57 protein-coding genes, 2 tRNA genes, 1 rRNA gene, 1 other RNA gene and 3 pseudogenes (1 of these 64 cut by a window edge) are annotated in these 56,461 nt (G+C 58.2%); 29 read left to right on the top strand and 35 right to left on the bottom strand.

The annotated features are described in order from the left end of the window. Positions 1-674, bottom strand: the 5' portion of a protein-coding gene (locus LW884_05530; GenBank protein ID MCE3007793.1) for a UDP-glucose/GDP-mannose dehydrogenase family protein. The gene continues 661 nt to the left of window position 1, outside the view; 674 of the gene's 1,335 nt are visible here — the first part of the coding sequence; its start codon is at positions 672-674; its stop codon lies beyond the left edge, outside the window. Positions 675-706: 32 nt separating this feature from the next. Between LW884_05530 and LW884_05525 the strand changes: the two genes are divergently transcribed. Then, the gene (locus tag LW884_05525; GenBank protein MCE3007792.1) at positions 707-1,543 is read left to right on the top strand and encodes a hypothetical protein; all 837 of its coding nucleotides are present in this window, start codon (positions 707-709) and stop codon (positions 1,541-1,543) included. A gap of 12 nt (positions 1,544-1,555) precedes the next feature. Then, positions 1,556-2,788 carry a 3-deoxy-D-manno-octulosonic acid transferase gene (locus tag LW884_05520; protein ID MCE3007791.1) on the top strand — a complete coding sequence of 411 codons (1,233 nt, stop codon included), beginning with the start codon at positions 1,556-1,558 and terminating at the stop codon, positions 2,786-2,788. A 41-nt stretch (positions 2,789-2,829) separates the two neighbouring features. On the opposite strand, the gene LW884_05515 is transcribed toward LW884_05520, so the two are convergent. The 6 genes from LW884_05515 to LW884_05490 form a co-directional block, all read right to left on the bottom strand. Then, entirely contained in the window at positions 2,830-3,390 is a 561-nt protein-coding gene (locus tag LW884_05515) for a hypothetical protein (protein MCE3007790.1), read from the bottom strand. 337 nt (positions 3,391-3,727) lie between these two features. Beyond that, positions 3,728-4,498, bottom strand: coding sequence for an enoyl-CoA hydratase/isomerase family protein (locus tag LW884_05510; protein ID MCE3007789.1), 771 nt, complete (start codon positions 4,496-4,498; stop codon positions 3,728-3,730). Then, on the bottom strand, positions 4,476-6,029 hold the full coding sequence (locus LW884_05505; protein ID MCE3007788.1) for a ComEC family competence protein: 1,554 nt from the start codon (positions 6,027-6,029) through the stop codon (positions 4,476-4,478). Before LW884_05505 ends, LW884_05510 begins: the two co-directional genes overlap by 23 nt. A gap of 56 nt (positions 6,030-6,085) precedes the next feature. After that, positions 6,086-6,976, bottom strand: coding sequence for a hypothetical protein (locus tag LW884_05500; protein MCE3007787.1), 891 nt, complete (start codon positions 6,974-6,976; stop codon positions 6,086-6,088). Positions 6,977-7,095: 119 nt separating this feature from the next. After that, the gene (locus tag LW884_05495) at positions 7,096-7,938 is read right to left on the bottom strand and encodes an MBL fold metallo-hydrolase (protein MCE3007786.1); all 843 of its coding nucleotides are present in this window, start codon (positions 7,936-7,938) and stop codon (positions 7,096-7,098) included. Between the two features lie 210 nt (positions 7,939-8,148). Further along, positions 8,149-8,222, bottom strand: a tRNA-Arg gene (locus tag LW884_05490). A 78-nt stretch (positions 8,223-8,300) separates the two neighbouring features. Between LW884_05490 and LW884_05485 the strand changes: the two genes are divergently transcribed. Then, positions 8,301-9,275 carry a MoxR family ATPase gene (locus LW884_05485; GenBank protein ID MCE3007785.1) on the top strand — a complete coding sequence of 325 codons (975 nt, stop codon included), beginning with the start codon at positions 8,301-8,303 and terminating at the stop codon, positions 9,273-9,275. Positions 9,276-9,342: 67 nt separating this feature from the next. Here the strand turns inward: LW884_05485 and LW884_05480 are convergent, their stop codons facing one another. Then, complete coding sequence (locus LW884_05480) at positions 9,343-10,269, bottom strand: hypothetical protein (GenBank protein ID MCE3007784.1); 927 nt, start codon at positions 10,267-10,269, stop codon at positions 9,343-9,345. A 205-nt stretch (positions 10,270-10,474) separates the two neighbouring features. On the opposite strand from LW884_05480, the gene LW884_05475 reads away from it, so the two are divergent. The 8 genes from LW884_05475 (at position 10,475) to LW884_05440 (ending at position 20,834) form a co-directional block, all read left to right on the top strand. Continuing rightward, positions 10,475-13,690, top strand: coding sequence for a SpoIIE family protein phosphatase (locus LW884_05475; GenBank protein ID MCE3007783.1), 3,216 nt, complete (start codon positions 10,475-10,477; stop codon positions 13,688-13,690). Continuing rightward, entirely contained in the window at positions 13,690-14,547 is an 858-nt protein-coding gene (locus LW884_05470; GenBank protein ID MCE3007782.1) for a GNAT family N-acetyltransferase, read from the top strand. The genes LW884_05475 and LW884_05470 overlap by 1 nt, the downstream gene beginning before the upstream one ends. A gap of 21 nt (positions 14,548-14,568) precedes the next feature. Next, complete coding sequence (locus LW884_05465; GenBank protein MCE3007781.1) at positions 14,569-15,456, top strand: polysaccharide deacetylase family protein; 888 nt, start codon at positions 14,569-14,571, stop codon at positions 15,454-15,456. 17 nt (positions 15,457-15,473) lie between these two features. Further along, a complete protein-coding gene (locus LW884_05460) occupies positions 15,474-15,968 on the top strand; it encodes a YkgJ family cysteine cluster protein (protein ID MCE3007780.1) in 495 nt (164 codons plus the stop codon). Positions 15,969-16,025: 57 nt separating this feature from the next. After that, the gene (locus LW884_05455) at positions 16,026-16,871 is read left to right on the top strand and encodes an SDR family oxidoreductase (GenBank protein MCE3007779.1); all 846 of its coding nucleotides are present in this window, start codon (positions 16,026-16,028) and stop codon (positions 16,869-16,871) included. Between the two features lie 122 nt (positions 16,872-16,993). Then, on the top strand, positions 16,994-18,448 hold the full coding sequence (locus LW884_05450) for a hypothetical protein (GenBank protein MCE3007778.1): 1,455 nt from the start codon (positions 16,994-16,996) through the stop codon (positions 18,446-18,448). 83 nt (positions 18,449-18,531) lie between these two features. Next, complete coding sequence (locus tag LW884_05445) at positions 18,532-19,149, top strand: nitroreductase family protein (GenBank protein ID MCE3007777.1); 618 nt, start codon at positions 18,532-18,534, stop codon at positions 19,147-19,149. Positions 19,150-19,280: 131 nt separating this feature from the next. Beyond that, the gene (locus LW884_05440; GenBank protein MCE3007776.1) at positions 19,281-20,834 is read left to right on the top strand and encodes a response regulator; all 1,554 of its coding nucleotides are present in this window, start codon (positions 19,281-19,283) and stop codon (positions 20,832-20,834) included. Positions 20,835-20,839: 5 nt separating this feature from the next. Here the strand turns inward: LW884_05440 and coaE are convergent, their stop codons facing one another. The 11 genes from coaE to ffs all read right to left on the bottom strand — a co-directional run bounded on the left by coaE (position 20,840) and on the right by ffs (position 26,737). Further along, on the bottom strand, positions 20,840-21,442 hold the full coding sequence (coaE, locus tag LW884_05435; GenBank protein ID MCE3007775.1) for a dephospho-CoA kinase: 603 nt from the start codon (positions 21,440-21,442) through the stop codon (positions 20,840-20,842). Next, on the bottom strand, positions 21,439-22,353 hold the full coding sequence (locus LW884_05430) for a hypothetical protein (GenBank protein MCE3007774.1): 915 nt from the start codon (positions 22,351-22,353) through the stop codon (positions 21,439-21,441). Before LW884_05430 ends, coaE begins: the two co-directional genes overlap by 4 nt. Positions 22,354-22,368: 15 nt before the next feature. Further along, entirely contained in the window at positions 22,369-22,635 is a 267-nt protein-coding gene (yajC, locus tag LW884_05425) for a preprotein translocase subunit YajC (protein ID MCE3007773.1), read from the bottom strand. Between the two features lie 52 nt (positions 22,636-22,687). Beyond that, positions 22,688-23,143 carry a DUF1573 domain-containing protein gene (locus LW884_05420; protein MCE3007772.1) on the bottom strand — a complete coding sequence of 152 codons (456 nt, stop codon included), beginning with the start codon at positions 23,141-23,143 and terminating at the stop codon, positions 22,688-22,690. Next, positions 23,140-23,697: a DUF1573 domain-containing protein gene (locus LW884_05415; protein MCE3007771.1), complete on the bottom strand. Its 558-nt coding sequence runs from the start codon at positions 23,695-23,697 to the stop codon at positions 23,140-23,142. The genes LW884_05420 and LW884_05415 overlap by 4 nt, the downstream gene beginning before the upstream one ends. Beyond that, positions 23,697-23,990, bottom strand: a complete 294-nt coding sequence (locus LW884_05410) for a YtxH domain-containing protein (GenBank protein ID MCE3007770.1) — start codon at positions 23,988-23,990, stop codon at positions 23,697-23,699. The genes LW884_05415 and LW884_05410 overlap by 1 nt, the downstream gene beginning before the upstream one ends. 55 nt (positions 23,991-24,045) lie before the next feature. Further along, positions 24,046-24,600 (bottom strand): transcription antitermination factor NusB, encoded by a 555-nt coding sequence (gene nusB, locus LW884_05405; protein MCE3007769.1) that lies wholly within the window; start codon positions 24,598-24,600, stop codon positions 24,046-24,048. 8 nt (positions 24,601-24,608) lie between these two features. Further along, the gene (locus tag LW884_05400; GenBank protein MCE3007768.1) at positions 24,609-25,226 is read right to left on the bottom strand and encodes a deoxynucleoside kinase; all 618 of its coding nucleotides are present in this window, start codon (positions 25,224-25,226) and stop codon (positions 24,609-24,611) included. A 98-nt stretch (positions 25,227-25,324) separates the two neighbouring features. Next, positions 25,325-25,762, bottom strand: a complete 438-nt coding sequence (locus LW884_05395; protein MCE3007767.1) for a hypothetical protein — start codon at positions 25,760-25,762, stop codon at positions 25,325-25,327. 165 nt (positions 25,763-25,927) lie between these two features. Then, positions 25,928-26,578, bottom strand: coding sequence for a fructose-6-phosphate aldolase (gene fsa / locus LW884_05390; protein MCE3007766.1), 651 nt, complete (start codon positions 26,576-26,578; stop codon positions 25,928-25,930). Positions 26,579-26,643: 65 nt separating this feature from the next. Next, positions 26,644-26,737, bottom strand: an RNA gene (ffs, locus tag LW884_05385) — signal recognition particle sRNA small type. A gap of 173 nt (positions 26,738-26,910) precedes the next feature. On the opposite strand from ffs, the gene LW884_05380 reads away from it, so the two are divergent. Together LW884_05380 and LW884_05375 are read left to right on the top strand one after the other, a co-directional pair. Continuing rightward, positions 26,911-27,333: a TM2 domain-containing protein gene (locus LW884_05380; protein MCE3007765.1), complete on the top strand. Its 423-nt coding sequence runs from the start codon at positions 26,911-26,913 to the stop codon at positions 27,331-27,333. Further along, positions 27,302-28,228: a DUF1460 domain-containing protein gene (locus LW884_05375; GenBank protein ID MCE3007764.1), complete on the top strand. Its 927-nt coding sequence runs from the start codon at positions 27,302-27,304 to the stop codon at positions 28,226-28,228. The genes LW884_05380 and LW884_05375 overlap by 32 nt, the downstream gene beginning before the upstream one ends. 25 nt (positions 28,229-28,253) lie before the next feature. On the opposite strand, the gene iscX is transcribed toward LW884_05375, so the two are convergent. Both iscX and LW884_05365 read right to left on the bottom strand, forming a co-directional pair. Further along, a complete protein-coding gene (gene iscX, locus LW884_05370; GenBank protein ID MCE3007763.1) occupies positions 28,254-28,496 on the bottom strand; it encodes a Fe-S cluster assembly protein IscX in 243 nt (80 codons plus the stop codon). Between the two features lie 51 nt (positions 28,497-28,547). Further along, positions 28,548-28,877, bottom strand: coding sequence for a 2Fe-2S iron-sulfur cluster-binding protein (locus tag LW884_05365; protein ID MCE3007762.1), 330 nt, complete (start codon positions 28,875-28,877; stop codon positions 28,548-28,550). A 76-nt stretch (positions 28,878-28,953) separates the two neighbouring features. On the opposite strand from LW884_05365, the gene LW884_05360 reads away from it, so the two are divergent. The 8 genes from LW884_05360 (at position 28,954) to LW884_05325 (ending at position 36,674) form a co-directional block, all read left to right on the top strand. Next, positions 28,954-29,652 (top strand): ATP-binding cassette domain-containing protein, encoded by a 699-nt coding sequence (locus LW884_05360; protein MCE3007761.1) that lies wholly within the window; start codon positions 28,954-28,956, stop codon positions 29,650-29,652. Between the two features lie 370 nt (positions 29,653-30,022). Continuing rightward, complete coding sequence (ruvB, locus tag LW884_05355) at positions 30,023-31,036, top strand: Holliday junction branch migration DNA helicase RuvB (GenBank protein MCE3007760.1); 1,014 nt, start codon at positions 30,023-30,025, stop codon at positions 31,034-31,036. Positions 31,037-31,042: 6 nt separating this feature from the next. Further along, on the top strand, positions 31,043-32,260 hold the full coding sequence (locus tag LW884_05350; protein MCE3007759.1) for a glycosyltransferase: 1,218 nt from the start codon (positions 31,043-31,045) through the stop codon (positions 32,258-32,260). Next, positions 32,257-33,195: a nucleotide-diphospho-sugar transferase gene (locus LW884_05345; protein ID MCE3007758.1), complete on the top strand. Its 939-nt coding sequence runs from the start codon at positions 32,257-32,259 to the stop codon at positions 33,193-33,195. The genes LW884_05350 and LW884_05345 overlap by 4 nt, the downstream gene beginning before the upstream one ends. 51 nt (positions 33,196-33,246) lie before the next feature. Further along, the gene (locus tag LW884_05340; GenBank protein ID MCE3007757.1) at positions 33,247-34,104 is read left to right on the top strand and encodes a transketolase; all 858 of its coding nucleotides are present in this window, start codon (positions 33,247-33,249) and stop codon (positions 34,102-34,104) included. Between the two features lie 21 nt (positions 34,105-34,125). Then, entirely contained in the window at positions 34,126-35,085 is a 960-nt protein-coding gene (locus LW884_05335; protein MCE3007756.1) for a transketolase family protein, read from the top strand. Next, positions 35,085-35,588: a 2-amino-4-hydroxy-6-hydroxymethyldihydropteridine diphosphokinase gene (gene folK, locus LW884_05330; GenBank protein MCE3007755.1), complete on the top strand. Its 504-nt coding sequence runs from the start codon at positions 35,085-35,087 to the stop codon at positions 35,586-35,588. The genes LW884_05335 and folK overlap by 1 nt, the downstream gene beginning before the upstream one ends. Then, the gene (locus tag LW884_05325) at positions 35,589-36,674 is read left to right on the top strand and encodes a tetratricopeptide repeat protein (protein ID MCE3007754.1); all 1,086 of its coding nucleotides are present in this window, start codon (positions 35,589-35,591) and stop codon (positions 36,672-36,674) included. A 148-nt stretch (positions 36,675-36,822) separates the two neighbouring features. Here the strand turns inward: LW884_05325 and xerD are convergent, their stop codons facing one another. Beyond that, on the bottom strand, positions 36,823-37,800 hold the full coding sequence (gene xerD / locus LW884_05320; GenBank protein MCE3007753.1) for a site-specific tyrosine recombinase XerD: 978 nt from the start codon (positions 37,798-37,800) through the stop codon (positions 36,823-36,825). A 97-nt stretch (positions 37,801-37,897) separates the two neighbouring features. Here xerD and aroQ point away from each other — a divergent pair, with 97 nt between their 5' ends. Genes aroQ through LW884_05305 form a run of 3 tightly spaced genes read left to right on the top strand, consistent with a single transcriptional unit; the run spans position 37,898 to position 39,872 of the window. Further along, a complete protein-coding gene (gene aroQ / locus LW884_05315) occupies positions 37,898-38,374 on the top strand; it encodes a type II 3-dehydroquinate dehydratase (GenBank protein ID MCE3007752.1) in 477 nt (158 codons plus the stop codon). Then, positions 38,371-39,468, top strand: coding sequence for a glycine oxidase ThiO (thiO, locus tag LW884_05310; GenBank protein ID MCE3007751.1), 1,098 nt, complete (start codon positions 38,371-38,373; stop codon positions 39,466-39,468). The genes aroQ and thiO overlap by 4 nt, the downstream gene beginning before the upstream one ends. An 11-nt stretch (positions 39,469-39,479) precedes the next feature. Next, complete coding sequence (locus tag LW884_05305; protein MCE3007750.1) at positions 39,480-39,872, top strand: DUF1398 domain-containing protein; 393 nt, start codon at positions 39,480-39,482, stop codon at positions 39,870-39,872. 91 nt (positions 39,873-39,963) lie between these two features. On the opposite strand, the pseudogene LW884_05300 reads toward LW884_05305, so the two are convergent. Then, positions 39,964-40,879 (bottom strand): annotated as a pseudogene (locus LW884_05300) (porin). 313 nt (positions 40,880-41,192) lie between these two features. Beyond that, positions 41,193-41,266, bottom strand: a tRNA-Pro gene (locus LW884_05295). Positions 41,267-41,490: 224 nt separating this feature from the next. Here LW884_05295 and aroF point away from each other — a divergent pair. From aroF to trpA, 3 genes are read left to right on the top strand one after another with little or no spacing between them, the layout of a single operon-like run. Beyond that, positions 41,491-42,531 (top strand): 3-deoxy-7-phosphoheptulonate synthase, encoded by a 1,041-nt coding sequence (aroF, locus tag LW884_05290; GenBank protein MCE3007749.1) that lies wholly within the window; start codon positions 41,491-41,493, stop codon positions 42,529-42,531. A gap of 27 nt (positions 42,532-42,558) precedes the next feature. Continuing rightward, complete coding sequence (gene trpB / locus LW884_05285) at positions 42,559-43,827, top strand: tryptophan synthase subunit beta (protein MCE3007748.1); 1,269 nt, start codon at positions 42,559-42,561, stop codon at positions 43,825-43,827. 16 nt (positions 43,828-43,843) lie between these two features. Beyond that, positions 43,844-44,608, top strand: a complete 765-nt coding sequence (gene trpA, locus LW884_05280) for a tryptophan synthase subunit alpha (GenBank protein MCE3007747.1) — start codon at positions 43,844-43,846, stop codon at positions 44,606-44,608. A 124-nt stretch (positions 44,609-44,732) separates the two neighbouring features. Here the strand turns inward: trpA and LW884_05275 are convergent, their stop codons facing one another. From LW884_05275 to LW884_05230, 10 genes and pseudogenes are all read right to left on the bottom strand, one after another. Then, on the bottom strand, positions 44,733-44,927 hold the full coding sequence (locus LW884_05275; protein MCE3007746.1) for a T9SS type A sorting domain-containing protein: 195 nt from the start codon (positions 44,925-44,927) through the stop codon (positions 44,733-44,735). Positions 44,928-45,155: 228 nt separating this feature from the next. Beyond that, a pseudogene (locus LW884_05270) lies at positions 45,156-45,950 on the bottom strand (S8 family serine peptidase). 102 nt (positions 45,951-46,052) lie between these two features. Then, positions 46,053-46,724, bottom strand: a pseudogene (locus LW884_05265) (S8 family serine peptidase). A 227-nt stretch (positions 46,725-46,951) separates the two neighbouring features. Beyond that, a complete protein-coding gene (locus tag LW884_05260; protein ID MCE3007745.1) occupies positions 46,952-47,089 on the bottom strand; it encodes a hypothetical protein in 138 nt (45 codons plus the stop codon). Positions 47,090-47,329: 240 nt separating this feature from the next. Beyond that, the gene (locus tag LW884_05255; GenBank protein ID MCE3007744.1) at positions 47,330-49,381 is read right to left on the bottom strand and encodes a S8 family peptidase; all 2,052 of its coding nucleotides are present in this window, start codon (positions 49,379-49,381) and stop codon (positions 47,330-47,332) included. A gap of 366 nt (positions 49,382-49,747) precedes the next feature. After that, entirely contained in the window at positions 49,748-50,743 is a 996-nt protein-coding gene (locus tag LW884_05250) for a YHYH protein (GenBank protein ID MCE3007743.1), read from the bottom strand. Between the two features lie 61 nt (positions 50,744-50,804). Further along, the gene (locus LW884_05245) at positions 50,805-51,419 is read right to left on the bottom strand and encodes a hypothetical protein (protein MCE3007742.1); all 615 of its coding nucleotides are present in this window, start codon (positions 51,417-51,419) and stop codon (positions 50,805-50,807) included. 14 nt (positions 51,420-51,433) lie between these two features. After that, entirely contained in the window at positions 51,434-51,946 is a 513-nt protein-coding gene (locus tag LW884_05240) for a hypothetical protein (GenBank protein MCE3007741.1), read from the bottom strand. A 30-nt stretch (positions 51,947-51,976) separates the two neighbouring features. Beyond that, complete coding sequence (locus LW884_05235; protein ID MCE3007740.1) at positions 51,977-52,483, bottom strand: sigma-70 family RNA polymerase sigma factor; 507 nt, start codon at positions 52,481-52,483, stop codon at positions 51,977-51,979. Positions 52,484-52,822: 339 nt separating this feature from the next. Then, on the bottom strand, positions 52,823-53,503 hold the full coding sequence (locus LW884_05230) for a DUF1003 domain-containing protein (protein ID MCE3007739.1): 681 nt from the start codon (positions 53,501-53,503) through the stop codon (positions 52,823-52,825). A 337-nt stretch (positions 53,504-53,840) separates the two neighbouring features. On the opposite strand from LW884_05230, the gene LW884_05225 reads away from it, so the two are divergent. Then, complete coding sequence (locus tag LW884_05225; protein MCE3007738.1) at positions 53,841-55,211, top strand: hypothetical protein; 1,371 nt, start codon at positions 53,841-53,843, stop codon at positions 55,209-55,211. A gap of 155 nt (positions 55,212-55,366) precedes the next feature. Continuing rightward, a complete protein-coding gene (locus tag LW884_05220) occupies positions 55,367-55,978 on the top strand; it encodes a hypothetical protein (protein ID MCE3007737.1) in 612 nt (203 codons plus the stop codon). A gap of 372 nt (positions 55,979-56,350) precedes the next feature. Here LW884_05220 and LW884_05215 read toward each other — a convergent pair. Further along, positions 56,351-56,461, bottom strand: a 16S ribosomal RNA gene (locus LW884_05215); the annotation flags it as partial.

Genomic DNA, 56,461 nt, shown 5'->3' with positions numbered 1-56,461 from the left:
AGGTTGGCCACCTCATTCATAAAGGTAATTTTGGTAGCCAGAAAACTGTTTGCCGCGTATTTGGTTAGCTCACTGCTGCGCTCGTCCATAAAGATGACCGGGTTTCCGCTGCGCACAAAGGGCTTGTACAGCTGCTCCATCCGGGCGCGGGCGCGTTCGCTACGGGTGCCCACCACCACGCGGTCGGGTTTCATAAAGTCCTCCACGGCCCAGCCCTCGCGCAGGAACTCGGGGTTGCTCACCACATCGAAGGGTACGTTTGTTTTGGCCGCTATCACAGCCCGCACCTTGTCTGCCGTACCTACGGGTACGGTGCTTTTGTTTACAATAATGCGGTAGTCCGTCAGGTAGTCGGCTATCTGCTCGGCCACCTGCAGCACATACTTCAGGTCGGCGCTTCCGTCCTCCATCGGGGGGGTGGGTAGGGCCAGAAAGATGATCTCGGTTTCGGCCACGGCCCGCCGCAGGTCGTCGGTAAATTGCAGGCGGCCCTCCTTTACATTCCGGTCGAAGAGGGTTTTCAGTCCGGGTTCATAAATAGGAATATCTCCGCTGTGCAGGATGGCCAGCTTCTCGGGGTCGTTGTCCACACAGATCACCTGATTGCCTGATTCGGCAAAGCAAACGCCTGATACCAATCCCACATAGCCTGTGCCGATTACCGAAATATTCATGGTTTCTGATTTATATTGCAGCCCTGAAAAATATGAGAGCGCCCGGCAAAAATAACAAAAACCTGGTCTGCTGCCTGCTACTCTGCCTGGGTGGGTGTTTTTTCCCGCTGAATGGGCATGCACAAAAGAGTATAGCCGACTCCAGCATCAGTTTTTTTACCCTCAGCCCCTACTACCAGGCCAACTGGAGTGCGGGAACCCTGGCCGATCGGTTCGGCTTTCACAGCGGCCTGGGGGCACAGGTGGGCTATAAACACAAGCTGAACTTCTACTTTACCCTGGGGGCACACGCGCTGTTTGGGAATGTGGTGTATGAGCGAGGCATCATAGCCGACCTGGGCTATACCTATAGCTGGACAGACGGAGATGGCAGCACCCAGCGCACCGGCGGCTGGATAGACGGCCAGTTTGGCGCTGTGGAGCGTCCCTCGCTGTTTATGCGGGGCTACGCCATTCCACTACGGGTAGGCTATATTTTCAACCAGCTTCGGCTGGGCAAGCAGAACCCAAACTGCGGCCTGTTTGTGGAAACTGGCCTGCAGTTTATCCAGCACAAGATCCTGATCACCACCCCGTCCAATGCCGATATGCCCTACCTGAGCAGCGAGCTGAAAAAGGGCTACGACCGCCTGACCAACGGCCTGGGTACCCTGGCCAGCGTGGGCTATCAGTTTTACGGCAATCGGCGTTTCATAAACTTCTTTATCGCCCTGGATGCAGCCTTTAATGTAACACAGAACCGCCGCAGCTATAACTATGACACAGGCCTGCAGGACAACCGCAGCCGGAGCGATGTGCAGTACGGTGCCCGCATAGGCTGGACCCTGCCCATCTACGGCACCGCACCCGAAAAGTACTACTACTACTAGCCCTGCCTGCCCATGCGCCTGCTGCTGTATAGACTGGGACTGTGGGGCTACCGGCTGGTGGTGGGCCTGGCGGCCCTGCTGGGGCATGCCAAGGCACGCAAGTGGGTACAGGGCCGCAGGGGCTGGCGGCGGCAGCTGCCGCAGTTCGATAAGCCCTGCATCTGGCTACATGCCGCCTCGCTGGGCGAGTTTGAGCAGGGCAGGCCGGTACTGGAGGCCCTGCGTGCTGCCTGGCCGGATGTGCCCGTACTGGTTACATTCTTCTCCCCATCGGGCTACGAGGCCCGCCAGCACTATGATGCACAGGTGCGCTACCTGCCCCTGGACGGGCCCGCCACGGCCCGCACCTGGCTAGAGGCAATACCCATACGGCTGGCTATTTTTGTTAAATACGACTTTTGGTACTACTACCTGCGGGGGCTGCGGCAGCGGCAGGTGCCTACCTACCTGCTATCGGCCAGCGTGGTGCCCGGCAGCAGCATCTTCCGATGGCCACAGAAACCCCTGTATGGGCAGATGCTGGCCTGCTACACGCACATTTTTACGCAGAACGAAGAGACCCGGAAACTACTAGGGCAGCACTTTGGCCTCAGCGCGGTTAGCGTAAGCGGTGATACCCGCTTTGACCGGGCGATACAGGTACGTGCCACCGAGGCAGATTTCGGGCTGATTGAGCGCTGGCTGGCAGGACGCTTCTGTATACTGGGTGGCAGTACCTACCCGTACAGCGAGCAGCTGCTGGCCGAAGCCATGCAGCAGCCCGAGCTGCAAGATGCCGCCTGGATACTTGCCCCCCATACGGTAGACGAGGGGCACATTCAGCAGATCCTGCGGCGCTATGGGGCAGCAGCCGTGCGCCTGAGTGCGCTGCAGCCAGGGCAGCACAGCCGTGTACTGGTGGTAGACCGTATAGGCCTGCTGGCACGGCTGTACCGCCTGGCCCAGGTAGCCTATGTGGGGGGTGGCTTTCAGGCCGGTATTCACAACATACTGGAGCCCGCCGTATATGGCTGCTACACCCTGTATGGCCCCCGGCACCACAAGTTTCCCGAGGGGAGGGCCCTACAGGCGGCAGGCGGGGGCTGCGAGGTGCAGGATGCACACAGCCTGTGCCAACAGCTGGTGTGGGCCGCCACACAGCCCGAGGGGCTAGCACACAGGCAGGCCCAGGCCCGGCACTTTATCGAGCAACATGCGGGCGCCACTGGCCGGGTAATGCAAGCCCTGCTGGCACAGGCACAGTAGCTCCGTATCCCCCACAGCCGGTGCCTGCCAGGCCTGGCGCACTACTGCCGCAGGATGTGGCGCACCTTCCAGGCTATGGCTTCATCCTCCAGCAGGTTCATATAGTCCAGGATAGCCATAATCTCCTCCTTCTCCTTCAGCGAGATGAACTCCACCTCGCCATTGGGTACAAGGCGGCCTGTGCGGCCATTTGCAGCTGGGCTGATGTTCCGCATCAGAATGTTGTTAATCACGCTCCCTGTGCTGCTGCTGGCGGCTGTCAGCATCAGGTCTATCAGCTCATGCTCCAGCTTGTTCTGGGCCATGAAGATCCGCAGGGCTGTGAGGAAGTAGCCCCGCCAGATACGGCTGTTCCAGCTAAGGTACCGAATCTCGGAGTTCAAGTCTGGCTGCTCCTCTAGCGCCAGCTTGCTGCTCAGGTGCTTCACCAGCTTGTTCAGCTGGATCATCTCACTGGTATCCACATGCCCGTCTGCCTGGGCTACAAGGATGGACGGATATACCATAAGCAATACCTGAAATGCCTCTACCGTAATGGTGTAGTTCTGCCGCTGGTGGCGGTAGCGCTCGTAGAGCTGAGAAAACTCGGTGGCCATTTCCATATACGTACTGCTTGTGGTTCAGCGGGGTGCAAAACTATCTAAAACCCCCGTTATTTAGCGATCTTAGGCCTATCCGTTTAGGCTAGATACCCCTATCTCTTTCCCCCCATACTATTTATCTCGATAAACAAATTCGTACTAATACGCGCCTGCACGCAGCCCGCCGGAGGCCCTGGTAAGCGCCACGCCATACCCATGGCCCCATGGCTACTGGCAAAATAAGGGCAGCCCCCCATGAGATGAGTAACCCCATGAGATGAGTAACAAAGTATAGAGCGTAACGTATGGATCGTATACGCAAAACCGATTCGGCGTGTTTGACTTGGCGCCCGTTTGGCTACCAGTCTGGCTGCTTTTTTGCCAAAAAGGCCTTTAGCCCAATTTCGTACTCCACGGTCTTTCGGCTATGGCTAGCAATACGGGCCGCAAAATTAATCGCCTCCTTTTCGGGCATGTCGGCCAGATCTGCCAGCAGGCGCTTGGTTAGCTCTACCGAGCCGGGGCTGCTGCCCATCATCAGGCGCTGCACATAGTGCTGCACGTGGTCAGTCAGCTCGGCTGGTGGCACACAGGCATCGGCCAGGCCCATCTGCAGCAGGTCTGCTCCCGTATACAGCTGTGCCCCCAGCAGGAGCCTGCGGATAACTGCCGGTGCCAGACGCTGCCGCAAAACCGGAATGCTGACTGCGGGTACAAAGCCCCATTGCACATCCGGATAGCCCATTTCGGCCCCTTCTGCGGCAAATACGAAGTCGGCACAAAGAGCCAGGGTGCAGCCGCTGGATAGGGCGCGGCCGGCCACCTGGGCCACTACCACCTTTTTGTGCCGCCGGATCATCAGGTACAGCTCTACCACGTGGCCAATGGTAAGCAGCTGGTGATCCAGCTCTTCCGGTTGGGTTTCGGCCAGCTCCTGCACATCCAGCCCCTCGCAAAAGGACGGGCCCTGCCCGCACAGCACAACGGCCCGCACACGTGGATCGCGCTCGGCGGAGGCCAGGGCCTCTTTCAGGGCACGTATCAGCGCCCTATCCAGGCTATTGCGCTGCTCGGGGCGGTTCAGGCGCAGGGTGCATACCCGGTCCTTAATCTCTACTTCCAGGCTCATGGGCCAAAGGTACGGGGTTTCGGCGGAACCGTGCGCGGTATAGCCAGGCCCCCAAAACCGGCAGCACAATGGCCGCAGCCAGCAGCCCCGCCTGCCAGGCCGATAGGCGGATGTGCACCAGGGCCCACGGCAGCGCCTGCACCCAGTATACCGTATGGTTCATGGCCCATAGGCTGCCATACACCACCCAGGCCAGCAAAGCGGCCAGGGAATAAAAAGGGTGGAAAAACAAAAACAGCAGCCCCACCAGCATGGCGATAAAGACTATGGGCGTAAAAAGCAGATTGACCGGCAGAAAGTAGAGCGAGGTGGTGCCAAAATGGTGCAGGCTGAGGGGCAGCGTGAAAAGCTGGGCCGCCAAACTGACCACCAGGCAGCCATACACCCACTGCCAGGCGGTGGCGCGGGGCCGCCAGGCCTGGTACAGCAGGGGGGTGAGTAGCACGATGCCTGCCACGGCGGCGTAGCTAAGCTGGAAGCTGTAGTTGTAGAACAGCCGGGGGCTGGCCAGCAGCTGTAGCAGGCAGCAGGCACCCAGCAGGTTCAGTATGTGGGGGCGGCGTAGCAGCAGCCGGGCCCCCACCACAGCCAGGCTAAGCAGCACGGCCCGAACCACCGGGGGGCTTAGGCCGGTCATGCAGGCATACAGCGCCAGCAGCAGGCACACCCCACCCAGGCGCAGGTAGCGCCATCGGTCGGGCGGCAGCAGCCGGTCCATAAAGAAGTAGAGCAGCAGAGACAGCAGGCTCATGTGCAGGCCCGATAGGGAGAGCACATGGGTTACCCCGCCGCTGTTGTAGGCCTGGCGCAGGTCTCCGCCCAGCTCAGTCATCTCTCCCAGCAGGATGGCACGCGCCACAGCCAGCTCTGGCCCGGGCGGAAGGTAGCGGCCCAGCTGCTGGCTGAGGTGGTGCTGCAGCTGGCTGGGGTATATCCGCCAGCCAGCCCGGGCTAGCACGCGCGGGCAGTAGCTGCGCAGCCGGTGGCTAAGGCCCTGGCGGCGCAGGTAGCCCCAGTAGCCGGTGTGGGCCAGGGGTGCCAGGCTGCCCTGCACCTCTACCCACTGGCCTGCCAGGGCCTGCTGTGTGCAGCCCTGTGGCAGCTGTAGCAGCAGCTGGCCCGTGGCGGGCTGCCAGTGGCCCGCCCGGCGCACGTGGTGCACGGCTAGCCAGGCGCGTGGGCCGGTGCGGCTGGGCACGGGCGGGCTTAGCAGCTCGCCCCGCAGGTGCTGCGGGCCCGGGGTCAGGTGGGCCAGGTGGCCGGCGGGTTCCTCTGCACCCTGCTGCATCAGGCTAGCACCTAGCATGAACCAGACTGCCCACAGACACCACCACCACACGGCCATGCCCAGGCGGCGGCTAAGGTAGCGTGCAGCCAGTGCAGCCAGTGCCAGGGCAGCCCAGCCCCAGGCGAGCGAAACATAGCCTGCCGCCCCTATACCTGCGGCCAGGGCCAGGGCAGCCCACAGCAGGGGCATTTTGTGCCACAATACAGCAGGCAGATAGCGGCGGCAGTAGTGTGCAATTGACATAAAAAAAGGCCCGTTTGGGCCTTAGTTCTTTGCTGTACTGGCCGGGCGTAGGGCCCCTAGCGCAAGGAGAAATAGCCGCCACCTACGCTTACGCGGAGGTAGGCACCGGTCAGGCTGGCAGCCTTGGTGTCATCCAGGCTTCGGTCTCCCTCCCAGCTGCTGCCGCCTACGCCAAAGTAGCCGCCCAGTTCTAGCCCAAACGTAAGACCACCCTGCTTGTTTCGGGCCCATTTTGCCCCCAAGCCCAGCTCGACCAGGCCTTGGGTGGCGGTAAATTCCTTCTTCTCTACGGGCTGGATCAGTTCGCCCCTGGTACGTCCACCAAAATAAATGTCCTCGGAGCTGTAGTTTTCCACCTCCAGGGTGCCCTGCCCGATGAAGTGGTAGCCGGCGTAGGGGTAAAGCAGGAAGCTGTTCGTATACTCGTAGCGGGCAATGGAGGGGTCCCAGCGGTAGCGAGCCTTGTGCATCAGCAGGTAGCCTACGCGTGCGCCTACAAAAGACCAATATGAGTGGGCACTGCCAATCTCGGGGTCGGCATCTACCTCAGTTGCAGAACCCAGGGCGGTTCTCCGGTTGTAGTTGAGGCGCATGCCACCCACACCAACCATAATCTTCGAGCCAATGATCACATCTATACTGCCACCCAGCAGCATGCCCAGTGGGTTGTTTGAGTAATCGGACGAGGCGGAAAAAGTGCTGTCCAAGTCCTTCTCCAGGTCGGACTGCACACCGTAGGTAAAGCCGGGATTGAGCTGGCCCAGTATGCCCCACTTAAGCTTAACGGGCACGGACACTACATCCTTTGTGTAGGTAGTGGGCACGCCATCGGTGCCGAGCTGCAGCGTGTTCTCCTGTTTGGTTTCAGATTCGGTGGTGTCCTGGTTATCTTGCTGCGCAAGGGCAGTACCGGAAAAGAGCAGAAGGAGGAACAGAACTTTTTTCATTCCAGCGTTACGTTTAGGCTAGGCAAATATACAGTTTCCTGAACTACGCACAAGCAATAAAACAAGTAAGCTGAAGCAGAACTGAATACCACAGGGCCAGTAGTGCCGCTCCGACTAGCCTACAGGGCACTGAGTGGAAAGGTGTCGCCACTCACAAAGGCTCCCTTCTCATTCCGTACCACGTGCCCACACTCGTGGTAGGGGTCGTGCTCATAGAAAATCACCACCTGATCCTCTACCAGCCAGGGCAGATACTGCATGCGTTCTTCCAGGGTAAGCAGGGGGCGGGTGTCGTAGCCCATTACGTAGGGCAGGGGCAGGTGGCCATAGGTGGGGAAAAGGTCGGCGGCAAAAAGCACGGTGTGGCCCCGGTAGTGGATAACCGGTAGCTGCTGCGCCTCGGTGTGGCCATTCACCACCCGCAGGGCAAAGCCGGGAAACAGCTCCTGCGCCCCATCCAGCAGCCGTAGCTGGCCACTGGCAGCCAGGGGCTCCACGTTCAGCTTGAGGAAACTGGCCTTCTCTCGCTCATTGGGCCGGGTGGCCCAGTGCAGGTGGCTGCGCTGTACCCACACCTGTGCATGGGGAAAAGCGGGTGTATACCGGCCTGCTGCGGCATCCCACACATGGGTGCCCCCACAGTGGTCAAAGTGCAGGTGCGTGAGCACCAGGTCTGTAACATCGGCGCGGCCAAAGCCATGCTCCGCCAGGCCGCGGTCCAGCCAGCCCTCGTTCTCCAGTACATAGATCTGCCGAAAACGGGCATCGTGCTGCTCGCCTATGCCATTGTCTATCAGCACCAGCCGGTCGCCTGCCTCTACCAGCAGGCAGCGCATGGCCATCTCTATGCGGTTGTCTGCATCTGCGGGGTTGGTGCGGTTCCAGAGTGTTTTGGGCACCACGCCGAACATGGCGCCGCCGTCCAGCTTAAACTTGCCCGCATGGATGGAATAAAGCTTCATGCCCAAAGATAGCGGGCCGCGCCACATTTATCGCCCAGTGGCAGGAAGTTTGCCGCCGAAGCCCTGCCGCACGGTGGGGCAAGGCCCCTGGCACGGGCAAATCGGCAGCTATCCATTCATGGAGTACACGGTAGGATACGCACAGGCCTATGGGCAAAAACCAATGGGCAAAAAAAAGTGCCGCCTTGTATAAAGCGGCACCGAGCTGTGTGCACTTGTAGGGATTCGAACCCCAAACCTTCTGATCCGTAGTCAGATGCTCTATCCAGTTGAGCTACAAGTGCGAATAGGGGGGCAAATATAGAACTCGTATTTTTATGTAGCAAGCAAAAAGCGTCGGACGATTATACTATTTTTGGGCCATGAAAATAGCAGTGGACACAAGCCAGGTAAAGCACAGGATGGATGCCGTGCGCGGCGAGCTTGCCAAGGTGCTGGTGGGACAGGCAGAGCTGGTAGACCGGCTCATGGTGGCCCTGCTAACGGGTGGCCATGTGCTGCTAGAGGGCGTTCCGGGCCTGGCCAAGAGCCTTACGGTAAGCAGCCTGGCCCAGTGCCTGGATCTGGACTTCAGCCGCATCCAGTTCACGCCGGATCTACTGCCGGCAGACCTGGTGGGCACCCTGATATACAACCAGCGCGAAGGCGACTTTCGTGTGCGCAAGGGGCCGGTTTTTGCCAACCTGATCCTGGCAGACGAGATAAACCGGGCGCCAGCCAAGGTGCAGAGTGCCCTGCTGGAAGCCATGCAGGAGCGGCAGGTAACCATAGGCGACGAAACCTACCCACTGAACATGCCTTTTGTGGTAATGGCTACGCAGAACCCCATAGACCAGGAGGGGACCTATGCCCTGCCCGAGGCACAGATGGACCGATTCCTCTTCCGGGTGCACCTGGACTACCCCAGCCGCGAGGAAGAGCGGCAGATACTGCGCCGCATGGCCGTGCCTGGGCCGCCGGCCCGGCTGGCCGCTGTGCTGCACGGCACAGACATTATGGCCCTGCGCACCCTAATACCCGGTGTGCGCATAGAGGAGCGCCTGGAACACTATATCCTGAACCTTGTAGAGGCTACCCGCTACCCGGCCCGGCTAGGGCTGCCCCAGCTGCAGCCATACATTGAGTACGGAGCCTCTCCCCGTGGCTCTATTGCCCTGGCCCTGGCTGCCAGGGGCCGTGCCCTGCTGGAGGGGAGAGACTATGCCACACCCGAGGATGTGAAGGCGCAAGCCGCCGATGTGCTAAATCACCGCATCATTACCACCTACGAGGCCGATGCAGAACGCCTGACGGGCAAAGACCTTGTCCGCACCATCCTGGACAAAGTGCCCATCTAGGCACATGCCCAGGGGCATAGGGCAGAAGCACGATACCGCGTAGCACACTGCCCAACGCTGCTATACCCTACCCTATTTTCAGCTTATAGTCAATCAGACTCTGTATGTGGTAGGGCTTCTGCAGGCTGTGCAGCAGCTCATTGGCCACCTCATTATGCTGGTCTATCACCCTGCGTAGCACGCCCGGATGCTGTATATAGTCTGGCAGTAGCTGGCTATTCAGCACCACCATCGGCTTTCGGTCTCGGTACTTCATCCCCCGGGCCAGCAGAAAGCTATCGTAGTTCTGCCGGTTAAACTGGATAAAAAGCTTGTTGTCCGTGTTGTGCAGGAGCCCTACCTCTGTGTGTACCGAGATGTACCAGGCCGGGCCGCTGACCGTACGACGAAAGAATGGGGCGTTTTCAATCGTCAGGTTAATGATGTGGTCTTTGGTGGTACCAAATTCAAACTCGCCTATACGTACCATGTTGTCAAAGCCCACGGCTTCTTCCAGAATGCGCTCCAGCATAACCGAGGCCTCCTGGCGGGTGGTTTCTACATTGAACTTGGGTGCCTTCAGCTCGGTGCGAATCAGCTCCAGCAGGTTTTGAGTCAGCTCTGCTTCATCAAACGGTAGCTCGTTAAACTCGCTCTGGATCACCTTGTAGTAGCCCTCGGCGGTGCTCACCGTCTCAAAGAGTACGCGGTCTAGCCATGCCTCAAAGTAGCAGCCTTGTGGCAGGAACCAGCCAAAGCACACCTGCTGCCCGGGCGATATGTAAAAACTGCCAAACGGAAAAAAGCTATTGTTGTGGTGAATAATGTTCCACAAAAAGATCTTGTTTCGCGCTACCTGCTGTAGTAGCTGGCACTCAAAGCGTAGCCCCCTGGCCGAGGTGTGGGCCTCTATGCTTAGCAGGTTTGTTTGGGCCTTCAGTGCATCCCCCTTTACCTCTATCTGCCGGAGTCCGATCCGTTGCAGCGTCTTCTTTACGTCTTCTATGTTTAGCATAGCTGGGGGGGGTTAGGGGTAGTGGTTGCCCAAATAAGCAGAAAGCGTGCGTATGCTTGCCTGTACTTTCGCCTACATGCACACCCACAGCCCCTGCCAACCCCTGTGGATAATCGCATCGAATGCCTGGGCCGCGGGGGCACACAGCCCCACTTTTCGGAATATTCCGTTAATTTTGGCTGGCCCTATTCTACACGGCATACTTATGAATTCAATCCGGCTTTCTGTGTTCAAAAACGTCCTGTATCTCTTTCTGCTCATCTTCTATTGGGCCTGTGGATCGGCCTATGCACAGGGCAATCACCCCATTTACCGGCTGTACAACTATAAGGACTTCAACGCCACCGATGAGTATCAGTGGGGCATAGCGCAAGACAGCCGGGGCCTGCTGTTTTTTGCCCACAACGATGGGCTGATGCTCTTTGATGGTGCCAGCTGGACCACCCTGCCTACGGCCAAGCTGGTGCGGGCCGTGGCGGTGGATGAAAAGAACCGCATCTACGTAGGGGGCAAGGGCGACTTTGGCTACCTGGTGCCCAGCGCAGCAGGCTATAGCCTGAACTACCGCAGCGCCAAGGCCCTGCTACCCGAAAAAGAACGCGTGCACCTGGAGGTGGAACACATCTATACCACTGGCCAGACCGTGTACTACGTAAGCACCCATGCCGTAGCCATAGGCACCTGGGCCGGTGGAACGGACATGAAACTGAAATACATAGCCACCGATGGCGAGATAATAGGCAGTGGGCTGGTAGGTGCCAACCTGTACATAAACGTGGCGGGCAAAGGCCTGGTGAAGATGACAAACACGGGCCAGCAAGGCAGGGTGGCGGCCCCGGCAGACTTTGCCCTGGATGACTGCTACATCCGCATGTTTGCCCCCCTACCCGATGGCAAAAGCTACCTGATCGGCACAGCCTTCTATGGCCTGTACAAACTGTGGCCCGACGGCAGCATTCGCAAGTTTACCACCCAGGCAGATGGCCTGCTCACCGACCGCATCCTGTACCACGGCACCGTTAGTGCAGATGGAATGATTGCCCTGGCCTTTCAAAGCGACGGCGTGCTCATCCTGAACCCGGACGGCACCCTCCGCAATACCCTGAGCCAAAGCAGTGGCTTCCCCAACGACGAAACCTACTTCGTATTCAGCGACCGCGAGCGTGGCCTGTGGATCAGCACCAGCGTAGGCGTAGTGTATACCCTGCCCGAGCTGCCCGTGAGCAGCTATGCCGCTGTGCCTGGGCTATCCGGCAAGATTCACGCCATAGAAGAGATGCGTGGCACCGTATACGTTGCCACCAACAATGCGCTCTATTACGCTGATATTGAACAGCCAAGCAGCTACCAGGCCATAGGGCAGGATGAGACCGAGTGCTGGGACCTGCTGCAGACGGATGGCCGGATGCTGGCTGCCACCAGTGCCGGGGTGTATGACATTACAGACGGCCGGGCCACCCTGCTGCTGGAGGAGTATACGACCGGGCTTTTTGCGAGCGAAAATACCCGGGGGCTACTCTTTGCCGCTACCAAAAATGGCCTGTATACCCTACGCCACCAGGGTGGAGGGGTGTACGGCACCGCACGCGCTGTACCCGGTAGCCAGGAGGAGCTGAACTCGGTGGTGGAACTAAAGGATGGCAGCCTGTGGCTGGGTTCCACGTTTCGCGGCCTTATCAAGCTGGAGGGGTATCAAAAAGCCCAACCCACCCTAACCCGCCTGGCAGGCAAGTATGGGCTGCCAGACGGTTTTGTACGCGTAAGCAGTATTCAGAACCGGCTGGTACTCGCCACCGATGAAGGCATCTTTACCAAAACAGAAAAGGGCTTTGAAAAAGATGCCCTGCTAAACCAGCTCAGCAGCGGGGGCCTGGCCAACCTGGACCCCGCCGGCCCGGATGCACTATGGCTATACAGTGCCCTCGGCATCTACAAGATTCGGGTACGAGACGGCCGCTTTGCCGTAGACAGCGTGTCTGTAGCCTACATGTTCGACGAAAAAGCCAGTAGCATATACTCGAGCGCAGGCAATACCTGGCTTGCCTTTCAGGACAAGCTGATCCGCATAAACAACAAGCGGACTGTTTCTACCAAAAAGGAGCGTTTCAGCCCACTAATCCGCCTGGTAACCGCAGGACGAGACTCGGTTTTGTACCAGGGGTATTACTGGAATGACCAGGGAGAGATTAGCCTGAGCCAGACCGATCGGTTCATGCAGCGCCTGGACTATGGCCTGAACAGTATGGTGTTTTTTATCGGAGCCACCTCGTACATCAACCCGCAGGCCAACCGCTATCAATATCGGCTGGAGGGGCTAGACAAGGAGTGGAGTGCCTGGGTAAGTGGTGGTAGTGCCATCCGCTACCCCAATCTATCCGAGGGCAGCTACACCTTCCTGGTGCGAGCGCGGAATGCCTTTGGCGAAATCAGCGAGGTAGAACGCTATTCCTTTACCATCCGGCCCCCTTGGTATCGCAGCATCTACGCCTACATTGCCTATGTGCTGCTGGCCGCGGCGCTGATATTTGGCCTCTTGCGCCTGAATGCTGCACGCCTGCAACGCCGAAACAGAAAACTGGAAGCCCTGGTGAACCGGCGCACCGAGGAACTGCGCAAGGAAAAAGAACTGGTGGAGCAGCAGCACAACATCATCGAAAAGAAGAACGAGGATATACTGGCCTCCTTTGTGTATGCCCAGCGCATCCAGCATGCTTTTATGCCCGAGCCCGACACACTGGCCCGACACTTCAAAGACAACATGCTGGTCTTTATGCCCCGAGACATTGTTTCGGGCGACTTCTACTGGTGGGTGGAGTACCAAGACAAGTTTGTGCTGGCTGCGGTAGACTGTACGGGCCATGGCGTGCCCGGAGCCTTCATGAGCATCATTGGCTCTACCTTCCTCAGCCAAATCGTGGAAGGCGAACACACACTAAACCCAGCGGACATACTGAACAAGCTGGACCAGCGCATCCGTGTAGCACTGGGCCAGGATAAACCCGATAGTAAAACCGCCGATGGCATGGACTTGGCCATCCTGGTGTTCGACCACGCACGCACACGGGTACAGTTTGCCGCCGCCCAGCGGCCCCTCTTCCTCTACCGCCAGGGCGAGCTGAGCGAATATGCAGGCAGCAAGGTCTTTCTGGGCAGCAAAAACTACGGAAACAATACCATAGAGGGCCATGAAATAGCCCTGCAGCCAGGCGACCGGCTCTACATCTTCTCCGATGGCATGCCCGATCAGTTTGGCGGAGAAAAGTCGCGGAAGTTTTCGCTACAGCGCATCCGCGAAATCATTACCCAAAGTGCCAACCTACCCCTGCAGCAGCAGCAGCAGCAGCTGGAGGCGGCCCTGGCGCAATGGAAAGGTGAACAGGAACAGACGGACGACATCGTGTTCATCGGGGTAGAAGTGTAGTGGCAGGCAAAGCTCCCATCACGCTGCGCGCGCTCTCTCTGCACACCACCACGGAGCTGCTAGCGCTGCAGGAGCTGCTGGCAGCCAGCTATGGTGCCACCCTGCCCAACTGGGACCACTGCCTGCGCACACTGGCCCCCGACCTCTTCGGCAGCCGTGCCCTGTATCTGGGCAGCTACATCGGTGCTCAGCTCGTGGCCTTTAATGCTTTCTTGCCTCAGCAGCTACATACTGCGGGGGGGCCCCTTCCGGCTTACCAGAGTAGTTTCAGCAGTACCCTACCCAGCCACAGCGGCCAGGGCCACTTCTCGGCCATACAGGAGGAGGCTGCAGCCCGGCTGCGTACACAGGCCCAGCTTATCATTGGCTACCCCAATGTGCAGAGCCTGCCCATCTTCACCCAGCGGCTGGGCTTCGGCCAGCAGCCCTTTCATTATTGCAGCTGGCTGTGGAGGCGGCACCCTACTGCGCGCCCACTGGTCCCGCCGGTTGCGGCCCTGGTAACGGCCGATCAGGAAGACCTGCTGGCCTATCAGCAGCACAAGCATGGCACCGCCCTGGTAGAGCAGGATGGGGTTTGGGGCCTGCGGAGGCAGTGGCGGCGGGGGCCCCTGCGCATCTGCTATGGGGCGGTGGGGGGCATGGCTGCCACGGCATCCCGCTCGGCACTCCAGCACTTTCGCGCACGGCTGGGGGTGCCCCTGCTTCGCCTGGAATACCTGCCGGGGCATCCCCTGGCTAGCCTGCTCCACCGAAAAAAAAGAATCCCCACGCCCTTCGTTTGGCGTAGCCTGAACGGGGCTATCTTTGCGGCACGGGACTTTGGCCTAATTCAGGGCCAGCAAGACACTTTCTAGTTACCGTTAGCCCCGCCCCCCATGCACCTCCGCGCCCGGCTTGCCCACCTGCGAATCCGCCCCCAGCGCCCCCACCTGCTGGTGCTGGCCCTACACCAGCTGCTGCCCGAATGGCAGAACCCGGAGGAGCTACCCTTCCTGCCTTTTCAGCCCCTTACCGTAGCCCAGCTGGACAAACTCCTGGCTGCCCTGCTGGCCAATGGATACCGGCCTGCAGACCCCGACAGGCTGGCGCAGCTGGATGCCCGGCACAGCCACCTGCTGATCACCTTCGACGACGGCTATGCCAATACCCACCTTGCCCTACCCGTCCTGGAGCGGCATGGGCTGAGCGCCCTATACTGTGTAAACACTGCACACTGCCTACAGCAAAAGGCCTGGTGGTGGGATGTAGTATGGCGTGCCACCCGAGACATGGGCTGGCCCATAAAGGCCATCTATCGGCACATAGAACGGCTGAAACAGCTGCCCCCGCAAGAGGTGGAGGAGGCCCTGCTGGAGCAGTATGGCCCCGAAGCCCTACAGCCCGTGGGGGAGCTAGACCGCCCCCTGACTGCCACCGAGCTGCAGCAGCTGGATGCCCACCCCCTGGCCTGGCTAGGCCTGCACGGGCACAGCCACCAGCACCTGCACCATCTGGATGCCATTGCCTGCCAGGCAGAGCTGCATGAAAACTGGCAGACCCTGACCGGCCTGGGCACCCAGCCCCTACCCATACTGGCCTACCCGAATGGCGACTACAGCCAGCCCGCTACCCAGGGCAATATGGTTCAGTTTGCCTTTACCACCCGGGCAGGCATTAATCGGCTGAACCGGATAGACGCACAGCGCTACCGCCTGAGGCGGGTGATGCCTACCGGGCTGCGCAGCCTGGAAACCCAGCTGCGCTACTACCGCTCATTCTCTTAGCCCACATACCTCCCCCCATGAACCCGGACCCCCAGCAGCAGCGTAGCCTGGCCCTGGCCCGAAAGAAATCGCACCAAAAACTGATGCGCCAGCTGGCCACGCTGCCGGCCAGGAAGGTAGACGAGCGCTTTCATAGCGCGCACGAAGAAGCCTTTGCCGAGATAGACTGCCTGAGCTGTGCCAACTGCTGCCGCACCACCAGCCCGCTGTTTCGCGAGGCCGACATACGCCGCCTAGCACGCCACCTGCGGATAAAGGAAGCCGAACTGGTAGCCCAATACCTGCACCGGGATGAGGACGGAGACTGGGTGCTGCGGCAGGCCCCCTGCCCCTTTCTGGGCACAGACAACCACTGCAGCGTATACGCAGAGCGCCCACTGGCCTGCCGCGCGTATCCGCATACCGACCGGAAACAGATGCAGGGCATCCTAACCCTCACGCTAAAGAATGCGGAAATCTGTCCTGCCGTATTCCGCATCCTGGAGCAACTGGTAGCCGAGGCATCGGCCTAGGCCACACCGCTGGCCCATGCCCACAGAATGCCTATCTTTCGGCTCAATAACACGCCTATGTTTACCCAAGACACCCTGAAAGGCAAAAACATCCTGATAACCGGCGGCGGTGGCGGCCTGGGGGCGGCCTTTGCGGAACGATATGCCGAACTGGGGGCAAACCTGGTACTATGTGGCCGAACACAGGCCACCCTGGATGCCGCCGCAGAACGCATCCGTAGCCATGGCACCCAGGTGCTAACCTATGCTACCGACATACGAGACTACGAGGCGGTGGGCCGCATGTTTGACCACGCCACCGCCCAGCTAGGCCCCATCAATGGCCTGATGAACAACGCCGGTGCCAACTTTCTGGCAGCCAGCGAAGACCTGAGCCCCAACGGCTTCAAGGCTATTGTGGACATTGTGCTGCATGGTACCTTTAACTGTACCCAGCACTTTGGCAAGCGGCTGATCGAGCAAAAGCTGCCCGGTAGCGTTATCAGCATTGTTACCACCTATACCGAAACTGGCGGGGCATTTGTGCTACCCAGTGCCTGTGCCAAGGCGGGCGTATACGCCCTTACCAACAGCCTGGCCTACGAGTGGGCCACCTATGGCATTCGGGTAAATAGCATTGCGCCGGGGCCCTTCCCCACCGAGGGGGCCTGGAGCCGCCTGATGCCCAGCCAGCAGTTTGAGCAGGCCTATGTAGGCAAGCTGCCTACCGGCCGTGTAGGCGAGAAATGGGAGATAGCCAACCTGGCCGTGTTCCTGATGAGCGACCTGGCACCCTACATAACCGGAGAATGTGTGGTGATAGACGGTGGAGAGCGCCTGCAGGGTGCCGAGTTCAACTACATTGCCCAAATGGCACCGCGCGAGCAATTGAAGGCTTTTTTCAACAAAATGAAACCCGCCTAGGGCGGCCCAGTACGGCATCACCCCCCGTCCATCAGCTGCATTTATCGCCCGCCCCTATCGCCCCTTATATGCAGGCTCTGTCTAGCCACATACCACATCTCCGTCCACATCGTTATGGGGGCATGCGCATGCTGTATGCACCGGCCCTGCTTGGCCCCATCCTGCTGCTGATGGGGCTGCTGGCAGCCTGCGAGCGACCCGAAAATTTCTCTACCAGCGGGGAGGTGGATGCCTCGCGCGACAGTGTCCGCTTCGACACCCTCTTCACCACCCAGCAGAGCCCCACCCAGCGCCTGCTGCTCTACAACCGCTCGGGCGGTGCCCTGCGTATCTCGGCCATCTACGTGGGCGGCGGCCAGCAGTCGCCCTTTCGCCTGATCCTGAATGGCGTGGAAGCCCAGCGGCACGAACAGATAGAGCTGGGGCGGGGAGACAGCCTGTACTGCTTTTTCCGCACCCGCATCACCACCCGGGAGCAGGATGAGGACGTAACCGACGTGCTGCGGATAGAGACCGACGGCCGCGTGGAGGAAGTGGTGCTCTACGCCCATGTGCTGGATGCGTACCTGATCTCAGACTCGGTACTGGCCTGCAACAGCACCCTACCCACAGATAAACCCATTGTAGTAGACGGCTATATGCGGGTAGCCGAGGGGTGCGAGCTGACCATACCCGCGGGTGCGCGGCTCTTCTTCACGGCCCGGCAGGATGAAAACTTCAACTTCACAAGCCAGATCCAGGTACTGGGCAAGCTCAGCATACAGGGCACACCGCAGAGCCGGGTACAGATGAGCAACTTCCGCCTGGGCCGCACCTTCGACGTAGACTGGCAGGAAACAGCCGGCCTGTGGGGCGGCATCCACTTCACCCGCCTGAGCCAGGGCTCGGTGGTGCAGAACCTGCTGCTCAAGAATGCAAGCATCGGGATACGTGTAGACTCGATCCCGAACTCAAACAGCGAGCCCAAGGTACGACTGCGCAATGTGGAGCTGCGCAACTTCAGCAACTTTGCCATCCTGGGCCTGGGAGCCAGCAGCAGTAGTAGCAGCCAGCCCAGCATCCTGGCCGAGAATGTGCTGGCCTACAACGCCGGACAGAGCGTGGTGGGCCTCTTCTTCGGCGGGCTGTATGCGTTCAACAACTGCACCCTTGCCGACTATGACCAGGTGAGTAGTGGCAACCAGCCGGCCGTAGCCCTCAGCAACTTCCTCAGCGGCCAGGATGGCAGCGGCCAAGCGGTAAATACAAGCTTCCCCACCGAGGTTGTATTCAGCAACACGGTCATCTGGGGGAGCAAAACAAATGAGTTTGGCGTGGACTTCCGAAACTTTGGGGGCCCCCTGCCGGTCCTCTCCTTTGAATACTGCCTGCTAAAGGCAGATGTATTTGAAGCTGGTAGTGGCACAAACCAGTTTAACCAGGATCCATTGTTTCAGGCTCCGCGCAACCGCCTTTTTGCCCCCCTGGCAGGCAGCCCGCTCATCAATGCAGGCAGCCCGCTCACCGCCACCACTACCGACCTGCTAGACCAGGCAGCCCGGGGCATTCGCGACATTGGAGCCATCGAGGGGCCCTAGTTTTTTTCCTACTGGCCTGCCTTTATCGAACTTTTTTGCCGAACTCGAAATTTTACCTAAAACGATGTACCAACATATACTTTATGTCTGATCCCAAAGTTGCCCCCCTCTCAACTACTATTCTGAAAGAAATCCGCCACCGCTGGAGCCCCCGCGCCTTCCTGGATAAACCCGTGCCAACAGACCAGCTGCGCCTGCTGCTAGAGGCAGCCAGCTGGGCACCCAGCAGCTACAACGATCAGCCCTGGCGGTTCATCCTGGGCCTGCGGGACCTAAGCCCCGAGGTGTATAGCCGCATTGCCAGCTGCCTGGTAGAGGCCAACCAGCAGTGGGTGGCCATGGGCCCAGCCCCGGTGCTCGGCCTGGTGGTGGCCAAGGAAACTTCGGACCGAACCGGCCAGCCCAACCCCTACCACCTGTACGACTGTGGGCAGGCCATGAGCAGCCTGAGCCTGCAGGCCACGCTGCAAGACCTGTATGTGCACCAGATGGGCGGATTCGACCGCAAAAAAGCGATAGAAACATTCGAGCTGCCCCAGGGCTATGTGCCCGCCGCAGCCTTCTGCCTGGGCTACCTGGGCACACCGGCCATACTGCCCACCGGCGGCCTGCGCGAGGCGGAAGAGGCCGCCCGCAAGCGGCATGCGCTGGAGGACCTGGTGTTCGATACCCACTTTGGCACAAAAGCCAGCTGGCTGTAGCACCCCGGAGAGCCAAGCCAGCCGAGGCTACCCCTGGGAGCGAAAAATTTTAACCTGCGTACACCACGCCTGGCCAGGTTTCGTTCATAGGGTAATGCCTAACTTGAGGCCCTATTTTATATACGATACCTATGCCTAGCATCCTATGGGTAGATGATGAGGTGGCCCTCCTCAAACCGCAAATCCTGCTGCTGGAGCAAAAGGGATTTCGGGTAGACACCGTAACCGATGGTGAAACGGCTGTGGAGAAGCTGGAGACCGAAGCCTATGACGTTATCTTCCTGGATGAAAATATGCCGGGCCTCAGCGGCCTGGAAACCCTGGAGCAGATAAAGGCCAAGCGCCCCCATGTGCCAGTGGTGATGATAACCAAGAGCGAGGAGGAGCAGGTGATGGAGGAAGCCATAGGCAGTAAGATAGCCGACTACCTGATAAAACCTGTTAACCCGAACCAGGTGCTGCTGAGCGTGAAAAAGCTGCTGGACGGCAAGCAGCTGGTGAGCGAAAAGTCGAGCCGCAACTACCGGAAGGACTTCACCCAGATAGCCCTGCGCTTTATGGAGAACCTGAGCGTGGCAGAGTGGATGGAGGTATATGGAAAGCTGGTGCACTGGGACCTGGAGCTACAGGATAGCCAGGATATAGGCATGCGCGAGGTGCTGAATAGCCAGTTTGCCGAAGCCAATACACAGTTCGGAAAATTTGTAGCCAAAAACTACCAAAGCTGGGTGCAGCAGCCTGCCGGAGAGCGGGTGCTGATGAGCCCCGACCTATTCCCCAGGCGGGTGCTGCCCCAGCTGGGCGACAAGCCAGTTTTCTTCCTGCTGATAGACTGCCTGCGCTATGACCAGTGGCGAACCTTTTTACCCATCATCAGCCAATACTTCCGCCTGCTGCAGGAGGAAACCTACCTGGCTATCCTGCCCACAGCCACCCAGTATGCCCGAAACAGCATCTTTAGCGGCCTTTTCCCCGAGGAGATAGCCCGGAAGTATCCCCAGTACTGGGTGCATGACAGCGAAGAAGGGGGAAAAAACCTGTACGAGGAGGAGCTGCTGGCCGAACTGCTAAAGCGGGAGCGCAAAAACCTGCGCTGGAGCTATACCAAGATCCTGCATGCAGACCAGATGAAGGACTGGGCGCAGAACGTGGGCAACCAGCTGAATAATGAGCTGAATGCCGTAGTGATCAACTTTATCGACATGCTGGCCCATGCACGCAGCGAGATGACCATCATCCGCGAGCTGGCACCAGACGAGGCAGCCCTGCGGTCGATAAGCAAAAGCTGGCTGCAGCACTCGGCCCTGCTGACGGCCCTGGAGCGCCTGGCACGAGAGGATGTAACCATCGTACTGACTACCGACCATGGTGTAACCCGGGTACGCCGCCCCCTCAAGATTGTGGGAGACCGGGAGACGACAACCAACCTGCGATACAAACAGGGGCGAAACCTGAACTATGACGAGAAAGATCGCCGCATTATGGGCGTGCGCAAGCCCGGAGACATTCGGCTACCGGTCAGCACGGTGTCGGGCAGCTATGCCTTCTGCCTGGAGGACGGGTATTTTGTGTACCCAAACAACTACAACAAGTTTGTAAACCTGTATGCAGATACGTTTCAGCATGGGGGCATCAGCCTGGAGGAGATGATCGTACCCCTGGCCATTCTGGGTAAAAAATCCTAGCGGTCTTACCCGTCTATCAGCGGGGGCTGCTGGTGCAGTGCCGCAATAAGCTGGTCCAACTGGGGCTGTAGGGGCTGGGTACCATCATTTACAATCACATAGTCCGCCAGGGCCAGTTTTCGTTCCTCGGGCCACTGCCGCTCCATGCGTGCCAACACTTCCTCCCTGCCCACCTGGTCGCGGGCCATTACGCGGCGGATGCGCTCCTCCAGGGGGCAGCTTACTACTACAACAGCATCCAGTTCGGCAGCCACGCCGGCCTCGTATAGGATAGCCGCCTCCTTGAACCCCAGCGGAGAGGCGGCGTGTGCAGCCTGCCAGGCACGGAAGGCACGGCCCACAGCCGGATGGGCTATCCGGTTGAGCACCTGCAGGGCGGCCGGATCTGCAAACACCTGCCTGGCCAGCCAGGCACGGTTGAGCTGGCCATCGGAATAGGCCTGCTGGCCAAAAGCCTCCAGCACCTCCGCACGGGCCTGGGGGTCCTCATTCAGCAGGCGCTTGCTCTCCGCATCGGAGTGGAAAACCGGGTAGCCCATGCCCGCCAGCTGGCGGCACACGGTAGACTTGCCACTGCCTATTCCACCGGTTATGCCAATGGTTTTCATGGCCGCACTTGCTTTACGAAACGAATGACGGGCGGATCGGTGCGCACCCCAATGAGGTAGGCAGGAAGGCCCTTTACATGGGGCACTACATGGCTAGCCCCAGGCAGCATCTCGTCTGCATACACCTCTACCTTAATAGGTATGTGAGAGAAGGAATCGTATCGGTCGAGCGGTACCAGGTAGTGCACCATTACCCGGCTGGGCAGGATGCGCACCTGCTCATTGGGTGGCATGTCATCCACGGTTACTTTTAGCTCGCGGCTCACCTCTGTTAGCCTATCTACCCGGTATATGGCCTTTACTTTGCTCTGGCTAACCAGCACGTCCTGATCGCGGGCCAGGGATAGACTTAGCTGCCCACTCTCGTGGATTTGGTCTATCACCACCTCCTCGGTAGGCCAGCTGTAGTGGCTGGCCAGGTCGTCCTCGGCCCCGTAGATAAGCACCGAATCTGGTTCCACCTGTACGGTGCGAGACACATAGTAGCCGGCATCCGTCTTGATAGAGATACGGGGTACTACGGGCACACGCTTCTGCACTTTCTCTACAAAGTAGATAGGCACAGCCTCCGGCACAATACCCAGTATGGTGTAAGAGTCTGGAAACTGGGCCTTAAAATGATCGCCCAGCGTACCTGTTAGTAGCCTGCCCTGCTGCACAGCCTGCCGCAGGTCCACCTCTACCGTATCCTGAAAGATACCGAGATACGGCAGGATGAGGTCTTGCCCCTGTCCCTTTACCTGAATCTGAAAATGATCGGGCAGGGAGCGGGTAAGCTTCAGCTTGGCGGGGATATTGGCATACTTTACCGGCACTTCCAGCACCACGGTGTAGTCTGCCGTTAGCTGTATAGAAAGCCATAGCAGAAAGGTAACGCCCAGATAGAGCAAGAAGCGTAACCGGCGAAGCATGCACCAAGATAGTGCTTATTTCTGAGCGCTGCCAGCGGCATCTTGCCGCTCGCGTATAGCGGCTTTCTCAAAGCGCATTTTTACGCTGTCGTCCACTTCTACCAATACGGTATTGTCCTCAATGCTGAGGATGCGGCCGTGGATGCCACCCAGGGTAACGATCTTGTCGCCCTTTTGCAGGTTTTTGCGAAACTCTTTCTCCTTCTTCTGGCGCTGCATCTGTGGGCGGATCATGAAAAAGTAGAAAACCACCATGATGCCAACGAGCAGAATGATTTGCATAGGGCCACCACCTTGGGCAGCATCTTGTAGCAGGATCGTAGTCAATGTCATTTTATTGTACTTCTCCGGTAATGGATAACTTGGTTACTTCGGGTTGGGTATTGGCATGCACGGTAATGGTCTTGTTGAACGTCTGCCCCCGCTTGCCACGGCTGTTGAACTCTACATCAATAAAACCCTGCGCACCCGGTGCTATGGCATCCTTGCTCCACTGGGGGGTGGTGCAGCCGCAGCTAGCCTCTACGTGCCCCAGGTGCAGGGGGTGTTTCCCCTCGTTGGTAAAGGTGAAGCGGTGCTTGGCCGGTGCGCCCTCCTGCAGGGTGCCAAAGTCGTGGGTATAGGCTTCGAACCGGATGCTGGTGCGTGGCATGCGTTTGGCATCTACGGTCTCATTTTCTTCCACGCCATCAGGGGCCGATTCGGCTACCGCATCGTGGGCGGGCTGTTCAGCCTCTTTGCAGCCTGCCACCAGGCTGCCGAATGCCAGAATAAAGATCAGGGTTTTCATTTTTCTTCTACTTCGAGTGAGAATTTCAGTTCTATCGGTTTCTTGTCTGCATCGGTAAAGATAAAGACGCTCTTGTTAGCAAACTGCCCCTCTTTGCCCACAGTGGGATAAGACACCCTGATTTTTCCGCGGGCACCCGGGGCTATGGTACCTGTGGGGTACTGCACACCGGTACAGCTGCAGGTAGGCTTAGCCTTGGTGATGGAGATGGGCTTGGTGCCCACATTCTGGTAGGGGTAGTAGGTAACCACAGAGTCGCCCACGGGCCGCAGGCCGAAGTCGTGCTTCAGGGTAGCGAACTGCAGCTGCGCCGGGCCATCCACCTGTTTGGATGCGGGGGGCGTGGCCTGGGCGGCTTGCTGCGCAGGGCCTTCTCCAGTGGGTGCTGTGGCCGTCTGCGGCTCATCCGCCGCCGCAGTGTCCGCCTGTTCATCCGCAGCTTGGGCTTCCGGGTTTTCAGCTTGGGGTGTAGTTGCCACATTCGGCGTTTTGTCCTCACCACAGCCTGCAAGGCCCAGCAGGAGCAGGCCTAGCCAAAGGGTATATGCTTTCATCAGGATTGAGATTTTTGCTTCAACTCATCCAGAATACTCTCTACTTCAAACAAAAGTTCCTCTGCCTTTTTGTAGTCCTCCTGCTCCTTGTAGCTGGTGGGGTAGGTACCACTTTGTATTTCCTCTTTCTTCCGGTTTACCAGCAGGCGCAGCTGGCCTGCATATTTGTTAAGCTGCAGGCGCAGTTTTTCGCGGGTATTTTTGCCGCTGTCTGGCGCATACAGCACCCCGAGTACGGCACCCGTGGCTACTCCGGTCAGGAAGGCGGTCAAGATGGCGTTGGTGCGATTCATGGCGGTCTTGGGTTAGGGGTTGAATGGACGTTGAATAGACTTAAGTGGGGCGAAATTAGCTGTTTTCCAGCAGGCCACGGCCCACCTTCTTTATTTTGTTTTCGGCCTTTAGCTCCCTTTGTATGGCATCCAGCACGCCGTTTACAAACTGGCTGCTCTTTTCGGTACTGAAGTTTTTGGCGATCTCGATGTATTCGTTGATTGAGACCTTGATGGGAATTTCAGGAAACTGCAGCAGCTCGTACAGGCCCATCAGGATCAGGATACGGTCTATCAGGGCTACACGCTTCAGGTCCCACTTTTCCAGTTTTTGGGTGATCAGCAGCTCCATTTCTTGCTGCTCCTTCAGGGTGCCGTAGTACAGCTGGTGGATAAACTCGGCATCCTCACGCACCGCCTCATCAGTTTTGCCCGCTTCTCTAAAGGGCTTGTAGGTGGCCTCTAGCAGGTGCCCAAATACTTCGTGCGCGGAGTTTCCGCTGCTAAAGACGGCATAAATGGCCTGCATGATCTTTACACGGAGCTGCCTGCGGTTGGGCAGGGGATGTTTAGTTGCTTCTTCGGCCACCGGTACGCGAAACGATTGTGATAAAAAAACGAATGGGTGCAAAGGTAAGACTAGCGGCCAAAGAGTCCACCTATTTCTGCATTTATCGCGTTCAGGATAACGCCCAGATCCTCGGCCTGCGTGTGGAACTTGAGGTCGTCTACATCAAAGTCGAGTTTTCGGCCCAGCTCGTAGGACTGATACCAGTCTTCGTAGCGTTCGTTCAGCTTTCGCAGGTAGTCTATGCGGATGCTGTCTTCGTACTCGCGGTTTCGCTGTGCAATCTGGTCTACCAGGGTGGCTATGCTGCCCCGCAGATAAATGACTACATCGGGGGGGGCTATCAGTTGGCGCACGCTTTCGTACAGGGTGCGGTAGGTTTCGTAGTCGCGCTGGGTAAGCAGGCCCATACTCAGCAGGTTGGGGGCAAAAATCTCGGCATCCTCGTAGATGGTGCGGTCTTGCACCACATGCAGCCGCTGGTGAACCTGTAGGCTCTGTTTTACACGGGCATTCAGAAAACTGACCTGAAGATTGAAGCTCCAGCGCTGCATGTCCTGGTAAAAGTCGTAGATGTAGGGATTGGTACTTGGGTCTTCATACAGTACATCAAACTGCAGGTGCTTGGCCAGCAGGCCTGCCAACGTGGTTTTACCCGAGCCTATATTACCGGCAATGGCTATGTGCATGATACAAGAGTAGAGGGCGGGATCTTTTCGGTTTGGCAAGCTAACAAAAGAAACGGGACATGCCCCGTGGCAGGCGACAAAACCAGGATTCTGCTCGCCTAATGCCCGATGGGATGAAAGTGGACCAGCACCTCGGGCACGCTCTCGTACCAGTGTAGCTGTATGCCCAGTACTTCGGCGGGCTCCTGCAGGCACACAATGGCCGTGCGCTGTGGCTCGGGCGGGGCTACAATGGCAAAGTGCCTGAGGCCGGATGTGGCAAGCCGGGATAATATGTGGGTGGCCGTCCACGCCATATCATTGGCGGCTGCCAGCCGGAATAGGCGTGCATCCGAAATAAGGTGCAGGGCTTCCTGGCTCGCCTTTGAATATTCATAAGCCTCTACCAACTTTTGCAGGCAGTCTCGAAACAAACCACTGCTGGGCGGGGCCAGATGAACGAGAACGATTGACTGAAGGCGACGATTGTGCCAGATACGAAAGTGATCATTCTGGTGAATGACCCTACTGTGCTGGGGTTCGAAAAGCCTGTGCAACGCCTGAGGTTTTGTTCATCCAACCCTTTCTCCGCACGCGTATGCCCGCGCCAGATACCTCAATGTAGGATAAAACAGGATAAGAAAAGTAGAGGTCAGCTACTTTTTCCTCCCTCGAGCTTGGCAGCCCCGTACCCGGGCTATGCGGCTTGGTGCTAGCTGGGGCTAAACCTTGTGGCTTTTGGCGTGGTCTGCCAAAAACTGCTTCAGGCCAATATCCGTAAGCGGATGGTTGAAAAGGCCCATAAACACCTTGTAGGGCAGGGTTACCACGTCGGCACCTTCCTCGGCACACTGCACAATGTGCAGGGTGTGGCGGGTGCTGGCGGCCAGTATCTCGCAGTCGTAGCCATAGTTGTCAAAAATGGTGCGGATCTGGGCAATCAGGTCCATGCCGTCGTGCGCAATATCATCCAGCCGGCCAATAAAGGGGCTCACATAGCTGGCCCCGGCCTTGGCAGCCAGCAGGGCCTGCATGGGGCTGAATATCAGTGTACAGTTGGTACGAATGCCTTCATCGGCCAGGGTGCGTATGGCGCGTACTCCTTCCTTGATGAAAGGGATCTTTACCACAATATTCTCGTGCAGGCGGGCCAGTTTTCGGCCCTCGTCCAGCATGCCGGCATAGTCCGTGGCTATCACCTCGGCACTTATGTCACCCTCCACCAGTTGGCATATCTTCAGGTAATGCGCCTCTACGTCCTGTACTCCCTCTCGGGCCATTAGCGAGGGGTTGGTGGTGATACCATCCAGCAGGCCCAGGCTCTGGGCATCTTGTATTTCATCCAGATTGGCTGTATCGAGGAAGAACTTCATGACCAAAAAAATAGCGTGGAGAGATAGCGAGGGGAATGAATGGCAGCCGACAGGCAAAAAATAAAAAAAGCAAGGAGTGTATCGCACCGATCAACCAGCGACCGCTGCTTCCTTCCGGACCTGACGGAGTTAGCCGGGATCTGGCCGTACACCCTTGCCGTGGCAAAGCTACGCACTGCGAGCCCAGGTGTCAAATAAGAATGGCTAAATTTTGCGAATACCAGGTGCGTAGCCCCTGAAAAGGCGGCCCTGATGCATCTGAGGCGCTTTTAGGCTACAGGCCGATGCAGCATTGCTACGCAGCCCAGGATATTTTCCGTATTATTATGGGCATGAAAGTGCTTTGCTGCCTGCTGCTTGTCGCCCTCTGCCTACTTGCATCCCGCCTGCAGGCAGGGGTAGCCCCGGGCCACCAGGCCGCAACCAGGCCCAGCCAGGCCGAATGCCTGCACCAGCCCCAGCAGGCTGTAGGGGCACCAGGAAGGGCCCAGCCCCCTACCCCTACCGAGGAGGACCCCGCAGCCCGCCGGAAGCCCAGGGCTTGGAAGAAAAAGGGGGTTGCCCTTGCGCTCTGCCTCTTTGCAGGCTTTGTGGCCGCACACCGCTACTACCTGGGGGCCCGGAAGCCGCTGCTGACGGCGGGCTACCTGGTGCTGGCCATCCCCCTCTGGCCGGTAGACCTGGGCACGCTTTTGTTAGACGGGATGGATCGTTACTACTTCAATGACCGCCTGTTTGCCGCCTTCGATCATTAAGCGGCGGGGGCTACACCGCCTGGCAGGCCTGCTGGCAGGGCTGCTAGGCTGCCTACCCGGGCAGTGCCTGGCACAGCCCACTGTGCCGGGTGCCTACTGTGTGGGCCAGTCTGCAGCCACCGTGTGCGCCATTGTGCGTGCCCCCGCCGGGGCGGGCGCCTCTGGCGGGGGGTTTGCAGCTTTCTACCTGGCGCACCACAGCCAGCTGCAGGCCGTACCCTATGGCAGTGGGGGCAAGGGCAGCCAGGCCGGCCAGACCCTCATCAACCTGGAGCAGATGGACTGCCTGACCTTTGTGGAGAACCTGCTGGCCCTGTACCTAACACAGCACATGCTAGCCGAGCACGTGCACCACATGCGGGATGCGGAGATCCTGGAACGGTATAAGTATGTGCTAGACCACATCCGCTACGACCGGGGGGTGAACTGCCGGTGGGAAGATCGGCTCTTCTACTTCACCCAGGCCATGGAGCAGCTGCGGCAGTATGGGCTGGTGCAGGATGTGGCCGCCCTGAATGGCGAGCCTTATCACAAGCCTATATCCTACATGAGCACCCACCGCGCACGCTACCCAGGGGTGCAAGACTGGCAGCGTGTAGTGCACTATGAGCAGCAGCTAAGTGTGGCCCGGCGCTTCTACTACCCACACCAGGTATACGAGCGCTATGCCGAGCTGGCACAGACCGGAGACATCATCGCCTTTGCGAGCACCCAGGCTGGCCTGGATATCAGCCACCTGGGCTTTGTGGAACGCGATGCGGAAACAGGCGGGCTGCGGCTAACGCACAGTAGCAGCCTGGCAGGCAGGCTGGTGGTGGGGCAAGACCTGTGCAGCTACCTGGGCAATCGCACAGGTATAGAGGGGTTTTTTGTCTACCGCCTTACGTATCCGTAGCGTGGGCCGGGTAGCGGTGGTATTTCTAGTTTTGATTGTCGCGCCACTCGTACACCCAGGCGCTCTGTATCTGCTCCAGGTGGCCCTCGTTGCACTCCTCGCGCTTACCCTCAAAGCCCGGCAGCGCCAGCACCCAGTCCAGCAGGTCGGTAAACCGGATGCGGTAAATCTTCCCTTCGCTAAAATCGTCGCCAAACTTCTCGTACAACTTCTGGGCAATATCCTCATGGTCGGCCCAGCCATAGGGCGGCTCGTAGTGGTTCGTCATGGTATCGGGTTCAGGGTCAATGGCATTAATGGGTGTGGGCACGCCGGCACGCTAGTGCCCAATCATTACAGACTGGTCGGGTATGCGCACGGTGATGCGGCCATAGATCTCGCACTGGCAGCCCAGGCGGCTCTCTATGCGGGGGTTGATGGCGCGGTCTACGTAGTCTTCTTCCTTCTCGCTCATCTCAGACAGGCAGTCCATCCCCTCCTCTATATACACGTGGCAGGTAGTGCAGGCACACACCCCCCCGCAGTTGTGGTGCAGCTCTATGTTGTTCTGCTCACATAGCTCCAGGATTGTTTCGCCCGCTGCAGCCTGTACGGTCAGGGGTTCCTTATCGTCTTCGTCAAATACAAATTCGACCTCGTATACATTCATAGGCGTGTGCAAAAACCAGCGTTGGCGGTGCAAACTAAACAAAGAATCATTGATAGATGTTTCCCATTTTTGCACGATGGCACTGATAGTAGACACGCTGCGCAAAACCTATGGCAGCCAGCAGGCCCTGGACGGCGTTTCGTTCCGGATGGAAAAGGGCGAAATCGTGGGATTTCTGGGGCCGAATGGGGCGGGCAAGAGCACCACGATGAAAATCATCACCGGCTTCATACAGCCTACAGCAGGCACAGCTCAGCTGGATGGGCTGGAGGCCGGTAGCCTGGAGATGCGCCGCCGCATAGGCTACCTGCCCGAGCACAACCCCCTGTACCTGGATATGTACGTGCACGAGTTTTTGCGCTTCACGGGCCGGCTGTATGGGCTGAGGGGGGCACAGCTGGGGCAGCGAATAGCCGAGCTGATAGCGCAAACAGGCCTACAGCACGAGCAGCACAAAAAGATAGGTGCCCTAAGCCGGGGCTACCGGCAGCGTGTGGGCATAGCCCAGGCACTGATACACGACCCGGAGCTGCTGATACTGGATGAACCCACCAGTGGCCTGGACCCCAACCAGGTGATCGAAATCCGCAACCTGATCAAGGAAGTGGGCCGTACCAAGACGGTACTCTTCAGCAGCCACATACTGCCCGAGGTAGAAGCGGTGGCCCAGCGCGTTATACTGATCCACAAGGGGCAGATAAAAGCAGACGACAGCCTGGCCGCGCTAACACGAAACCGAAGCCTGGAGCAAATGTTCCAGTCTCTGACACAGTAAGCGAGCATATTTGCAATTTTTAACAATTTATTCAGAAAATTATCCAACAAAAAGCTGGAATCTCTGTTATATATCTTGTATTTTGGTTTCATCTTACACATAAACAAAAGGCTGAATATGAGACCGATTAGCGCGAAAGCACCTACGGGTAGTACTAGGGCCGATCGGTGTACGTTGTAAAACAGCTGCGATGTGTGCAGAAACAATTGGGCAGAGTCCGGGCTGCCCCTACCTCCAAGCCCCGCCTATGGCTATATCCGGTGCAAGCCAGGGCGGGCGCTATTTTTTTAGCTAGCTTAGTGCCCGGGTGGTTATCCCCGTACCACCAAGCCCGTACCACCACCTGGATCGGTGCTGAGAAGCGAACTGTATGGAAAGATCCTTCGACCTGAATGCCCGGCTGACCGACAGCGAAGAGCTGGTGCTACGCCCGCAGCGCTTTGGCGAGTTTGCGGGCCAGCCTAAGATCATCGAGAACCTGAAGATCTTTGTGCAGGCAGCTAACATGCGGGGCGAGGCTCTGGATCATGTGATTCTGCATGGTCCGCCAGGACTGGGCAAAACCACCCTCAGCTACATCATAGCCCGCGAGCTGGGCAGCGAGGTAAAAACCACCAGTGGCCCCGTGCTGGAAAAACCCGGAGATCTGGCCGGCCTGCTTACCAGCCTGGAGCCGCGCGATGTGCTGTTTATAGACGAAATACACCGCCTAAGCCCCGTGGTGGAGGAATACCTATACAGCGCCATGGAGGATTTCAAGATAGACATCATGCTGGAGACCGGGCCAAATGCCCGCTCGGTAGAGATCAACCTGAACCCCTTCACCCTGGTAGGGGCCACTACCCGTGCCGGGCTGCTCACCTCGCCCCTGCTGGCCCGCTTCGGCATTCAGTGTCGGCTGGAGTACTACGATGCCGACCTGCTAAGCCGGATTATTATCCGCTCGGCCCAGGTGCTACAGGTGGGCATAGCCGCCAGCGGGGCCCAGGAGCTGGCACGCCGCAGCCGCGGCACACCACGTATAGCCAACCGGCTGCTGCGCCGTGCGCGAGACTTTGCCATGATAAAGGGCCAAGGCGAGATAACCCAAGACATTGCCCAGATGGCACTGGATGCCCTGGCCGTGGATGAGGCGGGCCTGGACGAAATGGATACCCGCATCCTGCGCACCCTGATCGAGAAATTCGGTGGGGGGCCGGTAGGCCTGGGCACCCTGGCTACTGCCGTGGCCGAGGAGGCCGAGACCATAGAAGAGGTATACGAGCCCTTCCTGATTATGCAGGGCTTCCTGCAGCGCACCCAGCGGGGCCGCATAGCCACCCAGCGGGCCTACGAGCACTTTGGCAAAAAACAGGGACCCAAACCCGGCGCACTATTCTCCTGACCGGCTATGCGTATACTGCACCTTACCGCCTGGCCCCAGGGGGGCGCGGGCGTATCCGCCCGGCGCATTGCCGCCGCCCAGCGCACCATAGGGCTGGAGGCAGCCCTGCTAACGCGCGAGGCCGAGCCTGGCCCACACCTGCATAGTGTCCGTAGCCTGCTCCCCCCCAAAGCCCTGATGGCCCTGGAGGTGCTACCCATGGCACCCCGGCTGAAGCGGCGCCCCGATATGTTCATGTTCAGCCGCGCTGCCGTGGGCCTGCCCCTGTGGCGGCACCCCGCCGTGTTACAGGCCGATGTGCTGAACCTGCACTGGTTTCATCACGGTTTTCTCTCCCTGACTGGCCTAAAAAAACTGCTGGCCTTGGGTAAACCCGTAGTGTGGACCCTGCATGATATGTGGGCCTTCACCGGTGGCTGCCACTCAGCACCTGGCTGCGAGCGCTACCTGTCGGGTTGCGGGCAGTGCCCCCTGCTGCGCCACCCACACCAGCACGACCTTACCCAGCGCCAGTGGCGCCACAAGCAGCAGCTGTATGCCCAGGCCCGCAACCTGCACATTGTTACCCCATCGGCCTGGCTGGCCAAGTGCGCCGATGCATCGGGCCTGTTTCGGGCACCGGCCCACCCCATACCGAACCCCATCGAGCCGGATCGATTTTCGCCGGGGCCTGCGGCGGCAGCACGCCAGACCCTTGGCCTGCCGCTGCAGGGCACCTACCTGCTGTTCGGGGCCGCTAGCCTGCAGGACCCCCGTAAGGGGGGAGCCCTGCTACAGCAGGCCCTGACCCAGCTGCCCATGGCCGCTCGTGCAGGCGTTCACCTGCTCACAGTAGGGCGAAAAGGCATTGAGCTGCCGCCGGGCTACCTGCACACCCACCTGGGCAGCCTGCCTGCCGGGCAGATGGTGCAGGCCTATCGGGCGGCCACCTACACCCTGGTACCCAGCCTGCAGGACAACCTGCCCAATATGGTAATGGAAAGCCTGGCCTGTGGCACCCCCGTAGTGGCCACGCCCACGGGCGGCATCCCCGAGATGATAGCGCACGGGCACAGCGGCTGGCTGGCACAGGAGGCCACGGCACCAGCCCTGGCCCAGGTGCTACAGCACGCCATGGCCCACCCCCTGGGCCGTGAGCAAGCCCACAGCCAGGCCATGGCGGCCTATAGCCCCGATCGGATCGGCCGTATGTATGCAGACCTTTACCAATCCCTGCTGGCATGAGCCTGGAAACCCCGGTTCTCCTCATTACCTTCAACCGGGCCGATACCGTGGCCCAGGTGCTGGCGGCCCTGCGCCTGCACCGCCCTACCCGCCTGTACTGGGCCGGAGATGCTGCCCGCCCACACAAACCCGGCGAAGCGGAACGTGTGGCCGAAACCCGCGCCCTGGTGCAGCAGGTAGACTGGCCCTGTGCGATCAAAACCCTGTTTCACGACCAGAACCTGGGCTGCCGCCAGGGCGTATCCGCCGCCATCAGCTGGTTTTTTGCGCACGAGGAAGCGGGCATCATTCTGGAAGACGATACCGTGCCCGGGCCCGATATGCCCGCCTACTGCACCCAGCTACTGGAGCGGTACTGGCATCACCCCCAGGTGTACCACATTGGCACCAACCAGTACAACCCGCACATGCGGCACCACCCGTATAGCTACTTTGCCAGCCAGATCCCCCACGTGTGGGGCTGGGCCACCTGGCGGCACAAGTGGGCGGCTTATCAAGAGGCCGAGGCCCTGCTAACAGCCACCGACCGTGTGCCTGAGCTGCGGCCGGAACAAGCCCCCCCCTACCTGGGGGCGTTCTTCAGCCAAAAGCTGGAAGCGGTACGACGGGGCGAGATAGATGCCTGGAGCTACCTGTGGGCCTACGCCATCCTGCAAAGAGGAGGCATAGCCCTGGCGCCCCGCGTAAACCTGACCACGAACATAGGAATGGGCATACAGGTAGCGGGGGCAAACTTCAGTGGAGTAAGCGCCCGGGCTACCTTCGGCTTTTTTCCTACTTATCCCCTCCTGCCCCTGCAGCATCCGCCCAGCCTGGCCGTAAACCAGCGGGCCGACCACTGGACGTACCGACAGGTGCTGCACTGGGGGCTGTGGAGAAAGATAAAGAGCAAGCTGTGGACCACCTGGGAGCGGCTGGTACTACGCATCTGCTAAAATATCCGGGCTGCGGCTTGCAGCTTCTGTATTCCAGCCTAATTTTGTAGCATGCCTACTACCTATACCCAGGCCGAGCTGCAGCAAATAGCCGCGCAGGTGCGCCGAGACATCATCCGCATGGTGTATGACGTGCAGAGCGGGCACCCGGGTGGCTCGCTGGGCTGTGTAGAGTACTTTGTAGCCCTGTACTACCACCTGCTGGTGCACGATCCCAAACAATTTGACATACAGGGCCGGGGGCAAGACCTCTTTTTCCTCTCAAACGGACACATATCTCCGGTATGGTATTCTGTATTGGCACGCTCCGGCTACTTTGATGTGGCAGAACTGGCTACCTTTCGCCGGCTGGATAGCCGCCTGCAGGGCCACCCCGCTACCGAGGAAGGCCTACCGGGCATACGTGTAGCCAGCGGATCGCTAGGCCAGGGCCTGAGTGTGGCCATAGGTGCCGCACAGGCCAAAAAACTGGATGCCGACCCCCGCCTGGTGTATGTACTGATGGGCGACGGTGAGTGCCAGGAGGGGCAGGTGTGGGAAGCCGCCCTGTATGCTGCCCACCACCGGGTAGACAACCTGATAGCCAGCATAGACCTGAACTACAAGCAAATAGACGGAGACACCCGGCAGGTAATGAATACCACCAGCCTGGCCGATAAATTCCGCGCTTTTGGCTGGGAGGTGATGGAAATACCCGAGGGGAACAACCTGGACGAAGTGATAAAGGGCTATGAATACGCCCGCAGCCTGTGCGGAGAAGGCAAGCCAGTAATGGTGATGCTGCACACCAGTATGGGCAAGGGCGTGGACTATATGGAGGGCACCCACGACTGGCACGGCAAGGCCCCAAACAAGGAACAATACGAACGCGCCCTGGAGCAGCTACCCGCCACCCTGGCCGATTACTAACGCACTTAGCCCCGAAGAAACATGTCTACCAAAATACTCACCCCCACCGACCACCAGGATACCCGTAGCGGCTTTGGGGCCGGCCTGCTGGAGCTAGGCAAACTGCACGAGGATGTAGTAGCCCTGTGTGCCGACCTGACTGGCTCGCTCAAGATGGATGCCTTTGCAGCGCAGTTCCCCGATCGCTTCTTCCAGGCAGGTATCAGCGAGGCAAACATGATGGGCGTGGCAGCCGGCCTGGCTACAGGGGGCAAGGTGCCCTTTACCGGAACTTTTGCCAACTTCAGTACCGGCCGCGTGTACGACCAGATTCGCCAGAGCATAGCCTACAGCGGTAAAAACGTGAAGATATGTGCCAGCCACTCAGGCCTTACACTGGGCGAGGACGGCGCCACCCACCAGATACTGGAGGATGTGGGCATGATGCGCATGCTGCCGCACATGATGGTGGTGGTGCCCTGCGACTACAACCAGACCCGCCTGGCCACCCTGGCCCTATACGAGCATGATGGCCCCGCCTATCTGCGCTTTGGCCGCCCTAAGTGGCCCATCTTCACCGAAGCACAAGACCCTAGCTTCCAGCTGGGGAAAGCCCAAATCCTGCGTGCGGGTACCGACGTAACGGTGATAGCCAACGGCCACCTGGTATGGAAGGCCCTGCTGGCGGCAGATGCACTCCAGCAGCGGGGCATCTCGGCCGAAGTGATCAACCTGCACACCGTGAAGCCCCTGGATGCGGAGACCCTGCTGGCCTCGGCAGCCAAAACCAGAGCTGTAGTTACCGCAGAAGAGCACCAGATACACGGCGGCCTGGCCGACCTGGTAGGGCAGCTGCTAAGCACCCACCTGCCCACCCCCCTACGCGCCGTAGCCGTGCAGGACCAGTTTGGCGAAAGCGGTACGCCAGACCAGCTGCTGGTAAAGTATGGCCTGGATACCCCACACATTGTGCAGGCGGCAGAATCGGTTCTGAAAGCCTGATGCCGGTCGCCTACATAGGCATTGGTAGCAACCTGGGCGATCGGGAGGCCCAGGTGCAGCAGGCTACACAGGGCCTGCTGGCCATTGGTGCACTTACACGCCTCTCCTCGCTGTACGAAACCAAGCCCTGGGGCAATACCCAGCAGGGTGCTTTTGTAAATGCGGTGGCCGAACTGGAAACAGAGTTGAGCCCAGAAGCCCTGCTGGAGGCCATGATGCAGCTGGAGCAACAAATGGGCCGTGTACGAGGAGAGAAGTGGGGACCCCGAACCATAGACCTGGACCTGCTGCTGATGGAAAACCTGCAGTGCCACACGGCCCAGCTACAGCTGCCCCACCCGGGTATAGCGGAACGGCTGTTTGTACTGGTACCCTGGATGGAAATAGCCCCCCGCGTGCAGCTGCCAGATGGGCGACAGGTTGCGGAGCTGGCCGAACACCTGATGCAAAAAACACCCGCGCAAGACTGGCCCGAAATGATTGCCTACCAATTGCATTTTTAGATGAAATCCTTCTTTATCGTGCTGCTGGCAGTGGGGCTGAGTGGCCTAGCCAGCATAGGCTGCGACTCGGAGCCCAAAGCCCAGCAGACCCTGAGCATACCCCAAAACCCGGCGGAGCGGCAGCTGGCAGATACCCTGCGGGTTATCGAAAAGCGGCTGGCAGAAAACCCAACCGACCCCCAGCTGTACTACGTACGCGGGAAGATAAAGCTGGAGCTGGGCGACACCGTACAGGCCCTGGCCGACCTGGAAAAGGCCGTGAACCTGGAGCCCGACAACGAGGAGTATCTGTATGGCAATGCCGAACTGGCCTATATACGGGGCAAAGACCAGCAAGCGCTGGACTACCTGAAGCGAGCCGTAGCGCAGAAAACACAGCGCCCTGAAGCCTACCACCTGATGGGCAATGTGTACCTGCTGCAAAAGAACTACACCCAGGCCCTGGCCAATATGGACAGAGCCATAGACCTGGACAAGACCCAGCCCATCTTCTACCTGGGCAAGGCACTGATATACAGGCAGATGAAGCAGCCCCAGCGGGCCATTACTTTTGCCAACTACGCCTTGGAACGAAACAAGGCCTTTCTAAAGGCGGCGGCCCTGGCGGCAGATATCCACCTGAACGAGGTGTATGACCCGAAAGAGGCGCGCCGCTATGTGTACTACATCCTGGAGGCAGACTCGCTACACCCGGTGGGGCACTACTACATGGGCTATGTGCTATACCGCCAGGCCGCCGAGACCGGAGACCGTAGCCTGTATAAACCGCTGATGAACAAGGCTATAGAAGAATATAGCCAAGCCATAAAGGCCGACCCCACCTATAACGATGCACGCTACCAGCGGGGCTACCTGTACCAGCAGCTGGATAAGCTGGACAAGGCTACGGCAGACTACAAGGCTGTGCTGGAGCGCAACCCCCAGGATGCACGCGCCGCCTTTCAGCTGGGCAGCCTGTACGAATACTACAAGGACTACAGCCGGGCGCTGAAATACTACCGCCAGGCCCTGCAGGCCAAGCCCGACTTTGCCGAGGCACGGCAGGCGATACAAGAACTGGAGCGAAACCTGCCAGACAAGAAGTAGACTACAGGGATAGGGAAACCGGTTCATTCGGCCACTGGGCAGCATGCATGCCCATATCGGGCGGGGCACACTCGGCAGTTGCCCACCTATTGGGCATCCGGATCGGGCTATAAAGCCTACCAATGGCAGAGCTTCCGGGCAGGCCCGGTTAGGCCCGGGGGTGGAAGCTGGCGTGCACCTCGCGCAGGTAGTGCCCGTTGGTGTGCAGGTATATCTCGGTAGTGGTTACACTCTCGTGGCCCAGCATCTCCTTCACGGCTATCAGGTCGGCCCCACCCTCTATCAGGTGGGTGGCAAAGCTGTGGCGAAACGTATGGGGGCTTACCGTCTTGTACACGCCGACCTGCTCGCAGGCCTTCTTGATGATCATGAAGACCATGTTGCGCGTCAGCTTGGCGCCCCGCCGGTTCAGGAACAGGATGGGATCATTGCCGGGCCGCGCCTTTACTTTCATACGATGGAGGTTGGAATACCGTTTAATCTGATCTATAGCCGAGGAACCCAGCGGTATGAGGCGCTCTTTATTGCCCTTGCCCACCACGCGCACAATTCCATCGTCCAGATACAGCTGGTCCAGGCGCAGGCTTACCAGCTCGCTCACCCGCAGGCCGCTGCTGTACATCAGCTCCAGCATGGCCCGGTTTCGTACCCCCAGCGCATCTCCGCCGCCCATTTTCTCCTCTTCGGTTATTTTTTCCGGAGCGCACACATCCAGGATCTGGTTAATCTCATCCAGGCTAATCACATCGGGTAGCTTGCGCTGCACCCTGGGCAGGTCTATCAGCTCGGCCGGATTGTCTTGCAGGTAGTTTTCCTGCAGCAGAAACTGGTGGAAGGAGCGGATGGAAGAGATGTTTCGGGCCTGGCTCAGTTCATTCAGGCCACAGTAGTCTGCCAGATATCCCAGGAAAGCGCGTATATCCTGTACCTGGATATGGCCGGGCTCTGTCAGGCCCAGCTCCGTCTCCACATACATCAGGTAGCGCAAAATGTCGGTACGGTACGCCGCCAGCGTGTTGGTGCTCAGCCCCTTTTCGAGCCGCAGATAGTTGTAGTAGCTCTGCAGGTAATAGTTCCAGCCCACGTAGTTTCCATTTAGGTTGTGCTCAAACCTAGTGTTGGTCAAGGCTTTACACAAAAGTTGTTTTGAACCCAGGCTGCCGACAGCCCGGGTGGTGGTGTGCATAAAGGCCCATATGCTACATTTGTGGAAAACCAGCCCGATGACTCCCCTACCTAACATACTGATGCTGAATGGCCCGAACCTGAATATGCTGGGCCAGCGCGAAGAGGCCCACTATGGGGCGGATACCCTGCAGGCCATCCAGGATGAGCTAGTAGCTGCCTTCCCGCAGCTCAGGCTAGAGATGCACCAGAGCAACCATGAGGGAGACCTGATAGACCAGCTGCACAACTGGGCATACTACAGCGCCATTGTAATAAACGCCGGGGCCTACAGCCACTACAGCTACGCCATCCAGGATGCCCTGCGCCTGGTGCGGGTGCCGGTGGTAGAGGTGCACCTGAGCAACATCTATGCACGCGAGACATTCCGGCACACCAGCGTCATCAGCCCTGTCGTGCGGGGGGTTATCAGCGGTTTCGGCAAGGATAGCTATCGCCTGGCCCTGTACTGGCTAAGCAGCCAGCTGAGCCAGCAGCCAGCAGCGCAGCGGGGCAAAGAAACCGAGGGGGCATGACCTACACCATCGTGGGTGGGGGCATAGCCGGCCTGAGCGTGGCCTGGCACCTGGCCCGGAGCCAGGCCGGGCACCGGGTGCAGGTGCTGGAGGCGGGCGAACTGGCCGGGGGGGCCAGCTGGGCTGCGGCGGGCATGCTGGCCCCCGTGCACGAGCTGGAGTTTCAGGAGCTGGAGCTGCTGCAGGCCGGGCTGCAGGCACTGGCGTACTACCCTGCCTTTTGCCAGGCGCTGGGGGTGCCCCTGGATACTACGGGCACCCTGGAGGTGCCCCTGGACACCGAGGACCTGGGCTACCTGCAGCGGCTATATCGTTTCCAGCAGGCGCAGGGACTAGCGGTGACCTGGCTGGAGCAGGAGGCGCTGCGCACCCTGGAGCCCGAGCTAAGCCCGCACATTCAGGCTGGCATACTGGCCCGCACTGACATACAGGTGGAGCACAGGCTGCTGCTGCCCACCCTCATCGATGCACTGCTACACCTGGGGGTAGAACTGCGGCCCCACACCCCTGTGTACAGCTGGGCCAGCCTAGGCGCGGGCAGCACAGAGCTGCAAACAAACCAGGGCAGCCTAAGCACCAACCGGCTGATACTCGCCACCGGCTGCGGGCTGCCCGGGGCCGAGCTGCAGCTGCCGCACAAGGTATACCCCATACGCGGGCAGATGCTAGCCCTGGAGACAGGGCCACAGCCGCTGCTGCGCCATAGCGTGCGCATCCGCAGCAAGGCATATGGGCCCGCCTACCTGGTGCCCAAGCCAAACCGCCTGCTCATCGGCTCCACCAGCGAGGAGATGGGCCGCGATACCCGCCAGCGGGCCGGCGGACTGCTAGACATACTGCGGAAGACCTACCGGGTGCTACCCGCCCTATACCACCTGCATGTGCAGGATAGCTGGGCGGGCCTGCGCCCCGCCACCCTAAGCCGTATGCCCTGCCTGGGTGCAGTGGCACCCGGCGTATGGATGCTGAATGGACTGTATCGCCACGGCATCCTGCTAGGCCCCTACCTGGCGCAGCAGCTGGTAGCCGTGCTACAGGGGGCCGAGGTACCCGCAGTGCTACGTCCGTTCTGGCTAAATTTTTCAGAATCTTGATCACACAAAATATGATCACACAGAACCAAATTCGCCAAGCCGCCGAGAAGGTAAAGAGCGGAGCCGACTTCCCCCGGTTTATTCAGGACCTGAAGGCGCTGGGTATAACCCACTACGACACCTATGTGGACAATGGCAGCACCTGCTACTATGGGGCAGGAGATGACAGGCTGGAGACCCCCGGCAAGTATCCGGCGGTGGATGTACAGCCAGTGGGCGCTGTAGGGCAGCTACAGGCGGCACTTGCCAGCCACCAGCAGGGCCACACGGACTATCCCACCTTTTGCCGTCAGGCAGCTGTAGCAGGCGTGGCCAGCTGGACCACTCGGCTGGTGGAGATGACGGTAAGCTACTGCGACAAACAGGGGGCTGTACTCCTGGTGGAAGACATACCGAGCGTATAGGACCTACCCGCTAGCGACACCCTACCTGGCATATAAAGGGAAACATGCCCTGGAGCGTACAGGCTGCCCAAGTGGCATGGTGCCCAATGGGCTACTCTATTTTTATACTGAGGGCAGCTGTCAGCAGCCACCTTTGGCGGGTAGTGCCCCCTTCTTCGGGAAACACGTTAGACCCCGCCTGCAGGTACCTGGCCTCTAGCCTCAGCATGGCTTGGGTAGTGGGCAGGTAGTCTAGCCCTAGGCTGCTGCCATACAGTACTACGCCCGCCCCCGGGTGGGTCAGGCTGGTCAGGTTTGCCGCATCGGGGTCGCTGTAGTACTCGGCCCGCAGGCTACTGCGCCAGTACCGGGCCCAGCGGTAGCTGGCTATGCCGCTGGCAGTGGCCGCCGGGCCCATCGGCAGCCTGCCGGCCCTGCTGGCTGCCCAGGTCGCACAGCAGCAGCAGGCTCACCCCGTCCGACGGCTGCCAGTAGGCATACAGGTCCAGGAAGCTACGCATGCGGGGCCCCAGGCTGTCCACGGTCTGCTCATTGCCCACATAGGCGCTGGCGTTTAGCAGCAGCTTTTTGCTCGCCTGGTACTGCAGCTGGCCTATTACAGCTTTGGCATCATTCGTCTCGGCTATGTTCTGCCAGCCATTTACCACAAAGGCGTACCCATTTAGCCGGGGGCAAAGGGGTAGGCTTAGCCGGGCCCCAGCCAGGTAGTAGGGCGAGTTTTCGGCCGACAAGCTGCGGGTATAGGTGGGCAGCTCGTGGCTCAGTGCCCCCTCGTAGCCGAATGGCGAGGGCAGTATGCCCGCGTCTAGCCAGATGTCCTTGTGGATACGGATACCCCCGTAGGCATCTATCAGGTAGCGCAGTTCGGCCGGCTCGGCGGCATAGTTGGCAGCCATGTAGGTGCCCAGGGCAGGGGTAGCCTGCAGGCGGTACCAGCCGGCAGTGCAGGTTAGCCTCAGGGCCAGTAGGTTCAGGTTGAAATTGTTGTGTTGATTGGCAGCATACAGGTAGGGGCGCTCGTGGCCCGCGGATCGGCCCAGATCATAGCCGTAGTAGTGTCCAGATATACAGTGAGGTACAGGGTGCTATCCTGGGCGTGCAGGCCGGTGGCCAGCAGGGCAAGGAGTAGGAGGCAGGGTTTCACCCGGGTAATGTTAGCAGATTTTTTGCCGTGCCTGCTGGCGGCCAAACTGCAAATACAAAGCCTTATTAACAGCCTGTAGCACGTATCTGGCAAGCAAAAGCTGACTGAAACCTGGCACGCGCGAATAGCTCTTGTAATAGGCGTGGCAAGCCCCTGGCATGCCTTTGTTGTCAATGTCGGAGTGAGAGGATTCGAACCTCCGGCCTCTTCGTCCCGAACGAAGTGCGCTACCGGGCTGCGCTACACTCCGATGTGCAGGTGTACGTACTACACATCCGCACGCAAAGGTAAAATTTCCAATAGCCAAATCAAAGGAATTGGGCTATTATGCAGCCATCATTGGGTGTGCTCCAAGAAAATACGCCTCCTTTACTTGCGCAAATCAAAAAGACAATGTATCTTTGCACTAGTACATTAGTACTGTGTTTCTTATCCAAGATCCGAGAAAAAAAATCACGATAAAAACTGCCTTTTATGCTAGTTGTAATGAAAGCCGATGCCACCGATGCCCAAGTGCAAGAGGTGATGGCCGTACTCCGATCCTACCACACGCAGCCCGAGGTGCTGCCCGGGCACAGCCGGGTAGCCATTGGTGTAATGGGCAACAAGGAAGCCGTGCGGCAAGACGAGGTGCTAAGGCTGCCCGGGGTAATGGAGGTGATAGAAGTAACCAAGAAGTATAAGCGTGTGAGCAAGGAGTTTCATCCGGCAGATACCCTGGTGCGCGTGGGCGATGCCACCTTTGGCGCTGGGCGGCCTGTAGTAATAGCCGGCCCCTGCTCGGTAGAGAGCGAGGCGCAAACACTGGCTACCGCCCGCGCCGTAAAGGCACAGGGTGGCCAGATATTCCGGGGCGGCATCTTCAAGCCCCGCACCAGCCCCTACTTCTTCCAGGGCATTGGCTACGTAGGCCTGCAGTATATGCAAAAGGCACGTGAAGAAACCGGGCTGCCCCTGTGCGTGGAGATTATGAGCTCCGACGACATAGACCTGTACAAAGACGAAGTAGACCTGCTGCAGGTGGGGGCACGCAATATGCAGAACTTCGACCTGCTGAAAAGGCTGGGCAAGATAGACAAGCCCGTGCTGCTAAAGCGGGGGCTAAGTGCCACGGTAGAAGAATTTCTGCTAGCAGCCGAGTATATACTGGACGGTGGAAACCAGCAGGTGATCCTGTGCGAGCGGGGGGTCCGAACCTTTGAGACCAGTACGCGCAACCTGCTGGACCTGAACAGCGTAGCCCTTATAAAAACCCTAAGCCACCTACCCATCGTAGTAGACCCCAGCCATGCCGTGGGGCGACACGACCTGGTGGCGGCACTGGCACGCGCCGCCATAGCCGTGGGCTGCGACGGGCTGCTGGTAGAAACCCACCCAACACCGCAAAAGGCACTGAGCGATGCGAACCAGCAACTGGACTTTGAGGAGTTTGCCAACATGATGCGCCAGGTAAACCTGCTGGTAGATGCCCTGCCCGAACTGTATGCCGCCCGCACAACAGCCTATTCTGCCTAACCACAGCCCCGCCCTACCCCAGTGAACATGACCGCATACCGAAATACCATTCTGCAAAGCACCGGCTACTTTGGCGAATACGGGGGGGCCTATGTGCCCGAGGCCATACGCGCCAATACCGATGCGCTGGCGGCAGCCTTTGAGCAGCTACAGACGGATCCTGCCTTTCTGGCCGAGCTGAAGCAGGCCTACGTGGAGATCAGTGGCCGCCCCACAGCCTTCACCCCCCTGCGAAACCTGAGCCATAAACTGGGCGGTGCACAGCTATACATCAAAAACGAGGGGCTAAACCACACCGGGGCACACAAGATAAACCATGTGCTGGGCCAGATCATCGTGGCCCGCCACATGGGCCGCAGGCGCATTATAGCCGAAACCGGCGCAGGCCAGCATGGCCTGGCTACTGCCAGCCTGTGCGCCCGCTATGGCATGCCCTGCACCATCTACATGGGCTACAAAGACTACCTGCGCCAGCGCCCCAATGTATTCTATATGCAAATGATGGGGGCAGAGGTAGTGCCCGTAGAGGAAGGGCAGCAGACCCTGAATGACGCCGTAGTAGCCGCCATGAAGGACCTGCTAAGCCATCCGGAAGATACCCATTACCTGATTGGCACCGTTATTGGCCCGAACCCCTACCCAAAGATGAATACCTTCTTCCAGAAGATCATTGGCGAAGAGGTGCGCGAGCAGGCACTACAGGCCTTTGGCAGGCTGCCCCACTACGTTATTGCCTGTGTGGGTGGGGGTAGCAATGCCATGGGCGCGTTCTTCGACTTTCTGGATGAGCCAGACGTGCAGCTGATCGGCGTAGAGGCAGGGGGCCACGGTGAGGGCTATGGAGCACATGCAGCCCGCTTCCGAAGGCTACAGAAGGGCATCTACGAGGGCTACTACAGCTACATCCTGCAGGACGCGGATGGCAACATAGCGCCCACCAGCAGCATCAGTGCCGGGCTAGACTACTGCGGCGTAAGCCCCATACTGGCCTGGCTGTACGATGCCGGACGCGTGCAGTTTCGTGCAGCTACAGACGAGCAGGTGCGCCAGGCCTACCGCACCATCCTGAGCCACGAGGGGGTGGTACCCGCACTGGAGAGCCTGCATGCCGTGGCCTACGCCCTGGAGCTGGCACCCAGCCTGCCACCCGAACAGCACATTGTGATAAATGCCAGCGGCAGGGGCGAAAAGGACCTCTTTATTGCAATGGAAAACCTGCAACCCCAGCAGCTGGCCGAATTTATGGAGCTGAAGCTGCAGCAGCTGCGCAACCTGGCAATCAGCCCGAAAGTATAACCCCTACATGCTACCCATGAGCCCGAACCCAACCCTACAAAAGCACCCCCTAATGGGCCACCTGGTGCTGGGCTACCCCAGCCTGGCGGAGAGTGAGCGTACCGCTATGGCCTATCTGGAAGCTGGTGTGCAGCTACTGGAGCTACAGATCCCGTTCTCCGACCCCTCGGCAGATGGCTTTACCATTACCCATGCGAATCATGTAGCCATTGCACAAGGAACCGATACCGAGCACTGCCTACGAGCGATCGACAGGCTACAGGCATACGCCCTGCTACTAGCCACACAAGACGGTATAACACGAACCGTTATCCCCATGACGTACCTGAACAAGCTGGTAGCCTACGGGCTGGAACGCTTTGCCAGGGAGATGCTAGCGATAGGTATCTCGAGCATTATTGTACCCGATCTGCCCCTGGATACCCCCCAGGCGCATACGCTCATCCGGCAGGGCCTGAAGCCTGTGCCCGTGCTGGCCAGCAATGTACCCCCTGCCAGGCTGGCGCAGCTACTGGCCCACCAGCCCGACTATGTATACATCATGGCCGATTTCAAGATTACCGGACAGCAGTTCACGCTCGACCCCCGGGTAAGCACCCTGATAGCGGCCATACGCCACCAATGCCGGGCACAGGTGGGCATTGGCTTTGGCATCAGCACCGGCCCACACGTGCAGGCCGTACTGCGCACAGCCGACTTTGCCATTGTGGGTAGTGCACTCATACGCGCACAGGAGGCCGGAAACCTGGCCGAGAAGCTAACGGAGCTGCTGGAGGGATAGATAGATAGCCCACTGGATACCGCGCCCTTCTATCTACCTGTAGGCGCAGCAAAACCATCCAACAAAAAAGGGGAGCGACTCATCGCTCCCCTTTTTCTCGCTAATGCAAGCAAGCAGGTACTGCCTAGGGCTGTACCACTACTTTTTGTGCTACGGGCTCGGTGCCGCCATCCAGGATGAGGGTGTAGAGGCCAGCGGGCAGGCCGCTAAGCTCTAGCTGCCGGGTGCCGGTGCCAATAGACTGGCTATAGACAGTCTGGCCCAAGGTGCTCACCAGTCGGCACTGTGTGTAGGGCGAGCTGGCTCCATCGCCTAGCACCACGTGCAGGGTACCCTGGCTGGGGTTGGGGTATACAAGCAGCGCACTACCTAGCCGGGCTGTTGATGTACTGGTGATGCCATTGAGCTGCTGTAGGCTACGCAGTACGGATAGCTTGCCCCAGCCCCAGGTGTTGCTGCCGGTGGTGGGAATGCTGCCTGTGTATACATCGGTAGTAGCGCTGCTCTTCAGCAGGGCCCGCGCCTGGTCTGGGGTCAGGCTGGAGTTGGCCTCCAGCGCCAGCGCCAGGGCACCAGCTACCATGGGAGAGGAAAACGAAGTGCCCTGCAAGGCCTGAAACACATGTACTTTTCCGCCGAGCACCATTGTGTCTGCTAGTACGGAATAGTCGGGGGATGACTGGCCGAATAAAGAAGAAGAAGAAATAATATCCTGGCCGGGTGCCGCTATGTCGGGCTTGGTGCGTCCATCGGCCGTGGGACCTATGCTGGAAAATCCAGCAATATCTCCCAGCAATTCATCCGGTGCGGCTTTATCCGTAACCATTCCGCCTAAGCTTGTCCACTGCAGCGTGCTGTTATACGCGCCCACGCTTATAACGCTATTGCCTGTACCGCCAACCTCTCCTACCGAGTACTCCAGATCTCCACCTCTAAATGGCGCGGGCTTGTTATAAGCAGTAAAACTGCATCTTTCAGTCCAAACGTGTACGCCACCCGAAGTAGCCCTTACCTCCACCAGTACTACCAGGGCGCTGTCATCCTGATTGCTATTGTCAAATTTGATGTAGGCGTGCGGCTTCTGGTTACCCGGAAAAACCTCATTATTTATCGTGATACCAGTTGTATCCGGATTAACCAGATCATTGTCAATCAGCTTGAAGGTGTTTGTTTGTGAATTACTTGCTGCCGAAAAGTTAATCAGGCTGGTAGAGGCAAGTATCTGGTCTGCATTCCTATCATACAGGTGTACGGCTACCTGATAGCTATGGCCCGGATCGCCCCAGATGTCTATAAACGCTTGACCAATACCACTTCCGAAAAAATCAAGCCCGGAATACATTTTGTTATCCGATGGGCTAAAGGTTTTGCGTACGTGCAGCCTATCAGTTCCTTCGTTGCCTGCACTCCCTACCAGCAGCCGGCCAGGGCCGGTCACCTGGTCAAAGCCCTTATCCAGGGTCGAAGTGCCATCGTGTGGGCCTTCGTGCGTGCCCAGGCTCATGTTAATCACACAAGGCTTGTTTACCGAAGCAGCATAGTCAAATATATACTCAACTGCATCGAAAACCCGGGTTGTAAATACACTGGTTTCTACTCCACCATCAATAGACACAATCACAAGCTCACTCTCGGGTGCTACGCCCCTGTATTGGTCTTTTCCGCCGCCCGATCCGGCAACTATGCCGCTTACAACCGTGGCATGAGAAAAAGTTCCACCCGCCCATTCTTCAGGAGAATATTCTGCGCGGGGTCTGTCGTCTTCCTTGGCCAGCAGTTCGGCTTGGCCCGTGTATTCTGCACCATAGTCATAGTTTGCGGGTGGGTTTCCGTCCGTATCTGCCTGCAACCATGCCTTCTTTATCCGGTAGTTTTGGGTGCCACTTTGATCAAAAAACGTAGGGTGTGTAAAGTCAATGCCGATGTCAATGACACCAACCACTACGTCTTTGCCCTTGTAGGCACTGGGTAGGCCACCGCCACCGGCATGTACCGCATCAATGCCCGAAAGTCTGCGGGCTGTATTATCCAGCCGCACTCTTGCGGATTTTCCCAGTTCCAGATACTGCACAGCAGGATCTGCTGCTACAGCTCTTATTCCCGAAACAGGTACCATTGCTCTTAATATTGAGCCGTTGATCTGGCCGGGTCGGCATATAACACCATATGAGGCTAGGTCGGGCTGGCCATTTGTGTGAACGAAAGCCAGCGCATATAGCTGGTCATTTTTACGTATCAGGCCATACTTTCTCTGCAAGCCCTCCAGGTCTGCAGGTTGTTTTTGTAGGGGTGCAGCCTCCAGGTCTAGCAGCAGCGAAGCAGCCTCGGGCGAAAGCCCTCTTGTCACCATCGTCCGGGTGGGGGGGGGGTGGGTGCCACGGGCCTACCCTGGGCATACACCTGGGCGCTGCCTGGCAGCAGGAGGGCGAGTAGTACCAGATGTGGTAAAATCCTTCGTGATGTAATGCTTTTGCGTCTCATAAGATTAAGATTAAGAGCAGTTTTTTGCTGCAAATATATATCTATAAAGATTTAATCCAAATCTAAATCTAACATGACGATAAACTTACGCACACAAACGGTGTTGCGATCAAACAAAAAGGGGGATGGAGCCTTGTTGCGCTCCATCCCCCAATTAAGTGTAGTAAGTGTATGGGTGTAGTGGGTGGGCCATGCAATCCACCTGAGGCAGGCCATGCAAGCCCTTTCTCTGGGCACTGCCTAGGGCTGTACCACTACTTTTTGTGCTACCGACTGGGTGGCAGAATCTAGAATGAGTGAGTACATACCAGCTGGCAAGCCCCGGATCTCGAACTGACCGGTGCTGATACCAATAGACTGGCTAGAGACGGTTTGTCCCAGCGCATTCACCAGGCGGTAGCCCGAATAAGCAGAAGATCCGCCATCTGCCAGCACCACCTGTAGCGTACCCTGGCTGGGGTTGGGGAAGACCAGAAAGCTGGAGGACGGATCTGCCTGCGCACGTGAGGTAGCGCCGGTGAGCAGCTGGAGGCTGGCCTGAGCGTTCAACTTGCCCCAGCCCCAGGTATTGCTACCGGCCGTGGGGATGGTACCTGTATGGGTATCCGTAATGGCACCACTACTCAGCAGCGTGCGTGCCTGGGTAGGGGTCAGGCTGGGGTTTGCCTCCAGCATCAGGGCCAGGGTGCCAGCCACCATGGGCGAAGCCATGGAAGTACCCTGAAATGCCCCGTAGTAGTGGCCAGCGCCCCCTGCGCCCACCTCCGCTATAAAGATATCATCGAACTCGCCCGGAATTGAGTTTCCAAATGTGCTGATAGCAGAAACAACATAGTTTCCCGGTGCAGTTATATCAGGCTTGATGCGTCCATCTACCGTAGGCCCCTGGCTGGAGAAATCGGCAATCTCGTACAGACTATAACTCTGCGTAACGGTTTCCCCACCCAGTGCAGTCCAGGTCTTTTTGGTGTTGTAGGCACCCGCGGTTATTACACTCTTGCCCGTACCCCCTATCTCGCCTACCGTATAGCTTGTGTTGCCATCCATAAAGGGAGCAGCCTTACCCCCGGCGGTAAACATATTGGGGTCTTCCGCCCACACATGTACGGTGCCTGAGCTAGCCCGCACCTCTACCAGCACAGGCTTGAAATCATCATCCTGAGTTGAATGGTCGAACGTGATGTAGGCGTGTGGTTTGTTGTTGTTTTCTGAGCTGGCCTCTGTGCCAATAAATACTTTGGTCTCATCCCCGGCCTCCGTATCCTGATCTACCAGGGTAAAGTCAAGAGCCTGATCCGAACTGGTAGACACCAGGCTTGTAGAGGCCTCGAACTCATCCGTCTCCTGATTATACACATGGACTGCCACCTGAAAGGTTTGGCCCGGTTCTCCCCAGATATCCACATAGGTAGAGCCAGCCACCGAATTATCCGGGAAGAGGACAAACGAATAAAGCTGATTATTGGTAGCCGAGAATACCTTCTGCAAATGCAGCGGGATATCGCCCTCATTACCCGCAGACCCAACCAGTAGCCGACCTGGCCCAGCCAGCTGGTCAAAGGCCTTGTCCAGGGTCGAATTGCCATCATGCGGACCCTCATGTATGCCTAGGCTCATGTTTATAACACAGGGCTTGTTTACCGAGGTTGCATAATCAAATATGTATTCGGCTGCGTCTGCTATGGAGCCATCTGCCTGAGAAATAGACACGTAAACAATTTCGCTCTCCGGGGCTACGCCTACATAGCTAGCCAGCCCCCCACCCGATCCGGCGGCTATACCTGTTACATGGGTGGCGTGCGGTACGTCCCCAGGCAGGTCATAGGCTGCATCCAATATGCTCTGCTGGGTGGTGTACTCAGCACCATAGTCATAGTTTGCGGGCGTAGTACCATCCTCAGCATTCTGGTCCCAAACTCGCTTTATCCGATAGTTTGCAGTACCGCTTTGATCAAAAAAAGTAGGGTGGGCGTAGTCCATGCCTATATCAATAATGCCTACCACTACGCCTTCGCCCGTATAGGCGCTGGCGAGGCCCGTGCCTGCATGCACCTCATCCACCCGTGTAGCGCTTCGGGCCGCGTCCAGTTTTACTTTTACGGGTTTTCCTATCTCCATGTACTTCACGGCGGGGTCGGCAGCCAGGCTCCTTAGGTTGGAAACCGGAACAAGCGCCTTTAACACATTACCTGGCTCCTTGCGGGCATCGTACAAAACGCCATAGTGCGCCAAGTCTACCGCCCCTTGTGTATGGATAAAGGTATGCGCGTAGAGTTGGCCATTCTTGCGCACCAGCTTGTACTCCTCGCGGATTTTATCCAGTGCGTCCGGTGCTTTGCTCAGGCCCCGCTGCTCCGCTTCCTCCAGGTCTAGCAGTAGTTTGGCGGTTCTGGGCGATAGGCCACTTGCCTCTATTGTCCGGGTGGGGGGGTGGGTGCCACGGGCCTACCCTGGGCATACACCTGGGTGCTACCTGGCAGCAGGAAGGCGAGCAGCACCAGCTGTGGTAAAATTCTTCGTGATCCAATGCTTTTGCGTCTCATAAAGATTAAGATTAAGATTAAGAGCAGTTTTGCGAGGCAATTTATAAAGATTTGATCCAAACCAAGAGGGCTGTCAAAGCCCCAGCCAGGGCACCCGGCCCCCACTCCGGGCCTGCTAGTTATGCGAGTGCCACATAATGGCCCCATGCGTATGGCCCGGGTGCTCGGCACTCCCCCTTTTATTCTGGGGCGGCGGCGGGGTGGTGCCATCCGGGGGCAGAATGCGAAAACTCTCGTCTGGCTTGCCCCGGAAGTAGCGCGGTATGTAGGGCCATGTGCTCGTTATCACGTAGTAGTAGGTTCCGTTGGGATACTCCTTGGTTACACCGGTTCGCCCATTACACGCATCCAGGTCTCCCAAGCCCGCTACATATTCATAGTCCTGCACGTAGGTCCCGTCGTGTGCACCGGTAGGTGCTTTGGGCTTACTCTCCGGGTTTACAGGGCGTTCCCCACTCTTCAGCCGGTAGCTGCTTTTCAGCGTCTTCAGTGCCGACGAAAGATCTGTGGCGACAGAGGGTGCCGTCTCATTGTAGATGGGGTAGCCATCTGCCGCATAGCCTAGCAGTACCATACCGGTCTTTCCGGCACCCAGTTGCTTTTCCCGCTGCACCTTTACAAACTCCTGCGGATACCCGTGGTAGTGATACAGGCCGGGCGGCTGCAGATGGGCCTCATTCAGGTCAAGTCCAAGCTTTTCACGAACTTGTGATACAGCCTCATATTGCCACCCGCTCGCTAATCCTTCAAAGGGGTTCTGAATGGCATATTGTTCCCGACCTTCAATATAGAAGGGGCCATTGGGATCCATAACCACTCCGTTTATACCCAGGCCAAACTCGTAGCCGGTCGTAATCAGGGGCGTATTCAGCTGGGTGGGGGCAAGCGGCATCTGGCGCTTTACCTCTATTTCTTGTAGGGTAAAGGGGTTTCCAGAGTTGGGAAAAGTACCGACTGTATGATCGGGGATGTTGTTCGACTCGAACTTGCGTAAGCCATCCGCTTCAGTTACGGTTACCTTGTTCTGTAGCGCAGTGGTCGTGCCCTGTGTGTCATTGTTGTTGTCGTCGTCAGACTTTTTGCACGCACCCAGCACAAATAGCAGTGCCATGGATGCCAATAATACTTTTTTCATAATCGGTGGATTTTAGAATGGATATACAAAGTTTAGGTCAATCAAGATATTCCGGCTGTCCGTGCTGAGGTGGCGGAGGCCCCTGCCTGGGGCGAGAACCGGGCTCCGTACCGGAACGCCTGTTGGGTTGCCGCGGGCTGTTTTGCTCGCCGTTTCGCTCGCCAGCTCTCTCTCTTAGCATCTCCATCAGGTGCAGGCGAAACTGCCGCTGGGCCTGCATGAAGCGCAGCACGTCTCTGGGCTTCAGCACCGAGCCTATGGCGGCTATCTGCCTGTGGCGCGCGGCCAGTTCCTCGGCCTCAGCGGCCAGCAGCGTGGCTATCTGCTCTCTTAGTTCCGTATCGGTACGGGCATCGCTTTCGGCCTGCACTTTATGCATCAGGGCTTTATTCCGCTGGCGTATGGCCTCCACCTGCTTCTCGCTTTCGTTGTAGATGGGCCAGAATTTCTGGCTGTCCTCCACGCTCAGGTCCAGCTCTCGGGTCAGGTAGGCAATCCGGTATTGCTCCAGCTGCTGTCGTTGCTCAGGGCTCAGCTCATACTCGCCATCGGGCTCGGGTGGGGGTAGGGGTCTGTCCTTCTGTGCCAGGCAGCCGGAACCTGCCAGGGTGAAGACAGTAAAAAGCAACGCGTACAGAGTGTGTGTTTTCATATGCTTTGTGGGGTTTAATAGCTTATCAGGGGTTCATCGGCCAGGTAGGCCAGCAGGGCCTGGTCTTCCACCTCCAGCCTGGGCATCAGGGCCTGGTCGGTGTCCAGCAGTGCAGCCGCCAGGGTTTCCTCTGTCTGTTGGTCGAACGCAGCGGTGGCCAGGGTAGCCACGGCTACATCGGCACGGACGGCCTCGGGTACTGCATGGGGGGCCGATGCGGCCGAGTACCCGGCCCGTACAGCCAAACTGCCTTTGGTAGCGGGCACCGGTGCCGCAGGAGCAGGCACCTGCTGCACGGCCAGCTCGGGCATGCCCTCGGTTAGTGTAGCCGCTGGCTGGCTCAGCCACACCACTGTGGCCGTAGCTGCCGCTGCTACAGCAGCCGAAACCCACAGGGGCACCAGCCGTGCACTCCGCCTGGCTGGCCTGTGCCACACCGGCTGGTACCCCGCTGGCACGCGGTAGGGCTGGCGCGAAATAGCTGCCTGCTCAGGCTCTGGTTCTGTTAATCGAAATTGCTGTGCCATATCTGCTCCTGCTTCTCATCTATTGGATGCCTAAACCCCTGTCGGGTTTAATGCCTGGGTTACAAATGCCTCAATTTTTTTTACGGCGTGGTGGTAGCTGGCCTTTAGGCTACCCACGGTAGTACCGGTTATGTTGCTTATTTCCTCGTAGCTCAGTTCTTCAAAGTAGCGAAACTCGAATACGGTACGCTGCCGCTCGGGCAGGGTGTGCACAGCCTTGTGCAGTAGCTGTATGGTTTCGTCCGCATCGGGCGAAAAAGCCTGTGTAGCCTGGCTGGTTAGCCAGGCCGTGGCAGCATCTGGTGCCAGCTGCCGCCGCTTTTTCTCCCTGCGCAGGTGGTCCAGGGCTTCGTTGTGCGCAATGCGAAAGAGCCAGGTGGCAGGCTGGCTGTCCCCCCTAAACGCACTACGGTTCTTCCAGGCCTTCAGCCACACGTTCTGTAGCAAATCGTCTGCCACAGCATGATCCACCACCATGCGGCGGATGTGCGCATATAGCCGGGGGCCATAGGTGGGGATCAGATCTTCAAACTGCATGCTACCGAAACAAGACGTATAGACCGATCAAAGGTTTAATGGAAATAGTCGTTTATAACAAAAAAAATGGGCCCATCTGGCTCAGATGGCCGCTACATACCTAAAGGGAGTAATTACCGTACAACTACCCCCCACGAAAATCATGACCAAAACAAAGGAAGTGGCCATCGAACTATCAGTCTGGCACACAAGGCCCTTAGTACGCAAGCGAATCCAGATGACAAACCAGGCAGAAGTAAGACTTGCCCAACTAATGGTGTACACACTGCGGTGAAAACAGCCGAGCAGAAAGCGATGAAGACGCTTTGGGGCAGTGCAGGATTCCCCTAGCTCCCACTCTTACTGTTTACTGGGTCCAAAGCCCGGCGCATCTGACCCACCTGGCCGCTGCACGGGCGGCTGCCGTTGGCCGTCCAGCCTGGTTAGCAGACGCTCCATTTTCTCATGCAATTCTTGTATTTCCAGCTCTGCTTTCAGGTTCACCTTGTAGTCGTTGATGCTGCGTTGACGGTCCTTTTCCTCCTTCCGGTTTTGGCTCATCAGGATGATGGGCGCCTGCATGGCGGCTACACAGCTTAGCACCAAGTTGAGCAAGATAAAAGGATAGGGGTCGAAGGAACCCAACCAGGTGGCCAGATTGAGCGCCAACCACATCAGAATAAAAATCAGAAACAAAATAATAAACAGCCAACTACCCCCAAAGCGGCTGATCCTGTCTGCCAGACGCTGACCGGTGGTCAGGATTTCGTCCTCTTCAGGCCCCTTGCTAATCAGGGTGTTAGCGCGTATGCTCTGGAGCACCTCTCGTTCGGTGTTGCTCAGATCGTTCGTGACCAGGCGTAGGCGCTCAGCAAAATGGGCTTCAGTTAGCGTTGCTAACTCTTTACGACTAATATAGCCATCAGACGGCAACTCAGACAGCCGAGCCCGAAGCTGCTGTAAAACACCAGGGCTTAGGCTGCCGAGGTGTATGGCCTCCTCAGGTGCCAGGGGGGTTTTGGATAAAAGGCTTTTATACAAGGAACTGCTCAATTTTCTACGAGATTACGCGTAACACTATTCTCGGGCAATAGTGGGATTATTCCCAAATCCGAGGTCAATCCTTTTAAAACATGCTTAACCAATTTCCAGCTACTAAAGCCGCAAGTTCAGCCTCATAAAAACCAAAGGGCATAGCGACCCATTGGGCACATCGGAGAAAGAGACCAATTACTTAAACTTAAAAACCAGTTAAGTAGCCCTTAGCCAGCGACTGGTGCAAGCTTGATGATCATGCCAAAGCTAATTTATGTACATTACGCACACAAACTGTAACCCAAAGCCGACGAACGAGTAGACCAACCGTATTCCAGTTTGTATGAACGACAAGAACCAATCCGAATCTCAGGATGGAGGAAGCAGCCACAAACTAGCAGACGAGGCTGAGAGCGGGGATGCAAATGCGCAGTGCGCAGTGGGCTGCCTGTACTACTATGGGAGCGAAGGGGTACCACAGGACTACAATAAGGCCGTGCAGTGGTGGCAGCTGGCGGCACAGCAGGGGCACCCGGATGCGCAGTACAATCTGGGCTACGTTTTCCATACAGGAGAAGGGGTACCCATCTATTTTGAAGAAGCCCTATACTGGTACAGGCAGGCCGCTGAGCAGGGGCACGCAGAGGCACAATACAGCGTGGGCAATCTGCTGGAGCACGGCATGGGCTCATGGGAAGAGGCGGCGAGCTGGTACCAGAAAGCTGCCAGGCAGGGAAACCCAGCTGCCCAGTCTAGCCTGGGCCGGATGTACGAGCAAGGTAAGGGCGTGCCGCGAGACTACGAGCAAGCCCGGCAATGGTGGCAGCAGGGGGCAGAGCAGAACCACCCCGAAACGCAGTACCAGTTGGGTATGCTGTACTACAGCGGAAAGGGGGTAACGCCAGACTATGAGCAAGCCCGAGCCTGGTGGCAAAAAGCTGCCGGACAAAACCAGTTCGACGCGCAGTACCAGCTGGGTATGCTGTACTACAGCGGAAAGGGAATAACGCAAGACTACGAACAGGCCAGAGCATGGTGGGAGAAAGCTGCCGAACAAAACCAGTCCGACGCGCAGTACCAGCTGGGTATGCTGTACTACGGCGGGCATGGAATAACGCAAGACTACGAACAGGCCAGAGCATGGTGGGAGAAAGCTGCCGAACAAAACCAAACCGAGGCACAATACCAGTTGGGTATGCTGTATAAGGACGGAGAAGGAACGCCAAAAGATCTTGTCAAGGCAGCAATCTGGCTAACGTGTGCCGCCAGGGCACAGCACACTGCGGCCTTGCAGGAGCTGGAGCGCATGTTTGAAGTGGAGGATGCCCGGCAAAGGCAGGAAGCGGAACAGGGAGACCCTGAGGCCCAGTACCGCCTGAGCATCCGGTGCTTTGTGGGCGCGCGCATGGAGATAAACACACAGGAAGGCATGTACTGGCTACAGAAGGCTGCAGAGCAGGGCCACCCCGGAGCACAGTGCGACCTGGGACTGGTGCACTCCGACGGGATATACATACCACAGAACTATCCACAGGCGGCCCATTGGCTACAGAAGGCTGCAGAGCAGGGCCATGCAAATGCACAATATAACTTGGGCCAACTATACGAACAGGGAGAAGGGGTAGAGCCCAGCTACGACCAGGCCATGCACTGGTACCGCTTGGCCGCCGAGCAGGGCCACTATACCGCACAAAGTCGGCTCGAACTGGGGTAAAACGACATCCCCCTACCCCCCTCCAACCAATCAGGTAGGGCAGTAGACTGCTCTGTACAGGGGATTGATAAAAAAGTGATCTCTACTGTCACAGTAGGCAGGGTCCTGCATCCAATGGATGTAAAACGCATCCCTAATCCAAAATTCAACCGAAGATGACTTCAACCCAAACCATGGCCATAGAACTGGCCGCCTGGCAGGCCAAGGAGCCTGTAGCAGGAAAGCGCAATCTGGTGCTAGATGAGACCAACGCAGGGCTGGCCCAACTGGAAGGATTTCGGAACCGCAGTGTATACCAGTCGATAGAAAATCCGCTGCTACTAGTAGACTGGGTAGAATGGGACAGCCTGGAAAAGGCACACACAGCCGTACAGGGCATGATGAAGATCGAGCGTCTGCACCCCTTTGTTCAGCAGATAGAGAAGACCGTGCTGTTTGAACACTACACCCACGAAACCAGCCATGGAAAGCCGGGCCAAGCAGGAGCTGCGATAGAGCTGGTGGTGTACCAGCTGAAACCAGAGGCAGACCCCAGTGCATTCCAGCAGGCCTATAACCAAGTAATAGGCACCGCAAAAGGGTATCAGGGGCGGTATATCCTGAAAAATGATAAGGGCGAAAACCGCTGGGCTGAATGGGCCTATTGGAGCAATGTGGAAGATGCCAAGGCGGCATCGGCCCAGATGATGCAGGACCCCAGCATCCAGCAGGCCTTTGGCCTGGTGCAGGAGGTGCTAATGGTGCATCAGTACTTCCGTCCTTTTTAGCCAGACCGGGCTACAATTTCCTCCAGAGAGGGCTACAGCTAGCTGTGGTCCTCTCTTCTCTTCGTTTTTACTATCCTACAGATACCTGCATGGAACGGCTGCTACAGAAATGAAGCCGGATGAGCAGATTGTAGATTACGTGTACAGATTACGCCTAAGGCCAGCAGACAGGATGACAGACCGCCATACCACTCTCTAGCTCTTTTATAGCTGCCTACAGGCCGAGCCTATATGAAGATAGGCAGGGATAAAAAAAAGAAAGGCTACACCGTAGTGTAGCCTTCTTATGTTTTTTGAGGATGGAAGTACTGTGTGTACAGCTAGAATCACACAAGTAAAAACGGAAATTGAATTGATCACAAAGATCACTAGAAAGGAGGTAATCCAGCCGCACCTTCCGGTACGGCTACCTTGTTACGACTTAGCCCCAGTTACCACTTTCGCCCTCGGCAGGTTTTAAGGCCCGACTTCAGGCGCCCGCGG

Source organism: Bacteroidota bacterium (assembly GCA_021300195.1).
In the GTDB taxonomy this organism is placed as follows: domain Bacteria; phylum Bacteroidota; class Bacteroidia; order J057; family JAJTIE01; genus JAJTIE01.
Note: the sequence above shows the minus strand (reverse complement) of the source record. Positions and strands in the feature narration are given on the sequence as shown.

Excerpts from the sequence above, each read along its gene's own strand:
- aroQ (MCE3007752.1), top strand. The coding sequence starts at position 37,898 with ATGACTCCCCTACCTAACATACTGATGCTGAATGGCCCGAACCTGAAT.
- LW884_05250 (MCE3007743.1), bottom strand. The coding sequence starts at position 50,743 with ATGGCACTGCTATTTGTGCTGGGTGCGTGCAAAAAGTCTGACGACGAC.
- LW884_05380 (MCE3007765.1), top strand. The coding sequence starts at position 26,911 with ATGAAAGTGCTTTGCTGCCTGCTGCTTGTCGCCCTCTGCCTACTTGCA.
- coaE (MCE3007775.1), bottom strand. The coding sequence starts at position 21,442 with ATGAAAACCATTGGCATAACCGGTGGAATAGGCAGTGGCAAGTCTACC.
- LW884_05485 (MCE3007785.1), top strand. The coding sequence starts at position 8,301 with ATGAAAATAGCAGTGGACACAAGCCAGGTAAAGCACAGGATGGATGCC.
- LW884_05525 (MCE3007792.1), top strand. The coding sequence starts at position 707 with ATGAGAGCGCCCGGCAAAAATAACAAAAACCTGGTCTGCTGCCTGCTA.
- LW884_05520 (MCE3007791.1), top strand. The coding sequence starts at position 1,556 with ATGCGCCTGCTGCTGTATAGACTGGGACTGTGGGGCTACCGGCTGGTG.
- LW884_05365 (MCE3007762.1), bottom strand. The coding sequence starts at position 28,877 with ATGAATGTATACGAGGTCGAATTTGTATTTGACGAAGACGATAAGGAA.
- LW884_05305 (MCE3007750.1), top strand. The coding sequence starts at position 39,480 with ATGATCACACAGAACCAAATTCGCCAAGCCGCCGAGAAGGTAAAGAGC.
- LW884_05220 (MCE3007737.1), top strand. The coding sequence starts at position 55,367 with ATGACTTCAACCCAAACCATGGCCATAGAACTGGCCGCCTGGCAGGCC.
- LW884_05465 (MCE3007781.1), top strand. The coding sequence starts at position 14,569 with ATGCACCTCCGCGCCCGGCTTGCCCACCTGCGAATCCGCCCCCAGCGC.
- LW884_05420 (MCE3007772.1), bottom strand. The coding sequence starts at position 23,143 with ATGAAAACCCTGATCTTTATTCTGGCATTCGGCAGCCTGGTGGCAGGC.
- LW884_05460 (MCE3007780.1), top strand. The coding sequence starts at position 15,474 with ATGAACCCGGACCCCCAGCAGCAGCGTAGCCTGGCCCTGGCCCGAAAG.
- LW884_05515 (MCE3007790.1), bottom strand. The coding sequence starts at position 3,390 with ATGGAAATGGCCACCGAGTTTTCTCAGCTCTACGAGCGCTACCGCCAC.
- LW884_05245 (MCE3007742.1), bottom strand. The coding sequence starts at position 51,419 with ATGAAAACACACACTCTGTACGCGTTGCTTTTTACTGTCTTCACCCTG.
- LW884_05410 (MCE3007770.1), bottom strand. The coding sequence starts at position 23,990 with ATGAATCGCACCAACGCCATCTTGACCGCCTTCCTGACCGGAGTAGCC.
- iscX (MCE3007763.1), bottom strand. The coding sequence starts at position 28,496 with ATGACGAACCACTACGAGCCGCCCTATGGCTGGGCCGACCATGAGGAT.
- LW884_05360 (MCE3007761.1), top strand. The coding sequence starts at position 28,954 with ATGGCACTGATAGTAGACACGCTGCGCAAAACCTATGGCAGCCAGCAG.
- LW884_05260 (MCE3007745.1), bottom strand. The coding sequence starts at position 47,089 with ATGAGACGCAAAAGCATTACATCACGAAGGATTTTACCACATCTGGTA.
- trpB (MCE3007748.1), top strand. The coding sequence starts at position 42,559 with ATGACCGCATACCGAAATACCATTCTGCAAAGCACCGGCTACTTTGGC.
- LW884_05475 (MCE3007783.1), top strand. The coding sequence starts at position 10,475 with ATGAATTCAATCCGGCTTTCTGTGTTCAAAAACGTCCTGTATCTCTTT.
- LW884_05225 (MCE3007738.1), top strand. The coding sequence starts at position 53,841 with ATGAACGACAAGAACCAATCCGAATCTCAGGATGGAGGAAGCAGCCAC.
- LW884_05510 (MCE3007789.1), bottom strand. The coding sequence starts at position 4,498 with ATGAGCCTGGAAGTAGAGATTAAGGACCGGGTATGCACCCTGCGCCTG.
- LW884_05415 (MCE3007771.1), bottom strand. The coding sequence starts at position 23,697 with ATGAAAGCATATACCCTTTGGCTAGGCCTGCTCCTGCTGGGCCTTGCA.
- LW884_05450 (MCE3007778.1), top strand. The coding sequence starts at position 16,994 with ATGCGCATGCTGTATGCACCGGCCCTGCTTGGCCCCATCCTGCTGCTG.
- thiO (MCE3007751.1), top strand. The coding sequence starts at position 38,371 with ATGACCTACACCATCGTGGGTGGGGGCATAGCCGGCCTGAGCGTGGCC.
- folK (MCE3007755.1), top strand. The coding sequence starts at position 35,085 with ATGCCGGTCGCCTACATAGGCATTGGTAGCAACCTGGGCGATCGGGAG.
- LW884_05335 (MCE3007756.1), top strand. The coding sequence starts at position 34,126 with ATGTCTACCAAAATACTCACCCCCACCGACCACCAGGATACCCGTAGC.
- fsa (MCE3007766.1), bottom strand. The coding sequence starts at position 26,578 with ATGAAGTTCTTCCTCGATACAGCCAATCTGGATGAAATACAAGATGCC.
- LW884_05375 (MCE3007764.1), top strand. The coding sequence starts at position 27,302 with ATGACCGCCTGTTTGCCGCCTTCGATCATTAAGCGGCGGGGGCTACAC.
- aroF (MCE3007749.1), top strand. The coding sequence starts at position 41,491 with ATGCTAGTTGTAATGAAAGCCGATGCCACCGATGCCCAAGTGCAAGAG.
- LW884_05430 (MCE3007774.1), bottom strand. The coding sequence starts at position 22,353 with ATGCTTCGCCGGTTACGCTTCTTGCTCTATCTGGGCGTTACCTTTCTG.
- LW884_05440 (MCE3007776.1), top strand. The coding sequence starts at position 19,281 with ATGCCTAGCATCCTATGGGTAGATGATGAGGTGGCCCTCCTCAAACCG.
- LW884_05240 (MCE3007741.1), bottom strand. The coding sequence starts at position 51,946 with ATGGCACAGCAATTTCGATTAACAGAACCAGAGCCTGAGCAGGCAGCT.
- LW884_05345 (MCE3007758.1), top strand. The coding sequence starts at position 32,257 with ATGAGCCTGGAAACCCCGGTTCTCCTCATTACCTTCAACCGGGCCGAT.
- LW884_05480 (MCE3007784.1), bottom strand. The coding sequence starts at position 10,269 with ATGCTAAACATAGAAGACGTAAAGAAGACGCTGCAACGGATCGGACTC.
- LW884_05340 (MCE3007757.1), top strand. The coding sequence starts at position 33,247 with ATGCCTACTACCTATACCCAGGCCGAGCTGCAGCAAATAGCCGCGCAG.
- yajC (MCE3007773.1), bottom strand. The coding sequence starts at position 22,635 with ATGCAAATCATTCTGCTCGTTGGCATCATGGTGGTTTTCTACTTTTTC.
- trpA (MCE3007747.1), top strand. The coding sequence starts at position 43,844 with ATGAGCCCGAACCCAACCCTACAAAAGCACCCCCTAATGGGCCACCTG.
- LW884_05495 (MCE3007786.1), bottom strand. The coding sequence starts at position 7,938 with ATGAAGCTTTATTCCATCCATGCGGGCAAGTTTAAGCTGGACGGCGGC.
- LW884_05505 (MCE3007788.1), bottom strand. The coding sequence starts at position 6,029 with ATGTCAATTGCACACTACTGCCGCCGCTATCTGCCTGCTGTATTGTGG.
- LW884_05500 (MCE3007787.1), bottom strand. The coding sequence starts at position 6,976 with ATGAAAAAAGTTCTGTTCCTCCTTCTGCTCTTTTCCGGTACTGCCCTT.
- LW884_05350 (MCE3007759.1), top strand. The coding sequence starts at position 31,043 with ATGCGTATACTGCACCTTACCGCCTGGCCCCAGGGGGGCGCGGGCGTA.
- LW884_05325 (MCE3007754.1), top strand. The coding sequence starts at position 35,589 with ATGAAATCCTTCTTTATCGTGCTGCTGGCAGTGGGGCTGAGTGGCCTA.
- ruvB (MCE3007760.1), top strand. The coding sequence starts at position 30,023 with ATGGAAAGATCCTTCGACCTGAATGCCCGGCTGACCGACAGCGAAGAG.
- LW884_05400 (MCE3007768.1), bottom strand. The coding sequence starts at position 25,226 with ATGCACATAGCCATTGCCGGTAATATAGGCTCGGGTAAAACCACGTTG.
- LW884_05235 (MCE3007740.1), bottom strand. The coding sequence starts at position 52,483 with ATGCAGTTTGAAGATCTGATCCCCACCTATGGCCCCCGGCTATATGCG.
- LW884_05455 (MCE3007779.1), top strand. The coding sequence starts at position 16,026 with ATGTTTACCCAAGACACCCTGAAAGGCAAAAACATCCTGATAACCGGC.
- LW884_05445 (MCE3007777.1), top strand. The coding sequence starts at position 18,532 with ATGTCTGATCCCAAAGTTGCCCCCCTCTCAACTACTATTCTGAAAGAA.